Consider the following 55,293-nt stretch of genomic DNA (forward strand, 5'->3'; position numbering starts at 1 on the left):
TTCTTCGGCCCCTTCATCCGCGATCTGGAGCCGATCCATGTCGCGGGGCTTCTGTTTCAGATCGTTGTTGTCGTCAGCGCAGGCTTTATCTTCTGGCTCTGGCTTTTGTCGATCTACCCGGCCTCTGGTGTTGCGTCGTTCAGCTTCCTGTCGCCAGTGCTGAGCGTCGGTCTGGGCTGGCTTTTGCTGGGCGAAGAGGTTGGTCCGAGCCTCTTTGGCGCGCTCATCCTCGTCGCCGCAGGTATCGTGTTGATCAACCGCCCCGTCAGGTCCCGCAGAATGTCCGCGTGACGCGTTCTTCCTTGCTGGGCGCGCGTGCGAAACGGGCCGTCTCATCGGTCAAGGGTGCGTAAGGCTGGGTGACGGCGGCGAGGAGGGCGTGGAACGGCTCCAGATTGCCGCTGCGCCCGGCGGTAATTGCCTCTTCCAAGCGGTGGTTGCGCGGGATGATTTGAGGGTTTGCCTTGGCCATGATCGCGGCAGCGTCGGGGGATTTCCGCGTGTTCCAGCGCAGCGCCCAGGCATCAAACGCGTCCCGGTCGATGAACTGATCGCGGGCTGTGTCGGTGCCAAGGTTGGCAAAGACATTCGTGAAATCCGCACCGTCCTTGGTCATCATGTCCAGCAGATCGGCAATCAGGGTGCGGTCATCTTCGTCAGCATCCATGATGCCCAGCTTGCCCGCAAAGGCTTCCAGCCAGGCGCCCTCGTAATGCTCAGGGAAGCGATGCACCGCAGCAGTAAAATCCTCAATTGCCTTGTCGCGGTCGGGCATCAGCGGGATGAGTGCTGTCGCAAATTGCGCCATGTTCCAGGCACCGATACCCGGCTGGTTGGAATAGGCATAACGGCCATATTGGTCGATGGCGCTGAAGACCGTATCGGGGTGAAACGCGTCCATAAAGGCGCAGGGGCCATAGTCAATCGTCTCGCCCGCGATCGAGACATTGTCGGTGTTCATCACACCATGGATGAAACCAAGGCTCATCCACCTCGCAATCAGTCTGGCGTAGCGAGCGATCACGCTATCAAGCAAATCGGCGGGGCCGGTCGCGTCCGGGTAGTGCCGGGCGATCACGTGGTCTGTCAGCGCCTGCAGCGCCTCCATATCGCCGCGCGACGCGAAGAACTGGAAGGTGCCCACGCGGATATGGCTTTGCGCGACGCGGGTGATGACGGCACCGGGCAGCACCTCTTCGCGGTAGACAGGCTCTCCGGTTGTGACAGCCGCCAACGCGCGGGTCGTTGGGACGTCCATCGCATGCATCGCTTCGCTCACGATGTATTCGCGCATGACAGGGCCGAGCCAGGCGCGCCCGTCGCCGCGCCGGGAATAGGGGGTAGGTCCGGAACCCTTCAACTGGATGTCGCGGCGTATCCCATCGGTCCCGATGACCTCGCCCAGCAGGATGGCACGCCCGTCGCCAAGCTGTGGGTTCCAGTTGCCGAACTGATGGCCCGCATAGACCTGTGCGAGGGGGGCGGCCCCATCGGGGATATGGTTGCCCGCAAAGATCTTCGCGGCGGTCAGGTCCTGGAACGCCATCGGATTGATGCCGAGCAGCTTTGCCAGTTCCGCATTCGTCGCGATGATCTGCGGGTCTTTCACCGGCACCGGCAATTGCGCCGTGAACATCTGCGGCGGCAGTTTGGCATAGGTGTTGTCGAAAGCGATCTTCATAGCCGCGCCAACCGGGCTGCCAGAAGCGCATAGAAGCCTGATGCGTCGATATCCTTCATGAACATCGCATTGGCAGCCCTGTCCGTCACGCGCCACCAATCGGCGACGGTCATGCCAAGCGTCAGGTCCGATTGCGTTTCAATCTCCACATTGATCTGCCGCCCCTGAAAGAGTTGCGGTTCAATCAGATAGGCGATGGTGCAGGGGTCATGCAGCGGCGCGCCTTCGGAGCCGTATTTCTCCATATCAAACCGCTCAAAGAAGTCGGTCCATTCGGCCACCATATCACCCACGCGGCTATGCATAGAGCGGAAGGCATCGATGCGCGGTTTCGTCGTCAGCGCCTTATGCGTGACGTCAAGCGGCATCACCGTCAAAGGCACGCCAGCGCCGAACACGATCTTGGCAGCTTCCGGGTCCACGTAGATGTTAAACTCAGCGGAGGGTGTGATGTTGCCCACCTCAAAGTAAGCGCCGCCCATCAGCACGATTTCCTGCACACGGTCCACGATATCAGGCGCGCGCTGAAACGCCGTGGCGATATTGGTCAGCGGGCCGATAGGGCAGAGCGTGACTGTGCCGGGCGGCTCCGCCCGCAGGGTTTCGATGATGAAATCAACGCCATGCTTCTCTTGCAGGGGCATTGTGGGGTCTTCCATCACTGGCCCGTCGAGCCCCGTCTTGCCATGGACATGTTCCGCCGTGATCAGCTTGCGTTTCATCGGTGCGTCACAGCCCGCAAAGACCTTCGCATCCGGCCGCCCGGCCAGTTCACAGACGATCCGCGCATTCTTTTGTGTCAGCTCCAGCGGCACGTTCCCGGCGACAGCCGTTATGCCAAGCAAATCAATGTCTTCGGGGGAGGCCAATGCCAACAAAATGGCGACCGCGTCGTCCTGTCCGGGGTCGGTGTCGATAATGATTTTGCGCGGCGGCATGCTTGGGTCCTTGGCTATTCGACCCTTAAGGTGGAGCAGCGACCGGGCAGGGGCAAGGGGTCAAACCCGCCCAAATGCGCGCAATCGATCATAGAGCGATTTTGACGCAGCGTCCCCAGTTTCCAGCGCAAAGATATAAGCCTGGGTCAGAAAAAAGCAGGTCGCATCAATGCTTTCGGCGGTATCAGCCGCCCGGGTGTAAAGCGTGACAAGTGCGGTGCGATCATCCCGCGCATGGGCGTCAAGCAGCGTCTCATCCAGCGTCATAGGATGCGATCTTGCCCGCCACCCAGTCGTGAAAACAATGCGTAGGGCCATCCATCGCCGGGCTGAAGCGGCCTCCGTCAAATCCCGGCGCCGCGCGGCCCTTTTGCATGCCTTCCACGACAAAGATGTCCTCTTCAAACACCTCGCGCCATTGCACGCTGTTGCGGGCGCGTAGCGCGTCATCGATGTCAGGTGCGGCATAGTAGATATGCACGTGTTCATCGGTGCTGTCGTGGGATTTTGGCTCCAGCACGATGATAAAGGCATGGTCACGCTGCACGCCAAGCAGCACATTCGGGTAGACGGTCAGGTATTCACCGCCCGTCTCCCATTTCTCGCTGAGGCCTTCGAAATCGGGGAAGACGGTGCCATCTTCCCCCTTCATCTGCCGATAGACCAGGGTGCCCTGACCGGAATACTTGCCCTTTTCATTGATGTTGTAGTGGTCTTCCAGCCGGGAATAGCTGTTCAGACCCGGATGCACCCAGGGCAGGTGATAGCTTTCGCAGTAGTTCTCAACGGCCAGCTTCCAGTTCGTCGCGACCTCAAGGGTAAAGCGACTGTCAGCGCCGCCGTGGTACATCGGCTGATCAAACTCCAACCAGCGGCTGAGCAGATCGGCATGGACCTCTTCAAAAGGTGCGGCATTGCCGTCGAGATTGATGAAAACCGTGTTGAACCAGATATGGCTGCGCACTTCGATCAGGCCGAGGGTGGATTTGTCGATAGCCTCATGCGTGTTGTGGCCCGGACCGCCCACATGCGGGGTGGAGACCAGCGCGCCGTCGGTCCCATAGCACCACGAATGATAAGGGCAGCGGATGGCGCCTTCGATCTTTTTGGCCTCGCTGACGAGGATCATGCCCCGATGGCGGCAGATGTTCTGAAAGACGCGCACCTGACCCGTGCGGTCACGGATCAAAAGAAGCGGGATGCCGAGGAATTCCACCGGTTTGGCATCCCCGATTTCGGGGACATCGTCGGTCACGGCCAGTCCCGCCCAGCTCGTCATCAGCACGGCGTGTTTTTCACGCGTGAACATGTCCGGATCGGTGTAGTGTGCGTTTTGCAGACCGTTGGCCGTTTCAATCGGCCGCCTTACTGCGTCAAGGGTGTCCAATTCAGCATCTTTGGCCATGTCGCACCTCCTTACTTTCTGATCATGACGCGTTATGCACGCGAATGGCGCGTCCCTCCGCGACGTCGATTTTTCTCACTGCGACATGGCAGAGCGCGATTTACAGCCAGATTCTGCCGAGTACCGCGGAAGGCTTAGGAAAAGAATTGCCTGTTGCGTTCAAGCTGCGATTCGTGAGCATATTTTGGCGCACATTGTTCCTGAATTTGGCACAGAGATGCCGCAAATGACCGGTTGTTTCCACGCATCTGGAAAAACTTGGCGGCGCTGCGCATCTAGGGTAGCGAAGGCAACACCGCCTTCTTCATGTCCTAGATAGGAGAACGAAAATGACCCGTACGACTAAGCTGCTGACACCACTTGCCGTTCTGACTGTACTGGCTGTTCCAGCTTTTGCTCAGGACGCCGCAATCGATGTGAACGGCGATGGGATGTACAGCTTTCCTGAACTTCAGGCAGTGATGCCTGAAATGACAGAAGAAGACTTCACAACGCTGGATGTTTCAGGTGACGGCATGCTCGACACCGACGAGATCACAGCGGCAACCGAAGCTGGCCTGCTGCCAGAATAAGATGTGCGGTGGCCACGCGATCAGCCTCTGATCGCGCGCCGGACGCGCCCCTCGCGTCACGCCCCAATCGGATGCGAGGGGTTGCAAGAGGGCCCGGTCGTTCCTTCCCTACGGCCGGGCTTTTGATCAGACTTCCGCGCCACGCGATAGCGCGGCGACGCCGGTGCGGGCGATTTCCTCCAACCCAAGCGGCTGCATGAGTTCGGCAAAGGCATCGATCTTTTCTGATGTGCCGGTGATTTCGAACACGAAGGATCCCAGCGTGCTGTCGACCACATTGGCGCGGAAAATATCGGCAAGGCGGATCGCCTCAATCCGGTGATCACCCGTGCCGACAACTTTGAAGAGCGCCAATTCGCGTTCAACCGATGGCCCCTCAACAGTCAGGTCGTTGACTTTGTGAACATCCACAATCCGACCCAGTTGCGCCTTGATCTGCGTAATGATTTGCGGCGTGCCGGTGGTGACGATGGTAATGCGCGAACGATGCCCCAGATGGTCGACTTCAGCGACGGTCAGGCTGTCAATGTTATAGCCCCGCCCCGAAAATAGCCCGATCACCCGCGCCAGTACGCCAGGTTCGTTTTCCACTAGAATGGCCAGCGTATGCTGCTCTTCCCGGTCCGAGAATGTCGGACGCAGATTATAGGCGGAATGGCTCGTCGCGCCCTTTTTTATCTTAAGCGGTGACATGTTATACGGCCTTTCGGTTTTGAGCTGTTGTTGTGGCGTTGCGAAGCTGTCGTAGGCTGAAGACAAACGCAACCATCAAAATTGGAGACAGAACGGATGTCGGATAAACCCACTGAGCTTGAAAGATGATCTGATTGATAACCGGTATGCCGGGACCAAACCAGAACAGAGCGAGAAGCATCCAAAAATGGATTGGCGGACTTGCCGGGCGAGCAAGATAGATAAAAAGTGCAGCGACTGCGGACAACGCGGCATCATAATGCCAGAGATAGGGTGCTGATAACGGAATGGCCGCGAAGAGTGCTGCGACTGCCAAATCTGATTGCACACCATGTCTGCGCCAGACCCCGAACAAGACGATTGCCAAGACAAGAAACGCAATAGCATTCGCTTGGGTCGAAAAGTGGTCCGGCACCCCAAAGAGGGTGGCAAAGGATCCAAAGCTTGCCAGAGACCGGTTCAGAGCGACAGCTGAGCGCTCAACCGCACTTTCAAAAAACGATACATCCATCCATAGTGCGATGTATTCAAAGCCGTAATACGCGGTTGCTGAAAAATGCAGCATTGCTGTAGTGACGATTGCGGCAAGTATTGTTGTGTAACGCCTCTCTGCCAGCAATATGACTGGGATCAAAAGTCCCAATGTTGGCTTAAGCGTCAAAAAACCGATGATGGCACCGGCGGCAACATTGCGTTCTTGACGCAACATGCTGATGGCGAACAATAAGCCCGCACACCAGAACAATGTCAGTTGACCGGACATTAGCGCAGGCAACCATGCGGGCGAAAATGTGATTAGTGCTAAAGCTATGAGCTTATCTTGCAGGAATTGCCTTGCGGCAAGCGCAATAAAGATCAGGGACAATGCCGTGATCGCAACGTAACCCACAAAGAACGGCATGGCACCAAATGGGGTGAGTATCATCAGCACTGGTGCTGGATAGAGCCAAAACATGCCGTCGCGTGGGCACGACTCAAAGGCAGCAAGCAATGCAGTGTGGTCAAATGCACTGAGTGGCTGGCCTGCAAAGGCTAGGCTGCCTGCGCCCCAAAGAGCGTGAAAATCAACGACGCGCTGTACACATGTCGCCCCACCCGGAACGTCAACGCCGCGCATCGCAAACAGAACCAAAACAGCTGAAACCCACAAAAAATTCGCAACCGCAAAAAAAACGGCTGCTTGTTGAGCGGTTAGGACAATTTCAACTGTGCGGCGCATCTTGCCTATTCCGTCACCTTTGCTTGCTGCATCTCGGACAATGAAGGTTGCTGGGCGGCCTGCCAAAGCGCGAATGCGAAGCCGAGTAGCAGGATAGGTGGCACGGTAATTGTTGGGTAGATCCAAGCAAGTTTGAAGAAGTAGGTATTCCATAGCGTAACGCCTGGGCCTGCCCAAACCAAAGCAAGCAGCAACCAGTGCAGCGTATTCCATCCCTGTGTACCTGCACGATAGATGAACATCGCGGCGAGTGCGGAAAAGCCGGCATCGTAGTGCCACAGATATGGTGTCGATAACGGGATAGCCGCGCATAAAACCGCGCAGGCTGCATCAGACCGCGCTCCCTGTTTGCGCCAGACCCAGAAAAGTGCAGCGGCCGCCACTGCCAGCAGAGCAATATTGATTGCGATGCTAAACTGGGGTGCGGCGCCAACGCGTGTCGCAAAGGCGGCAACGCTCGACATCGAAGCGCTTTCGGCGACGCTGTTACTGAGTGATGCTCCGTGAGTGCCAGACGCCCTTACCCATGCGGCAAAGTACTCAAATCCATACAGTGCCGTGGCGCCCAAATGCAGGACCACCGTTGTAACTGTCGCGGATATGATCGTCCTGTATCGGCGGTCGGCCAGTAATATCACGGGGACTAACAAGCCCAGTGTTGGTTTCAAGGTCAGCAAACCGATTAAGATGCCTGCGAGAACATTGCTGTTTTGCCGCATTGCGCTGATCGCGGCCAATAATCCGACGCACCACAATATCGTGAATTGCCCGACCATCAACGCCGGCAACCAGGCTGGTGCAAAGACGATTGCGATTAGGGCGGTCCGATCTTTTGGAAAGTAGCGCGCGACGGCCACCGCTAGAAGGCCCAACGAGATGAACAGAAAACCAATATAAGCGGTCAGAAATGGCAGTGCCCCAAAAGGGGTCAAAAGAACTGCCATTGGCGCGGGATAGAGCCAGAACATGTTGATCTGTTGGCACGCCGAATAGGCTTGTTCGAGATTTTCACGCTCAAAGGCCGCAATCGGGTTCATCTCAAGCGCGAGGCGTGCCGCGCCCCAGATCGCATGGAAATCGACAAATCGTGTGACGCAATTATCGCGCCCTGGCAAGTCGATACCGTTTGAGACAAAGGTCGCGACCATGATCAAGACTGTGATCGCATTGACCCAAGCGAGCAAGTAATAGCGTTGCCGCGCCGACACGGGAGCGGATATCTCAGAATCTGGTGACATATGAGTGGGCCTGTGCAGCAGATGCGCTTTGCCTGCAGTGTACCGCGAAATGTGCTTTTCTATGGCTTTGGAACGAGTTGCTCTTCGATCTTTTGTGCAACGCCAGCTGCTGAAGTTGCCTTTCGCCAATGCTGCAAAGACCCATCACGTATCGCGACATCTCAGATCTCTTCCCGTTGCAAAGTTGGCTGTTTGAAGGTCGTCCGAAGGAAAAAAATACTGACTACAAACCCAAGAAATAGCATCACCGGATCGATCAGGGGAGGGCTCAGCCCGGCAATCTGCAGCGTGTAGCTGTTCCAGATCGTTAAACCCGGGCCCATCCACAAAAGAGCGATGATGATCCACCAGCCTTGGCTTCGCTTTTGCAATCCTGCGCGAAAAAGAAAAAGCGCGGTCAGCGCCGAGAAAGCTGCGTCGTTGTGCCAGAGATATGGCGTCGATAAAGGAATGGCGGCACAAAGAGCGGCACAGGCCCCGTCCGAATGCGCGCCGAAGCGTCGCCATATGAACCACAGGATGATGGCGGCACCGAGAAGAACAGCGGCGTTAATCAAAAGGGCGATGCGTGCAGGTGCGCCGAACTTTGCCGCCAATACAGCGACACTTCCCATTGCGTCCAGCACCGCAAGGTTTTCGGCAAGCGATGCGCCATGTATGCTGGATGCAGTGATCCAGGCGGGCAGGTAGTCAAACCCATAAAATGCCATCGCCCCCAGATGTAGGACAAGCGTTGCCACGGTTGCCGCCCCAATGGTCGCATAACGACGATCCGCCAGCAGGATGACCGGCACCAGCAGGCCCAATGTGGGTTTGAGCGTCAGCAATCCGATGAAACATCCTGCCAGAATGGGCCGGTCAGCGCGCATCGCGCTGATCGCTGCCAAAAGACCGGCGCACCAGAGCAGGGTAACCTGGCCGATCACCAGGGCTGGTAGCCAGGCTGGCGCTGATACAAAGGCCAGCAGGGCCGCTCTGTTCCCCACAAGAAAGGGCCGCATGCTGATCGCCAGCGCCGCAATGGAGAGTGCGAGGAACGCATAAAAGGCAGGCATGAATGGCAATAGGCCAAAGGGCATCACCAATGGCACCATAGGTGCGGGATAGAGCCAGTACATATTGACCTGGTCGCAAGCAGAATAGGCCTGTTCCAGCGCCTCACGCTCGAAGGCGAGGATGGCCTGCCCCTCAAGCGCGATCCGCGCAGCACCCCAGATGGCGTGAAAATCGATAAACTTGGTTACGCACGTCCCACCGCCCGGCGCATCGATCCCGAAATAGACAAAAGTCGCGAAGATGACCACGAGGGTGAGGATGTTGACCCCGATGATCGCGCGGAGAAGTTGCGGCCTTATCATGCTGTATTGGCCCGCACCTGGGTCGCAAGGGCGCGGGCTCAGACGAGCACCGCACCACCTGCCTGGATCGCATTTGACGTATCCGCATCGGCACCCAGCAGCATCTCGTTATGTGCCTTGCCTGAGGGGATCATGGGGAAGCAATTTTCGTGCTTTTCGACGAGGCAGTCGAACAAGACAGGACCGTCGTAGTTGATCATCTCCATGATTGCATCGTCGAGATCGTCGGGGTTGTCGCAGATGATGCCCTTGGCGCCAAAAGCCTCGGCGAGTTTGACAAAATCGGGCAGCGATTCCGACCAGCTGGAGGAATAGCGCTCGCCATGCAGAAGCTCCTGCCATTGGCGCACCATGCCCAAACGCTCGTTGTTCAGGATGAACTGTTTCACCGGCAGACCGTACTGCATAGCTGTGCCCATTTCCTGCATGTTCATCAACCAAGACGCTTCACCCGCCACATTGATGACGAGCGCATCCGGGTGGCCCATCTGCACCCCGATAGAGGCGGGGAAGCCGTAACCCATCGTGCCCAGGCCCCCAGAAGTCATCCAACGGTTCGGATCCTCAAAGCCCAGATATTGCGCGGCCCACATCTGGTGCTGGCCGACCTCCGTGCAGATGTAACGGTCATGCTTCTTGGTCAGTTCTTCCAGCCGGGCCAAAGCGTATTGCGGCTTGATGACTTTGCCTTCCTGTTTGAAGGCCAGGCAATCGACCTTTTTCCAGTCGTTGATCTGGTGCCACCATTTCTGCACGGCTTCTTTGTCGGTCTTACGCCCGCGCGATTTCCAGACATTCAAGAGGTCTTCAAGCACATGGGCCACATCGCCCAGGATCGGGATATCGACCTTGATCACCTTGTTGATGGATGAGGCATCGATATCGATATGTGCCTTGGTGGAACCGGGGCTGAACGCGTCGAGCCGCCCGGTGATCCGGTCATCGAACCGCGCGCCGATATTGATCATCAGATCGCAATCATGCATCGCCATATTGGCTTCATAGAGCCCATGCATGCCCAGCATGCCGATCCAGTTTTCACCGGAAGCGGGATAACAGCCCAGGCCCATCAGGGTGGACGTGATCGGAAAGCCGGTTGCGGCCACCAGCTCTCGCAGCAATTGCGATGCGGCAGGGCCGGAATTGATCACGCCGCCACCTGTATAGAAGATCGGGCGCTTTGCCGTTTCCATAGCCTTGGCCAACTCGGTGATATTGTCCATGTCACCCTTGAGCTGCGGGTTGTAATGGGTCTCAACTTGGCGGGCTTCGGTGTAGTTGCCAGTCGCAAACTGCACGTCCTTGGGGATATCAACGACAACCGGGCCGGGACGGCCCGATGTGGCGATATGGAACGCTTCATGCAGGGTCGGGGCCAAACGGTCGGTTTCTTTGACCAGCCAGTTATGCTTGGTGCAGGGGCGGGTGATGCCCACCGTATCACATTCCTGAAATGCGTCAGAGCCGATCATGAATGTCGGGACCTGACCGGTCAGAACGATGATCGGGATCGAATCCATCAGTGCGTCCGTCAAACCTGTGACCGCATTCGTGGCACCGGGGCCGGAGGTGACCAGCGCCACGCCGGGCTTGCCAGTAGACCGGGCATAGCCCTCAGCCGCATGCACAGCGCCCTGTTCGTGGCGGACCAGCACATGCTTGATGCTGTTTTGCTGAAAGATTTCGTCATAGATCGGTAGGACCGCGCCACCGGGATAGCCAAAGACGACCTCCACGCCCTGATCAATCAAGGCTTGTACGACCATTTTTGCGCCCGTCATGGCTTTGCTCATCTGTCTCGCGTCCTGTTGCTATCTGGTTGTCTCGGTCACAAAAAAACCCCCGATTTTGTCGGGGGCGCATGGGATCGTTATGGTCTTACCGTTACCGGCCCATGCGCATGTTTCCTACGATTAGTACGACGTTCTTCATCAGGGTTCCTTTGCGTGGCAGTACCCTTAATGCGGGTGGCATCTGCGGTCAACCGTTTACGTGGAGAAAATGTCGTGCACGGGCAAGTTTCCGCAATTTTCTTTCAATGTCTATGCCTTGCCCTCTTCAACGTATTTTAGGGGCTTGGGCCTAGCCTTCGCAAATGACGTCAACAAACGCATATATGAACAAGATGGCGCAGTTGATTGCTCCGAAACGCTGGTGGCATTGGCCCTTTGGTGTGGCGTTCTGGGGGGCGGCTGCGTCGATCATCGCCTACATCGTCGAATGGTTCTGGAAGCCTTCGGCGATGGGCCCGCCGCTTGAGCACTATATCGTGGTGACAGCCATGGCCGCGCCTTTGCTGATCGTCGGTCTGGCGCTTTTGGCGCATATGGATCGTTTGCATATGGAATTGGCGAAGCTGGCAGCGACCGACCCGCTTACCGAACTGATGAACAGGCGCGCGTTTCTGACCGCCTTGGAACAGGCTGGGTCAGGCGCGCTTTTGATGATTGATCTCGATTACTTCAAATCGGTCAATGACAGCTATGGCCACAATACGGGCGACGCGGTTCTGCTCCTCATGGCTGCCCGCTTGCGTCAGGTTGTGCGCAAGGATGATCTGGTCGGACGTCTGGGGGGAGAGGAGTTTGCAGTGTTTCTGCACGACGCAAATGCCGAAGGAATGAATATCTGGGGTCAGGACATATCTAACGGTGTCAGGTATCGCGACGAATCCGTGGAATTCGCGGTCACGGCCTCAGTTGGCGGCGTGATCATGCAAACGGACGATCATGTGCTGCACGCGCTCAACAAGGCCGATCAGGCACTCTATCAGGCCAAAGATGCAGGGCGCGCCCGGTTTCAGGAACACATCTCAGAAACACGGGCAGGTTCTCAAAAGAAATCGGCCTAGAGGTAGCGGCTACGCCGCATAAAAAGGTGTCGCGTCAGTTCGGCCAATTGGCTGCCAAACAAGATGACATGCGCAATTGTGAGAGCGGCGAGCAGCACCATCCCGTAAAGTGCTAGGATTTGCAGCATCGGGACCTGGAAATTCAACGTGGACAGGTTCGCGATGATCAAAGGGCCGTACCAGGACACGAACGATATAATGCCCATGGTCACGAACACGATCTTGCGGGGGAGCGACACGCCGTCCAGCATCCGATGCCCGATCTGCCCGTGAATGAAGGGGATGACACTGCGATGGATGAAATAGCCATTGATGGTCAGGATGCCTACAATCACCATCTTCGCCCAAACCTTTTCGTTGCCGAGTTTCACAGGCTCGTAGAACCAATAAAAGATCAGGAAACCAAGACCCGTCACCCAAAGCAGCTTGAGCCCGGCTGAGACGAGATCGGCCAGAAACGTGAACATCTCGAACGTCTGTTCCGTCGTCACACGGCCTAGAAAGAAGCGGATGATCATCAGATCCAGCAGCGTCGCAGCACCCAATCCAAGCGTTAGCCCGAGGAAATGAAAGATGCGCAGGATACTGCGGTTGAGTTGTTCAGGATCGCTTGAGAGGGCGGCAAAAAGCTCGGTCAGTTGCATGGCTCACATCCGGTTCGTAACGGCCCGCCCCCGCGAGACCTCTTACCGTCAGTGGCACCGATTGCGCCCTCTCTCACAAGTGTTTCCTGACGGACCTTACGGTATCGGCGGGATTGCGCGCCTTATCAGGGTATTTTGCCGCAATCCTGCCATTATTCGTCTGCGCTATTCTCTTTAACCGGTTTGATCTTGTCCCACGTCCGGGTCTCAAAGTCGGACGTGTCGTGCCGTTCGCGCAATTGGCCGCTCTCTTCGCCCCAGGCGCGATTCACCATCTTGCCACGCTTGTAGGCGGGACGTTCGGTGACCAGATCGGTCCAGCGGGCGACATTCTTGTAGGATTGCGCGTCAAGGAACGTTGCGGCCTCATCATAGATGGTGCCCTGCATCAGCGTGCCGTACCAAGGCGCGATGGCCATATCGGCGATCGTATAGGTGTCGCCTGAGATGTATTCGTTGTCGGCCAATTGCCGGTCGAGCACATCCAATTGCCGCTTGGTTTCCATCGCGAAGCGGTTGATGGGGTATTCGAACTTTTCGGGCGCATAGGCGTAGAAGTGGCCAAAACCGCCACCCAGATAGGGCGCGCTGCCCTGTAGCCAGAATAGCCAGTTGAGCGCTTCGGTCCTGGCGACGCCGTCTTCGGGCAGGAAGGCACCGAATTTCTCGGCGAGATACAAAAGAATGGCGCCGCTCTCAAACACGCGGCTGCCAGTGCCATGATCCATCAATGCGGGAATCTTGGAATTGGGGTTTACACCCACAAACCCGCTCCCAAATTGATCACCTTCCTGAATGTTGATCAGCCACGCATCGTATTCAGCGTCATGCCCTGCTGCCAGCAACTCCTCCAGCATCACGGTGACCTTGACCCCGTTGGGCGTGGCCAGCGAGTAAAGCTGCAAAGGGTGTTCGCCAACCTGCAGGTCCTTGTCATGCGTCGGGCCCGCTATAGGGCGGTTGATGTTGGCGAACCGACCGCCGCTTTCGGCGTCCCAGGTCCAAACTTTGGGTGGTGTATAGGTGGTCATCGGGGCGCTCCTGCTGCAATTTGGTTTGCGTGCAGCAAGCCGCCTAATGCGCGCGAATACAAGGCTCAATCAGGGCACATGCGCTGTGCAAAAATGATGCGCGCGGCGAGGTATTCGCTAGCCGCGCGCGTTTTTTCGGAACAGGTAAAGGCTTAGCCCTGCGTATTCGCCCGATGCTCGGTCAGGTGGCGGCGGATGATTTCAAACCACTCGCCTGTTTCCTTGATCTGATTCAGGCCCGAGTTGAACTCGGCCAGCATCTCGGCCCCTTGCGGGTGGTTCTTCGAGATAACAGCGTGAATGGTCAAAACCTGGCTCAGCGGTTCGTTATAGCGGATCTGATCCGTCGTTCCAGTTTCCACCATCTTGCCCTCAGCAGTGTCGACTGCAATGGCGACGGCATCGACGCTGCCATCTACGAGGCCAGTGAAGCATTCAGCGGGATCGCTGGGGCGCACTAGCGTAATGTTAGGCTCCTTCAGATCGTTTTCTTCCAATTGGAAGGTGGCATAGCCCGCCGGTCGACAAATCGTCTTACCAAAGAGATCAGAGTAAGACGTGAGTGCTGGCTCGGATTCGCGCGTGTAGTAGCCAAAGACCTGTTCGAACATCGGCTCTGACCAATCAAAGTTGTTACAGCGGAACTGGCTGTCTTCGCCAAGGCGGGCGATTTGATCGCAGTTCGGCTTGAACCAGCTAAGGCTGAAATCATAGGCAATGTCAGTGATCAAAGGCGTCAGATGGGCGCCCCAATCATTGATAAAGTCGATCTTGTAAGGCGTGCCGTTTGCAGAATTCGCCAAGGCAACATTCGCAATCTCGGTGATCATGCCGCCCTGTTCCTGCTCTTCATTGGCGAACGGTGCCCAATTAGTGCCCTGTGCGACGCGAATTTGGCGCGCGTTGGGGAAAGGCAGGCGTTCGGTCGTCGGCTCCGGCCGGAAAGCTGCAGCTGTCGACGCGACCGTTTCGTTCAGGCAGGGAATGTCGATCTGCAAACCGACAGAAATAACGCCCGGGTTGCCACCGATTGCGTCGGAATTGGCACTGTAGATGATTTGGAAGGCCGACGCGTCATCATAGACCGCCGCAGCGATTTGCGACAATGAATCGCCAGGTTGAACCGTATAGGTTTCGCCACATTTTGGCGCGCTCTGCGCTGCGGCTTGGGTAGAGAAAGATGCGGCAATTGCGGTGACTGCGACTGCACATGTCGTACTTAAATGGGTGGAGATGCGTGGCATTTTTTGTCCTCGGTTTCGGGGGTACAAAACTCGCTAACTCTTTGGAACTGATAACATTCTTGGGTATTGGCTGGTAGGATGCAGTGTTCTGTGGCGGCTTTGGGGCTGGGCCGGTCCACTATTGTGGCATTCTGGGTAATGAAATTTGGAGTCCAGATTTCATGAAAAACCCATGTAAGTCATTCATTTTCGTGAAAAAAGTATCAGATTTTATTATTTCATGTGATCAGATTTTGTCAACATTTTGCCTTTTTTTGGTCGATAGTGGCTGCAAAGGAAACGCAATCGGAAAAGGCATCCGCATGAGGCTGAAACATCTTGAAAGAACTGCAGAAGAAGTTTCGTCAGTTTTGGTTACTGGGTCGGCGAGCTTTGCGCTTGCATTCACCGCTCTTGCTTTCGCGCCTAAGCCGGCCAGCGCACAAGAGTTATGTTCCACCTACACGGTGGTTCGGGGCGACACGCTGAGCGGCATCGCGGGTGCGGCGGATGTGCCGGGCGGTTTTCAGTTCCTGTTCAATGCCAACACCGATGTGCTGGCCAATCCAAACCTGCTTGAGGTAGGGCAGGTCATCAAGATCCCCTGCGCCGACGGATCCTTGCCAGGTGCCGCAGCGTCGGTCGTGCGACCGGCGACGCCATTGGCTGCAGCCCAACCGACGGAGTTGAGCCGCCCCATTCGCATCGCGACAGCCACAGGATATGCGCCCTTCACGGATGAAGGTTTGCCGGGTGGTGGCATGATCACCCAGATGGTGGACCGGTCCATGCAATTGGGCAACCCTGATCAGGAATACACGCTGGTCTTCATCAATGATTGGGGGTCGCATCTTGAAACGCTGCTGCCTTCGGGCGCCATTGACATGGTCTTCCCGTGGTTCCGGCCCAATTGCGACCGGGTCGAGAACCTTTCACCCGCTAGCGCATATCGCTGCACTGACTTCAATCACTCCGAGCCTTTTTATGAGCTTTTCGTCGATTTCTACACGCTCAACGGCAGTGCTTATGCGGCTGCCGACAGCTATGACGACCTGATCGGGGCGCGGATCTGCCGGCCAGAGGCTTGGTTCACCTTTGATCTCGAAGCGGAAGGACTTACACCGCCAAATGTGGAGTATATCACCACCGTCGAGCAAAACGGCTGCTGGCCGCTTCTTGTGACCGGAGAGGTCGATATCGTCACCTATGATGCGCTTCCCGCCGAAGAAGACGCCCGCAATGCCGGGCTGACGGATCAGATCACCACACTTGAGGCGCTACGTGGGACGGTGACGTCGCACGTGTTTGTCTCCAAGAACAACCCGATTGCGAATGAGGCCTTGCCGATCCTGAATGCGGGGCTGGAAGAATTACGGCTTTCGGGTGAGTGGTTCAGCATCGTGCGCGAAAGCATCAGGGAAACGGTCGAGAACTAAGCTCGCTGTCACGACGGTCTGGCCGCTCCACAGGTGGCCAGATCAAATACCGGTGCCCTGCAGCACCCCATGTTCCATTGCATAGCGGGTGAGCCCTGCGGTGGAACTGATCCCTAGTTTGCGTTTGATATTCTTGCGGTGCGTTTCCACGGTACGGACAGAGATATTCAACGTGTTGGCCACATCCTTGTTGGATTGGCCCTGGGCGAGTTCGAGCAGTATGGTCTGTTCGCGGCTTGTCAGCGTCTCGCGCCCATCGCTGATCTTCGGTTGAAGCGCGCGTTTGGCGCCTGTGCAAAGATACTCCTGCCCATCCATCACCGTCTCTATCGCCGTCTTGATTTCATCGGTGGGTACATCCTTGAGGATATATCCTCGTGCACCGTGGCTGAGGGCCGTGGAGATGTATTCAGGGCTGTCATGCATCGACAGGACAAGAATGCGCGTATTGGGCCGCTCTTCCAGGATCATCTCGGTTGCATTCAGGCCGGAAAGGCCGGGCATATTGAGGTCCATCAGGATCACATCGGGGGCGAGTTCATTGACGCGATCCACTGCCTCTTGCCCGTTACCCAGCGTGCCCACGACACTGATATCATCATAGCTTTCAAGGATTGCCTGGATCCCTTCGGTCACCATTGGATGATCATCAACAATCAGAACACGTGTGGTCATGCGCTTTCCTTGGTTGTCTTTTGGGGGCTGAGCATATGGGTCAGCGGCACCTGTGCCTCTATGACAGTACCGGTTTTGCCGGTCCGGGCCGAGAGGATGCGGAGCGTACCGCCCAATTGCTCAATCCGTTCCTGCATGTTGCGTAGGCCTAGCCCGCCCAAAACGCGCCGGGACGGGCGGGGCCATATCATGCCGATGCCATCGTCCTTGATCTGCAACATCGCGCCGTTGCGATGGCCCTTGATGCTGATGAACACATTCTCGGCCTGCGCATGCCGTTCGATATTGTTCAGCGCTTCCTGCGCGATCCGATAAAGCGCGATCCGCGCCTCTTGATCCAGCCGGTTGCGGAAGACCACGGTCTCAAACTCGGTCTGGATGCCGGTGCGGGTGCTGAAATCCTCGGTCAACGCCTGCAGCGCGGGGCCGAGGCCAAGGTCATCCAAGACGCCGGGGCGCAGGTCGCGGCTGATCCGGCGGACCTCTTGTATGGTCGATCCTAACCCGTCGATCCCCTTGTCGAGCAGATTGCTGGTTGCCGGATCACCGGCCAGTTTGCGTTTGGTCAGTTCCAGTGCATAGCGGACGCCGACCAGCATCTGGCTGATCCCGTCATGCAGTTCACGTGCAACGCGCCCACGCTCTTCTTCCTGTGTGTCGATGATCCGCTGGGTGAGCTGTTTCAGCTTGGCATCGGCCAGTCGCCGTTCGCGGACATTCAGAACCATGCCTGTCATGAACACACCAAGCAGCGCCACCACGGCAATCCCAACGATGTAATAGGACGTCGTTTGAATACGTGTCTCGACTTCCGCCCTTGCGGCGGCCACGTTTTCCAGCACGTCATCGATGAAAACACCCGTCCCGATGACCCAGCGCCAATCCTGCAGGCCGTTGACATAGACGATCATCCGCTCGGTCGCCCCGGTGGAGGGTTTGGGCCAGTCAAAGCTGTGATAGCCGCCGCCGGTGCGGGCGATCCGGATTAGCTCGTCAGTAATGGGGGTGCCATTGAGGTCTTCCAACCCGGTCCAGTTCTTACCAATCAGATAGGTCTGGCGCGGTGCAACAAGGTTGTTGCCGTCATAGTCAAAGACGAAGAAGTATCCGTCTTGGCCATAAAGCATTGCCGCCAACTCACGCGTCACGGCCAGCTTTGCCTCGTCATCGTCAGGTGCGGCCCGCCCATAGGTGTTTACGACGGCAGTGCGCGCGATGGACAGATAATTCTTCAACTCGGCGCGCTTGGTCTCGATCAGCTGCGTCTCAAGCGCTTGGATCTCGCGCTCAGCCAATTGGCGCGATTGTGATGTGACCACCAGAAAGATCAGGAATACGGCAACGATCAGCGGCAAGGTGGCCAGAAGAAACACCTTTTGCCCATAGCTAATGCTGATCATATCACGCAGTCGCATGAAAAGTCCCGTCATGGCCTGATCGTTACGCGGGAATCGTTCTTGACGCAAATTCGACCCGCAAAAGTATTCAACCCAAATCAGCCCAATTGGTGGTCGCACGCCCGACAAACGGCGATAAAATGTGACAGAAATGCGAAATCTACGCAGTACTGCGTATTTCGTCTTGCAAGTCCGCAGAGTAGGGTGCCGCCACGAAATCCATTGGGGGGCGTGGTTTCGTGCTCCCCTTGAGACGTTAATAATCGGGAGGATACTCTATGGATCGTCGTTCATTTCTGAAAAACTCGGCACTTGGCGGGACGGCTGCCGCAGCAACAACGCTGGCCGCACCGGCCTATGCGCAAGGCAACCGGACGCTGACGCTGGTGACCACATGGGGTCGCGGTCTGGCCGGTGTGCATGATGCCGCACAACGTGCGGCTGACACGATCACCGCGATGTCCGGTGGATCGCTGACAATCGACCTTAAAGCCGCCGGCGAACTTGTTGGCGCGTTTGAGGTTTTTGATGCCGTGACCTCTGGTCAGGCCGACATGTATCATGGTGCCGACTACTACTTTGTCGGTCAGCATCCGGGCTATGCATTCTTCACGTCGGTGCCATTCGGGATGACACCGATTGAGATCATGAACTGGTACTATCAGGGCGACGGCCAGGCGCTGCATGATGAGCTGGGCTCGATCTTTGGTCTGAAATCCTTCCTTGCCGGGAACACAGGTCCACAGGCTGGTGGCTGGTTTGCCAAGGAAATCGCAGGTCCGGAAGACTTCCAAGGTCTAAAGTTCCGTATGCCGGGCCTTGGCGGTGAAGCGCTGGGCAAGATGGGCGCGTCGGTGCAGAACTTGCCCGGTGCGGAAGTGTATCAGGCGCTGGCCTCCGGTGCGATTGACGGGACTGAGTGGATTGGCCCATGGGCCGACGAAAAGGCCGGTTTCCAGGAAATCACCAAGTTCTACTACACCGCCGGTATGCACGAGCCGGGTGCGGCCCTGTCGCTCGCCACAAACTTGGACGTGTGGGAAAGCCTCAGCCCCGAGCACCAGAAGATCGTCGAGATCGCTTCGGGTGAAGCGCATCAGTGGAACCTTGCGCAGTTTATGAACAATAACGGTGCCGCACTGCAACGTCTGCAGGCCGGTGGTGTGAAGGTTCTGGAATTCCCTGACAGCGTCTGGGACGCAATGGGTGCCGCAGCGCGCGAAACGCTGGACCAGTATAACGGTGACGACATCTATGATCGTATCCGCACCAGCTATAACGCCTCCATGGCAGCGTCCTCAGGCTGGATCACCCAGTCTGAAGGTGCCTACCGCGCGCAGCGCGACCGGGTCATGGGCTAAGCGCCAAACACGAACAAAGAAAGGGTCCGCTGAAGCGGGCCCTTTCGGCTAAAAATAATCATCTGTCACAGGCTTGGGGTGGAGCCTTAGACGACAGGGGGGATCATGGAAGAAGAGATCACGTGCAGCGGTTTTTTCCGCGCATCGGTCGAGGATACGGTCAGCTGTCTTGACAGTTTTCAGGCCTCCGGCTGGTGGCAATTCATTTTGGGCAACCTGCTGGAAGCCTTTTACAACATCTTCTACGCGCTCCTGAATCCGCAGCTTTGGCTCGCCTGGCTGCCCTTTATCAACGCCCCGATGGATGACCTTGAGGTTAAGCAATCGTTGATGCGCTTTATCTATTACGGCGCGTCCGTTGAGTTCTTCTTTGTTGTCCTTGTCATCTTCCTGATCGTGACGATCATCGGTTTCATCAACAACCGCTTCATGTGGGGCTGCGTGCGGGGCCTTGAGGGCTTTGCCAACATCGTCGGGCGCACCGCTGCTTGGGCGGGCCTTTTGATGGTGCTGCAGCAGATCGTTATCATCTTCATGCAACGGGTCTTTGCGGTCTCTGAAATCGGCATCGGCTTTGGCGTGACCTTCACCAAGGACGTCAGTTGGTGGTCGGAAGAGCTGAAATTCTACAATGCGATGATCGTCTGCCTCTGTGCGGCCTACACATTCGTGCAGGGCGGCCATGTGCGGGTCGATCTTGTCTATTCCGCGATCAGCTACCGCGCCAAACGTGTGATCGACATGTTCGGATCGCTGGTCCTGATGGTGCCTGCCGCGATCATCACATGGCTTTACGGCTGGTTTTTCATGTGGCGGCATCTGGTGGTGCCGAACCCGTCTGCCTCAAGCTCGCTTGATCGTTTGCTGACACAGGCCCGCGCCGTCCGCTGGAATATTGAAACCATCGGTTTCTCGCCCAACGGCTTTAACGCCTATTTTCTATTCAAGGTCCTGCTCGTCGTCTTCACTCTGATGGTGCTGCTGCAGGCCGTCGCGTTCTTCTATCGCTCGTATCTGGAGTGGAAAGAGGGCCCTGAAAGTGAGGGCAAGTTCCTCGACAAAGACAAGATCGGTGACCCAACCGCCGAACTTGCCGCTGACATCCACTAAGACCAAGGACGCTTACCCATGCTATTCGGACTTGATGGGATCGAAGTCGGTATCATTATCGTCTTTCTGACCTTGTTTGCCGGGATCCTGTCCGGTTTCCCGGTGGCCTTTGCCATCAGCGGCTCTGCAGTGATTTCCTTTGCGATCATTGCCGCCCTCGACAGTGCGGGGCTCTTGATCCATGCCGCCGTTGATACGAATTCCGCAGAATATGCTGCCTTGATCGCCGAAGGGGTCAGGCCCGACGCGATCTCGGTTTTCCGATACCCTGAACTGCCGCGATACGAGGATGTGTTGTTCCCGCAGGGCTGGGAAGTCGCACTCGACCGCAATATCGGCTTTATGGTCAACCGCATGAACGAACGCGTGCTGGCGGGCCAGTCGATTGAGACGCTGCTGGCGGTACTGATGTTCGTGATGATGGGGATCGTGCTTGAGCGGTCGCGGATCGCGGATGAGCTTCTCACGACCATGGCCAAGGTCTTTGGCCCGCTGCCGGGTGGTTTGGCCGTGTCCATCGTGATCGTGGGTGCGTTTCTGGCCGCCTCGACCGGGATCGTTGGGGCGACGGTTGTCACCATGGGCCTGTTGGCCCTGCCGACGATGCTGAAGAACGGGTATTCACCGCAGCTTTCCACCGGTGTCATCGCGGCCTCTGGGACATTGGGGCAGATCATTCCGCCCTCCATCGTTATCGTTTTGTTGGGTACGCTTGCGGGGGATCTTTATTCCGCAGCACAGGAGGACCGCGCGCAGCTTGCGGGCTGTTCGGATGCACTCACATTCCTAGGTGAGCCTGCGGTGGTTTCGGTTGGCACTTTGTTCCAGGCCGCATTGCTGCCGGGCATCATGCTGGCTGCGCTCTACGCGGCCTATGCGTTCGGCTTTGCCCTGTTCAATCCCTCAAAGGCACCGCCCGTCCAGCTTGATGGCACCGCCGAGGGCGAGGTCATCACCCGCAACGAAAGCTTCACATGGTTCCTGGCCGTGCCAGTGGGCATCATCGGGTTGGCCATTGGGTTGGGGCAGGCGAATATCGTCGGCTCGCAATCAGTCATCGTCGACAGCTTTACCGATGCGGGGCAAACCGCATCTTTGCGCACGCGGGTGAGCGAGGAATGCCAGGCCTCCATGATTGACCTGCACGGACAAGCCGCCTGGGATCAGGCGGTGGCCGAGCAGGCCGCGATTGACGAGGCGGGTGGCGTGACCGAAGCGCGCGCGCTGTCGGATGAGGAGCGTGCCGCGTTGGTTTTGGAAAAGGTCGACGCAGCGGCGCCGATTGGGACCGGTATTGCCATCACCGCTGTCCTGTTGGGCCTCATGCTGGCTATCGCGCGCGGTGTCGCGCCGACGGCGGATCATCGTCCTCTGATGATCGGGGCGGGGGGTATCGGTCTGCTCCTGTTGGTTGACATCATCTTCATCTCACCGCTCACAACGCCGGGTTGGACCACGCTGATGATCCTGATACCGCTGGCGGTGACCTATATCGGGCTCAAACCGGCGGCTGGCTTCCTTGCATCAAACGAGATCCTTCGGGTTGTCTTCCCACCGCTTGTTCTGATCGTTGCGGTGTTGGGCTCTATCCTCGGCGGGATCACCAACCCGACACCGGCAGCCGCCCTTGGGGCAGGGGGGGCGATCCTGCTTGCCACCTATCGCAAGCGCAAGGATCAGGGCAAATCGGGCCGGATCGTGATGCTGACGGCGGGTGCGATTGTCCTGATGCTGATCGTCGGGGTGAACTTCGACATGCGGCTTGGGCAGGAAGTTGTTCTGTTCGAAAACCGCCTCGCCTATCTGGTCGCCTTTGGCTGCTTCCTCTTCTCGCTCTTCGGCCTGCTTTGGTCCTGCTGGGTCCTGATCTCGGGCGGCGTGCTCGGCCCCGTTGTGCGCGAGACCGCAAAAGTCACATCGATGGTCTTTACCATCCTGATCGGTTCACAGTTGTTAAACCTCGTCCTGATCTCGTTCGGGGGGGAGCATTACATCCAGCAGTTCCTGCGCTCGTTCGACAATGAATGGCAGGTCTTCCTGCTCGTGATGCTGGTTCTCTTCGTGTTGGGCTTCGTGCTCGATTTCCTTGAGATCATCTACATCGTCATCCCCATTGTGGGGCCGGTCATCTATGGCGGCACGTTTGATCCCAAATGGGTGACGATCATGATCGCAGTGAACCTGCAGACATCCTTCCTGACCCCGCCCTTTGGCTTTGCGCTGTTTTACTTACGCGGTGTGGCACCAAAGACCATCACGACCGGGCAGATCTATAGAGGTGTGATGCCGTTCATCGTTATTCAGGTCGTGGGATTGCTACTCCTCGCGTTCTTCCCTGGGGTGGTCACGATTGTGCCGAACCTGCTGAACTGACGACGGTTCTGAGGGCGGTGGCACTTGCACCGCCCCAGACGCTCTGTCAGGTTCGAGCCAGTTGTTGCCAGTGCCGAGATTCAGTCGGGAAAAGGAACTGCCCCGCACAGCATGAACATGCTCGCAACATTCATCAAACCGATGCATCCGGAAGGTCGGAGGTTCGTGGTGATCTTTGCCGCGATCACATTCGTCCTGTTCTGGATCTGGAACGTACTCGGTTGGATCGGCGTCGGGTTGACGATCTGGTGCTATTACTTCTTCCGCGACCCGCAGCGGACCACGCCAATACGTGAGGGGTTGATCGTCAGCCCCGCCGACGGCGTTGTCTCGCAGATCGAGAAGGCCGCGCCACCGCCGGAACTGGGTATGCCGGATACAGCGCTGACCCGTGTAAGCGTGTTCATGAATGTGTTCAACTGCCACGTGAACCGCGCGCCGGTGGCGGGTGAGGTCGCGGCACTCGCTTATCGCCCCGGCAAGTTCTTAAATGCCTCGCTCGACAAAGCGAGCGAAGACAATGAGCGCAACTCGCTTTGCCTGCAGATGCCCGATGGTCGGCAGATCGCTGTTGTGCAGATCGCGGGTTTGGTGGCCCGGCGCATTGTGTGCTTTATTGAAAAGGGGGCTGCGCTGCAGACAGGCGAGCGGTTCGGGCTGATCCGGTTTGGGTCGCGGCTGGATGTTTATCTGCCAGAGGGTGTCGCGCCGCTTGTCGCAGTCGGGCAGGGGATGATTGCTGGGGAGACAGTGCTTGCTGACCTCAAATCGGACGAGCCACACCGCGATGGACGCACGGCCTGAGCCATGGTGCAGCAAGCCTCCCCACGTTCAGAACTCCCGATTGTCACGCTGTTGCCGAATCTGGTCACGCTTGCGGCCATTTGCGCGGGCCTCACGGCCATACGGTTTGGGTTTCAGGGCAATTACGAACAGGCGGTGCTGCTCGTCTTGCTGGCCTGCGTCTTTGATGCGGTGGATGGGCGCCTCGCACGTCTTCTGAAATGCGAAAGCAAGATGGGCGCGGAACTCGATTCACTTGCGGACTTCCTGAACTTTGGCGTCGCCGCACCGTTGCTCCTTTACCTCTTTGCGTTGCAGGACATGCGCAGTGCAGGCTGGATTACGGTGCTAGTGTTTGCGCTTTGCTGCGTGATCCGATTGGCACGTTTTAACGTGACCGCAAAAAACCGCGACGGGGAAAGACAAGCGCAGTATTTTATCGGTGTGCCGGCGCCGGCGGGGGCCATGCTGGTTCTGATGCCGATGTTCATCTCGTTTCTTTTCGCAAATGAATCGATCATTCCGCCAATCGTGGTGGCGCTTTGGACGGCCATCATCGGGGTGTTAATGATCAGCACCATGCGCACCTACTCATTCAAAATGCTGACAGTGTCGCGCGAAAATGTGCCCTTTGTGCTGTTGGGCGCGATGGTGATTGTGGCGGCGCTGCTGACCTATGTCTGGGTCACATTGGTGGCGATCAATCTGGTTTATATTGCCGGTGTGATCTGGGCGTGGCGCCGAGGCAAATTGAAGGACTAGCTATGGATATCAATGCCGTCGGGACCTCATATGCGCGATGGGCGCCGATCTATGACCGCACTTTTGGTGCGATCACCAATAGGGGGCGCCGCAAGGCCGTTGCCTATATCAATGCCCACGGCCAGAAGGTGCTGGAAGTTGGTGTGGGCACCGGGCTGTCCTTGCGCAACTACGATCCCAAACTGTCGGTGACAGGTATCGACTTCAGTCATGACATGCTCGCCAAGGCCAAAGAGAAGGTGGCCGAGGAGGGGTTGGCGCATGTCGGGGAACTCCGCCAGATGGATGCCCGCCATCTGGATTTCCCAGACGACAGCTTTGATACGATTGCGCTGATGCATGTCATCTCGGTTGTGCCGGAGCCGGAAAGGGTCATGGCCGAAATCGCGCGGGTCTGCAAGCCGGGAGGCAAGGTGGTGATCACCAACCATTTTGCACGCGACAAGGGGTTTCTGGCATTGGTTGAAAAACTGACAGCACCTTTCGCCAACCTGTTGGGCTGGCATTCGGATTTCGAAATGGGGACCGTCTTGCGCGAAGACAGGCTGTCGGTGTTGGAGCAATCCACCATTCCGCCCATGGGCATGATGACATTTCTGGTTTTGGAGAAGGCGCGCGCTGCGCCCTAGTTACGCCCGTCCGGCAGACTGATCTGCGCAACCTGTTCAGCGATGGGATCGGTCGAAAGCGGGTGAACTTCAGCGTCGTAGCTTTTGGGGTCGCCAATCGGGCTCCAGGTGCCGTGGCGATAGACTTCAAGGCCCTTGAATTTCGCCTTGTAGTCCATCTTTGGGCTGCCGGGCACCCAATAGCCCAGATAGACGTAGGGCAGGTTCAATTCGCGCGCGATCACGATGTGATCAAGGATGATGTAAGTCCCCAGCGACAGCTTCTGATGTGCCGGATCGAAAAAGGAATAGACCATCGACAGGCCGTCATCGAGGATATCGGTCAGGCACACGGCACGCAGCTCATCTTCCTCGTCATATTCGATCAGGCGCGACCGGATCGGCGTTTCCTCGACCATCGCGGCAAACTCGAACATATCCATGTCCGCCATACCACCGGTTGCATGCCGCCCGTCGAGATACTGACGGAAAAGCGTGTATTGCTCTTCGGTGGCCCAAGGCGAGGTTGCGCGCCTTTTTAGATGGTCGGCGCGCTTTTGCACCCGGCGCTGACTGCGGCTTGGCGCAAATTGCGACACATCAATGCGCGCAGACATGCAGGCCGAGCATTCTGAACAGGAAGGACGGTAGAGAACATTCTGCGACCGCCGGAAGCCCTGTTTCGACAGCGCATCGTTCAGTTTTGTCGCTGTGTCACCCTGCAGGGCGGTGAACAGCTTTCGCTCCATCCGCCCTTCAAGGTAAGGGCAGGGCTGCGGCGCAGTTACATAGAACTGCGGAGCAATGGGAAGCGTGTGGCGCATCGTGAATCCGTCTGGTTTCCGAAAACACTAGCAACCGATGCCGCATCCGCCAAGCCTTTCGATTAACCTATGGTTAAGGCTAAGCGGTGCGTCGCAAAAATGTGCGGTGCGCAACCTTTGGATGTGCTGCGATCCTTGATGCATCCGCATCAGCTTTCATCTGCAAATCGGGTTTATGGCTGGAGCGTTTGCCATAGCTGGTTCATCAGCGCTTTTGCTGCGTGAATATCGCTGGCAAGCCCATCAACACCGATCAGTTCGATGGCGTCCGCAGCCTCTTCCACGATGTGTCCGCTGACGAATATCATCGCATCGGGCCGGTTGATCCGCAGCGCCACAATCAGCCGCGACAAGGCCTGCAAGGAATGGGCACCGCCGGCCGATATTCCAATGAGCTGTGTGGGCGCGTTTGATATGTGCGACACCAGCGCATCATGATCGCCTTCTATCTGCAGGTCGATCCACCACCCGTCCCTGCGAAAAAGATCGGTCGCCATGCGAATGCCCAAAGTGTGTGTATCACCTGGGGCGATCGTGAAGATTGCAGATTTGGTCGCTACCGCGATGGGCAATTGAGTCTGCCGCCGCATGGCGCGCATGATGGCATACATGCGGCTTGTGCCGAGAGTTACTTCGGCAAATGTGGCCAGATCATTGTCCCACCAGCTGCCAAGCATCCGCGCCGCACCCGCCAAATAGGTCAGATAAATCGACTCGATTGACGCACCCGCCGAACGCGCCTCCTGAATAAACGCGGCACCTGCCTGGTCATCCTCCGAGATCAATGCATAGCAAAAGCTTTCCAGCTGATATTCCGATGGCCTTTGTGCCCGTATCTCGGTCCCCTGATCTGCCAGGCGGCGGATGACTTCGCGTGCCAGTCCTGCGACAGATGCAGGAGGCAATCGTGATTTTAACTCACGAATCTGGCTTTGTGATTTGGCATAAAGCGTGGCATCCAAAAGGTGGGCATCCGGGCCTTCTTCAAACATCGTCCCCTCCCTGGGAAAATGCAGGTGGCGCAAAAACGGCTGATCACTCGATATGCGGCTTGATGTGTAACAGGCTGACGTAAAGTAACGTGTCAATCAATATTGACACGTTGTATTTGGCGCGGAGGTGGTCAATTTGACGCAGGCATTGGGGGCGACCGCTGCCGCGCGCGCGATGCTGCGTGGCGAACGGCAACCCATAGTTGACGCCCATATGGCCCTTAGTCTGTTGCGTCGTCTATGACGTCTGTGTCTGCTGTCGCGCGCCTGACAAGTTCTGCGCGGCGATCAAGGAAATCGTCAAACTCAGACTTATCCTTGGCGGCGCGCAACCGGCCCAGGAAGTTTTCGAAGTTCTCCTGCTCTTCTTCAAGGCGACGCAGGGTTTCGGAGCGATAGGCGTCAAAGCTGGCGTTGCCACTTGATCTGTGCTGCGCCTCTGGCGCGAGGGGCATGATGTCGTCCAGTTGTGGAATTTGCGGAGCGGGGCCCCACGTGTCCGGCGCAAAACCGCCGCGCCAGCCGATGATGGCCGCAACCACGATGCCGCCAAAGAGCGAATAGTTGAAGGCGAAGATGACGGCGAGAATACCGAAAGCGCCGAACAGGACGGTTGAAATGATCTGCACCGGAACTGGAAGGTTTTGTGCTGGCTTGTGTCTATGATTTTCGGCGGACATTGGAATGCTTGTCATGTGATGTACTCCTGAAATGAAAAGCTCCCCCGGATTGGGGGAGCTTTCTGGGGTCCTTAGGCTTGACCCGTTGGTTCATCCGGCGTGCTGTCTGTCGTATTCGCCGCAGCGGCGCGTTCGTTCATGAACTGGTCGAACTCGGCCTTGTCCTTGGCTTCACGCAAGCGCTTGAGGAAGTCCTCAAACTTGTCCTGCTCTTCCTCCAGACGGCGCAGTGTTTCGGCCTTGTAGGCGTCAAATGCGCTGTTGCCCGAAGATTTGCTCATGTGGCGGGGGCGATAGCGGGTCATGGATTTGCAGGAATTGCTGAACATGCGTTTGCTCCAGATCATGTAGGCGAGGATGGCTAGGCCGATTGGCCAGACAAAGATGAAGCCCAGAACCATGGCGGCGATCCAGGCGCCCTGGCCGCGCTCATCAAGCCAGGCCTCGGCACGGGCGAAAAAGCCGGGACGGTGGCTATAGGCCATCGGGGCTGGGTTGGTGGCGGTGTTCATTCTTGGGCTCCTTATCTCTTGGTGTGAATTTTAATGTGAATGTCTTTCACATGACCAAGATATCGGCTGCCACCGGCCCTACTTCAAGAGTTTATGTGAATGTTTTTTACATTTACTTCTGAAATGTAATGAAATCAGCGACTTGCGCACCAGAAATCTTGGTAAGCGTATCTGGTTCAATCGGAAAAATATGCCGCGGTGTGCCTGCAGCGGCGTAAATGACGTCAAATTCCATGAGCCGCGGGTCGATAAAGGCCCGGATCGGGTTCAGATGCCCCACGGGTGCCACGCCACCGATGGCAAAGCCGGTCTGTGCGCGGATCAGCCCTGCATCCGCCTTGCCCAATGGCTCACCTGCGGCGGCGCTGGCTTTGGCCGCATCCACCTGATTGCCGCCTGCGGTGATAAACAGGATGGCCAGACCGCTCTCTTGTCCGGCAAAGATGACCGATTTCGCGATCTGATCCAGATGACACCCGGCGGCATCGGCGGCTTGCTGGGCGGTGCGGGTCTCGGCACCCATCTCGATGGGGGTGATCGACAGGCCCACATCGCTCAGCGCTTGTGTGACGCGTTTCAGACTTTTGCTCATGATCATACTGTCCTTTTTGCGGCACTTTAGCCGCTGGCAGGTGATTGACCAGCCTATCGCGACCGATCACTCTGCGCCTATGTCCTTTGCCGCCGCCATGACGCGATGCCCGCGCGCCTATGACCCTGATCGCGGTGCAGATGCCCTGCGCTTCGTTCCGGACCTCACCGGAGATTTGGCCAGGCTGATCGTGGGCACAGCAGGGTGCAGCCCCTATCTGGCGGGCCTGATCGCGAAAGAGGCGGATTGGCTGACCTCTGCGCTGGATGATCCCGATGGCGCGGTGCGGTCGCTTATTGATGCTCTGGCTGAGGTCGCTTTAGATGATCTCGCGGCGCATTTGCGCATGATGAAGCGGCGGACTGCGTTGATCGTGGCCTTGGCCGACCTCGGCGGGGTGTGGTCGCTCAAACAGGTGACGGGCACACTCACGGATTTTGCCGATGCGGCTGTGCGGGCCAGTGTGGCCGCCCTCGTGCAGGCGGAGATCGCGCGCGGCAAACTGCCGAGCCATCTTGACCCGACCAAAGGTGGCGGCATGGCGGTGCTCGCCATGGGCAAGATGGGCGCCGGAGAGTTGAATTATTCGTCCGACATCGACCTGATTTGTTTGTTTGACGAAACACAGTTCGACGCGGACGCGTATCATGATGTCCGTGCCGCCTTTGTCCGCGTCACGCGGAAGATGACTGCGCTGCTGTCAGATGTCCGCGAAGGTGGCTATGTGTTCCGCACAGATCTGCGTCTGCGCCCAGATGCCTCGGTCACGTCGGTGTGCCTGTCCATGGAGGCAGCAGAGCGGTATTACGAAAGCGTTGGGCGCACGTGGGAGCGGGCCGCCTATATCAAGGCGCGGGTCTGCGCTGGAGACACTGCGGCGGGCAACCGGTTTCTGGAGACATTGCGCCCGTTTGTCTGGCGCAAACATCTGGATTTCGCCGCCATTCAGGACGCGCATGACATGCGCCTGAAGATTCGTGACCACAAGGGCTTGGGCGGGAAACTGACGCTCGAAGGGCACGATATGAAGCTTGGGCGCGGCGGTATTCGCGAGATCGAGTTCTTCACCCAGACACGTCAGTTGATTGCCGGAGGGCGCGATCCGTCACTGCGCGTTCGGCGGACGGATGAGGGCCTCGCGCGGCTCGCAGCCGCAGATTGGATCCCGCCGGAGACGGCCAAAACACTCACGACCCACTACGAAGCCCATCGTGAGGTCGAACACCGCGTGCAGATGATCAACGATGCGCAGACCCATCATTTGCCGGGTGATGCCGCAGGCTTTGAAAGGCTCGCGGCCTTTATGGACACGGAAGCGGCCAGTCTTCGGGAAACGCTGACCCAGCGCCTGAGCGACGTACACACCTTGACCGAGGGTTTTTTTGCACCAGAGCCGACCGCACCGGTGACGACGACATGGGGTGCTGATGTGGTGACGCGCTGGCACAGTTATCCGGCGTTGCGTTCTGCCCGCGCGACAGAGATTTTTGATCGGCTCACACCGGAAATCCTCGCGCGCTTGCAAGAGGCCGCAAAACCGGATGAGGCGCTGGCGCAGTTCGATACATTCCTAAGGGGTTTGCCCGCGGGGGTGCAGCTCTTTTCCCTGTTTGAGGCGAACCCGCAACTGACCCAGTTGATCGTGGATATCGCGGCAACGGCGCCTGCGCTGTCGCAATACTTGTCCCGCAATGCCGGTGTACTGGATGCGGTGATTGGCGGTGCGTTCTTTAGTGACTGGCCGGGTGTTCAGGGTCTGGTGACATACTTGGAAGCAGTGCTCGGCGAAATTGATGATTATGAAACCCAACTGATCGCCGCGCGTCGCTGGGTCAAGGAATGGCATTTTCGCATCGGCGTGCATCACTTGCGCGGGCTGATTGATTCCGCAACGGCAGGTCGGCAATATGCTGATTTGGCTGAGGCGGTGATCGCTGCCCTTTGGCATGTCGTTGTGGCGGAATTCGCGCACAAGCATGGGGCGATGCCGGGACGCGGCGGTGCGGTGCTTGGCATGGGTTCACTAGGGGCAGGGCGGCTGAATGCTGGCTCTGATCTGGACCTGATCATGATCTATGACGCTGCCGGAGTTGAGGCGTCTGACGGGCGCCGCCCGCTGGCCACCCGTGCCTATTTCGCACGTTTAACGCAGGCGCTGGTCACTGCACTCAGTGCGCCGATGTCGGAAGGGCGGCTTTATGAGGTGGATATGCGCTTGCGCCCCTCGGGTCGTCAGGGGCCGGTTGCTACATCCTTTGATGCATTCCGCACTTATCAGCGCGATGAGGCCTGGACGTGGGAGCATCTGGCGTTGACACGAGGTCGCGTCGTTGCCGGGGATGCGGGGCTTGCGGGTGAGATTGAGGCGTTTCGGACCGCGCTACTGGCTGAAAAGGCGAACGGGCCCACCGTTTTGGCCGATGTGGCCGAGATGCGCAGGCGGATCGCCGAAGCCAAACCGCCGCAAGGGGATTGGGATGCGAAGATCGGGCCGGGGCGGCTGCAGGATATCGAACTCTTCGCCCAGACCGCTGCCCTGCGCTCAAAGTCGCCTGCGCGCGATATTGCGGCACAATTGCAGGCCGGTGTCGCGGACGGGTGGCTTGATGCCGCGGATGCGCAGGCCATGACCGAGGCGACACGGTTTTTGTGGGGCGTGCAGGCGGCGGCAGGTCTGTTGACGGGCGGCGCGCTCGACCCAGATACACTGGGCGAGGGGGCCAAACGCCTGATCCTGCGTGAAAGCGCGTGTGATGATCTGGACGGGCTTTTGGCCAAGCTGGTTCAGGCGCGTGATATGGCCGACAAAATTATCACGCGGATGTTGAAAGAGGATGCGACATGACTGACCCCAACGATCCCAAGGGCCTGATCCGAGAAGCTTACCGCATTGAGGGGATCAGCGCACCGGAATGCCGCACGATTTTCCTCGACTGGGCGCTGGGTGTGCCGCCCGATATCGACACTCGTGCGGCGGTCACCGCTTTGCTGAAGCGCTATGCGGACGAGCCGGAGGATCATCCGATGACCCAGACACTGAAAGAGGCATTGAATGAAAGTGCCGCACCCAAGCGCCGGGGCGGGCGTGCGGCGCGCCTAGCCTAGCTGTGCCGCCTCTTGTGCCAAGGCAGTGATGCCTGCCCAGTCGCCAGCAGCCACCTTGTCCTTTGGCGCGACCCATGATCCGCCGACGCAGAGCGTATTGCTGAGCCCCAGATAAGTCGGTGCATTTGTCAGGCTGACACCGCCCGTGGGGCAGAACTTGACCTGCGGGATCGGCGCACCGATGGCCTTGAGCGCGGGCGCGCCGCCATTGGCCTCGGCCGGGAAAAATTTCTGGACGGTGTAGCCGCGCTCCAAGAGCCGCATCGCCTCGGTCGCCGTTGCCGCACCGGGCAGCAGCGGCAGGTCATTGGCTTCGCAGGCATCAAGCAGCCGGTCCGTCGCTCCCGGCGAAACGCCAAAGGTGGCACCGGCGGCCTTCGCCTCTTCGACATCTTTCGGGGTGAGCAACGTGCCCGCACCAACAACACCGCCCTCAACCGTCGCCATCTCCTTGATCACGTCGAGCGCGGCTGGCGTGCGCAAAGTGACCTCCAAAGCAGGCAGGCCACCGGCGACAAGTGCGCGGGCCAGATTAGCGGCGATGCTCGCGTCATCAACGACAAGCACGGGGACCACGGGGGCCAATTGGCAGACCTTTGCGGCGGCTGCGGAAGCGTCTTGGGGTGTCATACTTGGTCTTTCGTTGTTCTTGGTTCAGACGGCGACGCCAGCGCCGTCAGCGGCGAGGCCCACATTGCGGCGGAAGACGTCAAAAAGCTCGCGCCCGACGCCGTTGCCGTTGCCACTGAGGTCGGCGGTGGCAGGCGTGCGGGTGGAAAGGTCAACGCCCAGGACCTGGATACTGCCTTTTGTGGCATCCAGCCGGATCACGTCGCCATCGCGTACGAGCGAAATGGGCCCGTCATCCGCCGCTTCCGGGCAGACATGGATAGCTGACGGGACCTTGCCGGACGCACCGGACATTCGCCCATCGGTCACCAGCGCCACACGCAGCCCCCGATCCTGCAGAACGGCCAGTGTCGGGGTCAGTCCGTGCAATTCGGGCATGCCGTTCGACTTCGGCCCTTGGAACCGCACGACGATCACTGTGTCTTCGGTAAATTCCCCGGCCTTAAAGGCCGCCTTCACCGAATCCTGATCGTGGAACACCCGGGCAGGGGCCTCGATAATGTGCCGCTCAGGGGTCACGGCTGAGGTCTTGATCACACCACGCCCCAGATTGCCTGCAAGCTGGGTCAGTCCGCCGGTCGGGTGGAATGGATCATTGGCCGGGCGCAGCACCTTCTCGTTGTGCGATTTTCCGGCGCCGGGCGCGTAGGTAATGCGGCCCTCGGTCAGCTTGGGTTCTTGCGTGTAAAGCTCCAGCCCGTCCCCAGCGACTGTCTTGGTGTCGTCATGCAAGAGGCCCGCATTCAGCAGTTCGCCGATCATGTAGCCCAAGCCACCCGCAGCATGGAAATGGTTCACGTCAGCAAGACCGTTCGGATAGACCTTCGCCATCAGTGGCGTGACCTCGGAAAGGTCGCTGAAATCCTCAAGGTCCAGCATTATGCCCGCGGCTTTCGCCATGGCGGGCAGGTGGATGACAAGGTTCGTCGAGCCACCCGTAGCCATCAGCCCCACCATGCCGTTCACGAACGCTTTCTCGTCCAGAATATCGCAAACGGGGCGGTAATCGTTGCCGAGTGCTGTGATCTCCAAGGCGCGTTCGGTGCCTGCGGTCGTCAGTGCCTCGCGCAAGGGCGTGCCGGGATTGACGAAGGAGGCGCCAGGCAAGTGTAGCCCCATGAACTCCATCAGCATCTGGTTAGTATTTGCCGTCCCATAAAACGTGCAGGTGCCGGGGCCGTGGTAAGAGGCCATCTCGGCCTCCATCAGCTTGTCCCGGCCCACTTCACCGGTCGCGAATTGCTGGCGAACGCGGGCCTTTTCATCATTCGGTAGGCCAGAGACCATGGGGCCTGCGGGCATGAAGATGCCGGGGATGTAGCCGAAGGTGGCCGCAGCCATGACCAGACCGGGCACGATCTTGTCGCAGACACCCAGATAGATCGCGCTGTCAAAGACGTTGTGGGACAGGCCAACGCCGGCCGCGAGTGCGATCACATCGCGGGAGAAAAGCGACAGCTCCATCCCGGTTTGGCCTTGCGTGACGCCATCACACATCGCGGGTACGCCGCCCGCCACTTGGGCGGTGCCACCAGCAGCCCGCGTGGCATCGCGGATCAGGTCGGGATATTTTTCAAACGGCTGATGCGCGGAGAGCATGTCATTGTAGGCCGTGATAATCCCGATATTCGGGGTCCGCGCAGCAGTCAGCGCGTCCTTATCCTCGCCCATCGCGGCATAGGCATGGGCCTGGTTGCCACAGGTCAGATGCGCGCGGCGCGGACCTTCGGCCGCGGCACGTTCCATGGTATCCATGTAGATGGCGCGGGGCTTTTCGGAACGGGCTTTGATGCGGTCAGTGACTTCAGCGATTTTCGGGTGAAGTGGCATGGGGGTCCTCATGTCGGGGGCTGACAAAAGTATACCATATGCTGTTAGCGCTAACAAGCGTGCGCGTTTTCAGCTGCACGATTTTGTCGCAGGCTGCACCAAGCCGGCCATAATCTCTGCATAATTGCTTGCTAGCTCCGCCGAGTGCAAAATGCGGACCATGCGAATGCTTCATAGACTGTTCATACTTCTTACAGCGATTATCGGCCTTGCAGCCTGTTCAAGTGGAGCCAACTTTTCTTCGCGTGGTGCGCCGGATGTCACGCGCTCTTACACGCTGGCCGATTTTACCTTCGCGGCACCTGCTGACCTGACCGTCTCGGAAAGCGAAAACTACTATCCTTTCGCTGACGTTGTCTGGCGCGGTGACCCACGCGATGCACGCGTGCCCCAGATCGCAGCCATGTTTGAAACTGCCGCCCAGCGGACGACGCCCGCATTGACTGGCGACGTGCCAGTAGCTGTGAGTGTGCGTCTGGTGCGCTTTCATGGGGTGACGGACCGGACGCGCTATTCGGTAGGCGGCAATTACAACATCGTCTTTGACCTGATCGTCAGGGACGCGCGCACCGGCACCGTCATTGAACCCGCGCGCCGGGTGACAGCCAATCTGGACGCGCCAGGTGGATCGCGGGCCGTCGCACTGGAACAAAGCGGGCAGACCCAAAAGGTACGCGTGGTGAATTTCCTCGCCGAGGTTCTGTTCGCAGAGCTGTCCTGACCGCCCTTTCAAAGCTGCGTCGAAGCCGCTAGGAGAGCGGCCATGACATCCTCAGACACCACTGCTTTACCCATTGTCCGCCTTTTGCCGAAAGCGGAGGCGCGCGCCATTAGGCACGGATTTCCATGGGTCTATGCCAATGAACTCGTGAACGACCGACGCACGCGCAAGCTGTCATCAGGGACGCTGGCACGGCTAGAAGACGCCAATCGCATGGCGCTGGGTCTTGTCGCCGTGAACACGGCGTCCAAGATCATCTGCCGCATGCTCGACCGTGATCCGGATGCCGTGATTGATGAGGGTTGGTTTGCCGCCCGGCTGCAAAGAGCGCTGGCCCATCGTGAAAGGCTTTACGACGCACCCTACTACCGCCTTGTCCATGCAGAGGCGGATGGGCTGCCTGGCGTCGTCATTGACCGTTTTGGCGATATTGCGGTGGTCCAGCCGAATGCGGCTTGGGCGGATCGTCTGTTGGAGCCTTTATGTGCCGCTTTGCAATCGGTTACGAGCGTCAGCACGATCATCATGAACGGTACCGGTCGCGCACGTGGTCTTGAAGGATTGGAAGAGCGGACCGAGGTCATTGCTGGTACTGCGCCAGACGACCCCGTCCCGGTGCCGATGAATGGGGCCACCTATATGGCCGACCTTCTGGGTGGGCAGAAGACTGGGCTCTTCTTCGATCAACGACCAAATCATGCCTTTGTGGCCGGGCTGGCATCGGGGGCGGATGTTCTGGACGTCTTTTCCCATGTCGGTGGCTTTGGCCTTGCATCGCTTGCGCAAGGTGCCGCCTCAGCATTGGCCGTCGATGGCTCGGAGGCGGCATTAGAATTGGCCCGCGCCGGCGCAGAGGCGATGGGTGTGGTGGAGCGGTTTACCACCCGAAAAGGGGATGCGTTCGATGTGATGGCCGCATTGGCAGAAGAGGGGGCGTCATTTGACATCGTGATCTGCGACCCGCCTGCCTTTGCGCCTTCAAAACAGGCCCTCGACGCCGGTCTGCGCGCTTACGAACGTGTCGCGCGGCTGGCCGCCCCATTGGTCAAAGAGGGTGGTTATCTGGCCTTATGTTCCTGCTCGCACGCAGCAGACCTGACGCGGTTCCGCAACGCCTCATCGCGCGGCATCGGGCGGGCAGGGCGGCGCGGGCAGATCATCCATACGGGCTTTGCGGGGCCGGACCATCCGCTTTTGCCGCATCTGGCGGAAAGCGGTTATCTCAAGGCGCTTGTCTACCGCCTATGAGAGTGATGATCGACGCCTGCGTGCTCTACCCGACCGTGATGCGCGAGGCGCTGATCGGTTGCGCGAAAGAAGGGTTGTTTGAGCCCCGCTGGTCAGTTCGCATTCTGGATGAATGGGCGCTGGCTGCGGCGAAGCTGAGCCAGCAGCAAGAGGTTATCGCGCGGGGTGAAATCGCGGCCCTCAAAGCCGCGTTTCCCGACACGATGGTGCGTTTTGACGATGATTTTGCGCGGCAATTCTCGCTGCCTGATCCAAACGACATCCATGTGTTGGCCGCTGCCGTCGCCGGGTCTTGTGATGCGATCCTGACCCTGAACCACAAGGATTTCCCGCGTGATATTCTGGCTGATGCGATGCTGGAGCGGGTGGGGCCGGATTTGTTTCTATGTGATCTGCTGTCACAGGCCCCGGATCAGGTCTGGCGCGTTGCCGAGGCGGTGTTGACGCAGGCGAACCAATTGTCCGAGCGGCCCTGGACGATGCGGGCGCTGATGAAAAAGGCACGCCTGCCGCGATTTGGCAAGGCGCTGGAACGCGGTTAGGCGTTGGTCAGCCCGCCGCTCCATTTCGCCTCATTCGCCTCAATCGCGGCGATGCGCTGATCGGTTTTCGGGTGACTCATGATCCATGCGGGCACGGCGGCACCGCGCGCACCCGTCAACTTTTCCAGCTTGGCGAAAAGCGATTTCTGCGGCCCCGTGCCAATGCCTGCCTTCACAAGCAGGGCAGAGGCATAGGCGTCCGCCTCAAACTCGTCGTTGCGGGAGAGTTTGGCGGCGAGCAGGCTGATCAGCCCGTTCACGATCCAGGGGCCGATATAGGGAATGAACCGTCCGACAATCATGATCAGCGCGGTGCGCATCGCGTTCTGACCGGAAAAGTCGATCATCCTGCGGCGGGAATGGCCGAGGGCTACGTGGCCCAGCTCATGTGCGATGACGCTCGCCATTTCCTCGGAAGTCACCTGACCTTGCCGATACTTGTTGAAGAAACCGCGCGTGATGAAGATGCGTCCATCCGGGGCGGCCAAGCCGTTGACCGGCTCAATCTCATAAATATGGACGCGGATGCGGTCGATATCGAGCGCTTTGGCCATGTTGTCCATCAACACTTTTAGTATCGGATCGGCCAATTCGGTCGAGTTCGCGTCCAACTCGCGCTTGGTCCGCCACGCGGAAAAGCGGTACATGGCCAGACCGTAAAGCACGGCAAGCAGGATGGGCATCAATTTGATCATGCCGTGAATATGGGGGCGTGCGCCGAGATTTCAAAGTGCGCAATGCCGCAGGCGCCGCCGTCAGATGCCGAGTCTTTCCTTCGCAATTGCATGCAGCTTTTGCGGTGCGGGCAAGGCGAGGACGCGCCGCAGGAAATCCTCATCTTTGAACTTGGTGCGATAGGCGCGCATATAGTCCACAACCGTGATTCTGTCGCCGTCGTAAGACGCAAGATCGACCTTCATCCCTTTGGAAACGCTGCCTTCTTTCAGAACGCGCGCGTAGGCGCCGGGGCGCTCGGCAGCATAGAATTGCTTGATCGCGCGCCCGTCGCCGATATGGGCGGCATAGGTGGCGCAGGGGATGCGCGGCGCAGTGATCTGCAAGGTGACGTCACCGATGGTCAGAATGTCTCCTATCGCGAGGGACGATGTATCGAGGTCCGAGATCACGAGATTTTCACCAAAGAAACCGGGTGGCGTCTCACGGCCAAGCTCTTTTGTCCACCATTCCAGATCGGGCGTCCCAAAGAGATAGACGGCCTGATCCACGCCACCGTGGTTTTTCAGATCACAGATCGCATCACCGTCAAGACCAAGGCGGTGGATGGCCACTGGCCCATCGACAGGTTTCTTGAAATGGCCGGTGGGACCTGTCTTGGCGGGCGTCTTTTCTGGCTTACCAGTCTGAATGCTGAGGAGTTCCATCTTAACGACCTAACAGTTTCATTCCGGTATCAATCCCCGAGAGCGTCATCGGCACCATCCGATCTGCCCCGAAGATCTCCTGGATCATGCCAATCGACTGAGTGTAGGGCCAGTAGCGTTGGTCCAGCGGGTTGATCCACAGGTGGTTCGGCCATTGCTCGCGCGCGCGGGTGAGCCAGGTTTGTCCCGTTTCCTCGTTCCAATGCTCATTGGCACCGCCGGGAAAGGCGATCTCGTAGGGCGACATGCTGGCGTCACCCACAAAGATGCATTTGTAATCCGGGCCATAAGTGCGCAGCACCTCCCATGTAGGGGTCTGCGCGTTCCAGCGGCGGCGATTGTCTTTCCACACGCCTTCGTAAAGGCAGTTGTGAAAATAGAAATATTCGAAATGCTTGAACTCGGATTTCGCCGCGCTGAAGAGCTCCTCAACCACCTTGATATGCGGGTCCATGGAGCCACCCACATCGAGGAATAGCAAGACCTTGACGGCATTGCGCCGTTCAGGGCGGGTCTGGACGTCGAGATATCCATGCTCTGCCGTCGCGCGGATCGTCCCGTTCAGATCGAGTTCCTCGGCCGCTCCATCGCGCGCCCACATGCGCAGGCGTTTGAGCGCCACCTTGATGTTGCGCGTGCCCAGTTCCACCGTGTCGTCAAGATTACGGAATTCCCGCTTGTCCCAGACCTTGACCGCGCGTTGATGGCGGCTTTTCTCCTGTCCGATCCGCACGCCTTCGGGGTTGTAGCCATAGGCGCCAAAAGGCGAAGTGCCCGCAGTTCCGAGCCATTTATTGCCGCCTTGATGGCGGCCTTTTTGCTCCTCAAGCCGTTTTTTGAGCGTTTCCATCAGCTTGTCGAAACCGCCCATTGCCTCAATATCGGCCTTTTCGGCGTCGGTCAGATGCTTTTCCGCGAGCTTCTCTAACCATTCCTTTGGTACATCAACGGCGTTCAGCACCGCCTCTGCCGGGATCGCATCCAGCCCTTCGAACGTCGCGGCAAAGGCGCGGTCGAACTTGTCGAGATGCCGCTCATCCTTGACCATGATGGTGCGGGCGAGGAAGTAGAATGCCTCGACATCATAGGTGGCAAGACCTGCCTTCATCCCCTCCAGAAACGACAGGAATTCGCGCAGCGAGACCGGAACCCCCTGACGGCGCAGATTGTCAAAGAAGGGCAGAAACATCAGCCTTGCACGATGCTGCGTTGCACGAAAATCAGCACGAACAGCCCGATGAGGCCGAAGAGTATCGCAAAGACGGCAGCCCATTGCGCAAGGTCCTTGGCCGTGCCCCCGCGCCGCTTTGCGCGAAACGCACCCACCAGGGCACCGATTACAAGTCCTGACAAAGGATAGATCATGTCGCCCTCTAGCTTGGCGGTATGCGCGGCGGCAATGAGGCAATCTCGTTCAACCGATCAATCACCTCTTGCCTGCTGCCAAAGCCATAGAGACCCCAGCCCAGGCTGTCCAGCCGCAGGTCCATGCCTTCATCGGTATCTCCTTGAAGGTCCAGCGCCTCGGCCTGAAACATCATCAACAGCGACAGGAGCGCTGCGTTCTGGTGCTGTTCAGCGACGGGGATCGCCTCTTTGGTGATGGTGATGGTGGCCTCTGCATCGCCAGAGATCAACGTGAAGGCGGCCAGTTGCACCGCAATATGTGCGGAATGGATATTCGTCACCGGGCTTTGCCCATAGGCGCGGCCAGCAGCGTTGAAGGCACCAAGTGCGAGCGTGGCATCATTGCCGATCTGCAGGCGGCCAAAAGCGTAGTTGGCAAAACCTTCGCGCGTGCCAGTCCATCCGCGATTTTGGCCGATGGCGACCGCACGTGCGGCGGCCTGCCTGCGCCTGGAATCAGAGCTGCCATCGCTCAGCGCGGTTTCAATCGCATTGATCCATGCGCGTGAGGTGTTGCTAGGGATCGTTCCGCCGGGGCGTTCGCCGCGTGGGTTCAGCCGCGCCAGGATGCGGGGCAGGCGGTCGGCAACCTGGCGTTCGGTCATGCCGCTTTGGAGTTCCGGCGCATAGTAGGTGCGCAGGATCAGCATATCGAAGCCGGTCAGGACCGCATGGATATTGTCATCGTTGAAGATGGAATCGGGCAGGCGATAAAGGTCATTCAGCGGACCCAATGCCTGTGCCAGCTCTTCGTGCAGACAGTCGCGGATTTCCTGCGGCGGGGCGTCCGAGGGCAAGAAGATCGCCGCCTTTTCGCGCCGCCGCAACGTGGCCCAATCCAATGTGGGCGTATTGCGGGCGCGGCGCAGTTCCGCCCAGCTTTGCACACGCGGCACAACAAAGCAGGCGGCATTAGGCGCCACGCGCTGCAACGCCCGGGACGGGACCGCTTCGATCACGATATTGGCGTCATCCCCTTGCGCGTAATTGATATCGATCCGTGCCTCGCGCCGCAGCCGGCCGAGCAAGTCGGTCAGGTCCTCCGTCAGCGATGGTGGCGGTGCGCCTGCCACGCGCACGGTAATCGGCTCTTCAAACCGGGTCAGAAGCGGGAGTTCTCGCCCACTTTCCATCCGGAAGGCGAGGTCAATGAAGTCCAGCGCGATTTCCGAATTCGGTCGCGTCGCGCGCCCGGGGCTCTCCGCCGCAAAGTTGCGCATCTCTGGGAAATCCAACCGGATCGGCTCCGGCCCCTCAGGAACTGGCGTACAGGCCGCAGCGAGGGCGAGGGCAAGCGCCGCGAAACGCTTCATGCGGGCCTCTGATACTTGATGAATTTTGTGACTTGGCCAATGCGGTCGTAAAGCTGCCGCCCAACATGGTTGTCTTCCTCGGTCATCCAATAGACCTGAGCCGCACCTGCTGCATCGGCGGCGGCGTAAACCGCCTCGATCAGCTTGCGCCCCACGCCCAAGCCCCGCGCCGCGGGGGCGGCGTAAAGATCTTGTAGATAACAGACATTCTCGATGCGCCAGCAATGGCGATGAAACAGGTAATGGGCGAGGCCGACGGGCTTGCCATCCATCTCGGCGATCAGGCAGTTGTAGTCTTGCGCGTCGGTGCCGATAAGCCGTTCGAACGTCGCTTCATAGACCTCTGGTGTCACGGATGTCCCATAGAATTCGAGGTAGCCGGTCCACAAAGCTTCCCAATCGGACCGGTCGGTGGAGCGGAATGGTCGTATCTTCGTCGCTGTGTTGCCTGCCATCGCGTTTCTTCTTTGTTTGTTTGACATCAGCATAGCCGTGAATATCCGGCTGACCAATCAAATGCATGTGCAAGGCGCACGCGCGCAAAACCTGTGACTTATCTTCCCGACCGCGCCATGAAGGCCAGCCGTTCAAACAGATGCACATCCTGCTCGTTCTTCAGCAAGGCACCGTGCAGTTTGGGCAGGGCGTTGGCCCCGTCGCGCTTGAGGTCCTCTGCGCTCAGGTCCTCGGCCAGCAGCAGTTTGAGCCAATCCAGCACCTCCGACGTCGACGGCTTCTTCTTCAGACCCGCCGTTTCGCGGATCTCGTAGAACTGCGTGAGTGCCGTGGTTAGCAGCGCCGCCTTGATGCCGGGGTGATGGACCTCGACAATCTGGCGCATCGTGTCGGCGTCAGGAAACCGGATGTAGTGGAAAAAGCAGCGGCGCAGGAAGGCATCGGGCAGTTCTTTTTCGTTGTTGGAGGTGATGATCACGATGGGGCGGTGCAGTGCCTTGACCGTCTCGCCAGTTTCATAGACGTGGAACTCCATCCGGTCGAGTTCCTGCAGAAGGTCATTGGGAAATTCGATATCGGCCTTATCGATCTCATCGATCAGCAGCACGACCTTGCCGTCGGCGGCAAAGGCCTGCCACAGCTTGCCCTGTTTGATGTAATTGGCCACATCATGAACGCGTTCATCGCCCAACTGGCTGTCGCGCAAACGGCTGACGGCGTCATATTCGTAAAGGCCTTGCTGCGCCTTGGTGGTCGATTTGATATGCCATTCGATCATCGGGAGACCCAAAGCGGCGCTGACCTGACGGGCCAATTCTGTCTTGCCAGTACCCGGCTCCCCCTTGACCAGCAAAGGCCGCTCCAGCGTGACCGCGGCATTGACCGCCATGGTCAGATCTTCAGTCGCGACATAGCTGTCAGTGCCAGTGAATTGCATCGCTTAACCTCATTATTTGCCCGGCAACCTAGCAGGCATTTGCCGATCATCAACACCTTGCGACGAGACCAAAAAGAGGGGGTGACAGTGCTCGGACAAGGGAGTACACCCGCCCCAAAATACAGGACCAAGGCACAGTGGGGGCTGGACCGGTGTGCATAAGGGATAAAGGGTATGACTATGAAAGCCGAAGTATTTCTGCCAGAAGACTATCGCCCCGCAGACAACGAACCGTTCATGAATGAACGCCAGACCGAATATTTCCGCCGCAAATTGTTGAACTGGAAAGCCGAGCTTTTGGAAGACAGCCGCGACACGGTGGCAGGCATGAAAGATCAGACCCGCAATATCCCCGATGTGGCCGATCGGGCGTCCGAGGAAACAGACCGCGCGCTGGAATTGCGCACCCGTGATCGTCAACGCAAGCTGGTCAGCAAGATTGACGCCGCGCTGCGCCGCATTGATGAGGGCGAATACGGCTATTGTGAGATGACCGGTGAGCCGATTTCGCTCAAGCGTCTTGATGCGCGCCCCATCGCCACGATGAGCCTTGAGGCGCAGGAACGTCATGAGCGCCGCGAGAAGGTGCATCGCGACGACTAATCCGGGGCATAACGCAGGCCGCGACGTCGCTATAATCGGTGGCGGGATCGGTGGCCTCACAGCGGCTCTCGCCTTTGCCCGGCAGGACGCAAAAGTCACCGTCTATGAACAGGCACCCGCGCTGACAGAGGTTGGTGCCGGGCTTCAAATCACACCGAATGGTGCGCGGGCCCTGATTGATCTCGATTTGGGGCCAGCGCTGGCCGCTTCCGGTCTGGTAGCGCAGGCTGTCGTGCCAATGGATGCGCTGACGGGCGATGCGGTTGCGCGTTTCGACCTCTCCACCCAGAACCCACCTTACCGTTTTTTGCATCGCGCAGCATTGATTGATCTTCTGGCGCGGGCCTGTGCCGCACAAGGCGTGAAGGTCGTGTTGGACACGACCGTTTCTGAGGTCAACACGGATGGATCGTTTGAAGCGGGCGGCGCGGTGGTCCGGCCGCAGCTGACGATTGGCGCGGATGGAGTCAAATCGCAGGTCCGTCAGACCATTGGTCAGCCCACCGAAGCCTTCTTTACCGGTCAGGTCGCCTGGCGCGCAATGATCAAAAGGCCGGATACTGATCCCGTCGCCCGCATCTGGATGGCGCCTGGCCGCCACATGGTGACCTATCCGCTGCAAAACGGCAGGCTCAACATCGTTGCCGTGCAAGCGCGGCAGCAATGGGCTGAAGAGGGGTGGCATCATGCGGATGAGCCCGGAAACCTACGCGCCGCCTTCGCCGATACGTGTTGGGAGATCAAGGGGATTCTCGGCGAGGTCGAGGAGGTCAAGCTTTGGGGCCTTTTCCGCCATGAGGTTGCACCGAAGTGGCATGCAGGGCCGGTTGCGATCCTTGGTGATGCCGCCCATCCGACGCTGCCATTTCTGGCACAGGGGGCCAATCTGGCGATTGAGGATGCCTATGTTCTGGCCCGGTGCTGCAACGAAAACGCATCAATTGAGGATGCCTTGCAGGGCTATCAGGCGAAACGACGCGCCCGCGTCACCCGCGCCATCCGCGCGGCGAATGCCAATGCGCGTAATTATCACCTGAAGGGTATACAACGCCGGGTCGCGCACACGGCCTTGCGCGGCATGGGCCGGTTTGCGCCAGATGCTTTCCTCAGGCGACTTAGTTGGCTTTATGATTATGACGTGACGGCGTGAGTTAGCGCCAGTTGCGGCTGGCCTGATGGGTCACGCGTTCCAACACTTTGTGGCTGCGCCAATCAACCCGGTAGATGTCATTCTCGATGCGCATATAAACCCAGCCATCGCTGACGCGGGGCAGGCCATAATAGGTGGCATTCATCAGCATGGAATACTCGCCGCGGTCGAGAACCTCACCAATTTCAACGGGTCCGGGGCGGGGGGCTGTGGCTTTCGGGATCGCAACACAAGCCGTTCCTGCCACGGCGATGCGGCACTGGGCCGATGACAATGATGGGAAAGACGCGGCCAAAACCGCAATAATCACCAATCTGCCGAGCATCAGATCGCTCCTTCGCGTTACCATCACTGCCCGGTTATTGTTATTGCGGGAATACTGCAGCTTATGCCGCAAGGTCAACCCAGACGGGCACGTGGTCCGAGGGCTTTTCGCGGCCCCGCACATCCGATTCAATCCAGCAATTGTTCAAAAGATCGGCGCATTGCGGGGTGAGGAGGAAATGGTCGATGCGAATCCCGTCATTTTTGTCCCACGCGCCGGCCTGATAATCCCAAAACGAATAATGACCTGCACCGGTTTCGCGCGCGCGAAATGCCTCTGTCAGGCCAAGGTTTTGGAGGCGGCGAAAGGCGTCGCGGCTTTCAATGCGAAAGAGCGCGTCTTCGCGCCACGCGTCAGGTCGTGCCGCATCCTCAGCCTGGGGAATAATGTTGTAGTCTCCGGCGAATAGAGCCGGTTCTTCAAGCACTAGGAGCTCAGCGGCGCGGGCTCGCAAACGTTCCATCCAGCGCAGCTTATAGTCGTATTTCGGCCCCGGTGCCGGGTTTCCGTTCGGCAGGTAGAGCCCACAGATACGGATCGGGTGCTCACCGATCACGGTCGCCTCAATATACCGCGCCTCTTCATCGTCAGCGCCATCGCGCCCGGTGCCTTCACCGCCGGGCAGGCCGCGTGTCACATCCTCCAGCGGCAGTTTCGACAGGATCGCCACGCCGTTGAAGCCCTTTTGGCCATGGGTTTCGACGTTGTAGCCCTTGTCCTCAAAAACCTCGCGGGGGAAGCCCTCATCAACCGTCTTGATCTCTTGCAGGATTGCGACATCGGGTTGTGCTGCGTCAATCCACGCGGTCAATGCGCCGATGCGGGCCTTGATGCCGTTGATGTTGAAAGTCGCAATCTTCATGGCCGCCCCCTGATCATTGAGGCAGTTTTGAATGACGGGCCACGTGCGCGCAAGGCGCGGCGTTCAGTTTTTTGGGGCTTTGAGCTGTGCGCGCTTTGGCACGTCAGAGAGTGCCGCCGTCAAACCCCGAAAAGCGGGGCGACTGTCAGCCTTCATCATATCCTTGCGCAATTGCATGCAGGTAAAGGCCGTATGGGCCACGGCAAGCCCCGCAAGGCCAATCAAGGCCCATTCGACGGGTGTGACTGTCATCATCTCCTGCATCGGTCGCCTCTCAACTGCTGCATCCCTCATATAGTTCATATTGATGCATTATTGAAGTCCCTGCAAAAGCGCCTTGAAATTCTCGTAATTCGCACGCTGGATGCGCAAGCCTGAAATCTTGCGAAAAACGCGCCTGCGAAAGAGTGTGACCGTGGTGACTGCCACGCTTAACACAGCCACCAGAACGGCAGATATGATCGCGTCGCTTTCGCCGATAAAGAGAGTCACGCCAGTCCCGAGGACCACCCCGATCATGCTGCCAAGTGCCAAGCGACTGGGCACCAGATCGCTTTCCATGCGCGCAGCATCCTCGTTCAGATCACGGATTTCATCGGCAAGGCTCTGGCTCATGACCTCAACGATATCGGTGAGCGTCACCGCGTTGCTGTCGCGGGCGCCCACGACCAATCTGTCACGCAGATCAAGACGCGATGCGCCATCCTGCAGTGCCTCTTGCAGCAAACCCACAAACTCGGCCTCATCGACAGGCAAGCGGTGTTCGCCGCTGATCTGATCAAGGATCAGCGCGGCAAGCTTTTCGTTGTTCGGCATTACATGGAGAAGGACGTGCCGCAGCCGCAGGATGATGTGGCATTGGGATTGTTGATGACAAAACGTGCGCCGATCAGCTCTTCCGAGAAATCGATCACGGCATCCGTCAGAAAGGGCAGGGAGATGCTGTCGATCACCACGGTCTCACCCTTGTCGGACAGAACCAGATCATCGTCCTTGGGTTCATCAAGATCAATCTCGTACTGAAATCCCGAACATCCGCCGCCTTCCACGGCAATGCGCAGCGCCTTGCCTTGCGCGGAAGCCCCGATCTCGGCCAGACGTTCAAAGGCACGTTCGGTCACTTTTGGCGGGAGTGTCAGCATGTTAACGGCCCTATCGGTTCGCGGTTGGTTGCAATATAAGGGCGGCAGGCAAGACGGACAAGACAGGCAAAGATCATGGCAGCGCCATATGCGACGGACCCCGCGCACCCGCGGGGCCGGCTTTATGCTGAAGAGGAAAGCGCCTTTCGCTCGCCTTTCCAAAGGGATCGCGACAGGATCATCCATGCAAGCGCCTTTCGGCGGCTCAAGCATAAGACGCAGGTCTTCATCGAACATGAGGGTGATTATTTTCGTACGCGCCTGACCCATTCGATCGAAGTCGCACAGGTCGCGCGCACGGTGGCTGCGGCCTTGGATCTGAATGTCGAACTGACCGAGGCCGTGGCTTTGGCCCATGATCTGGGTCATACGCCCTTTGGCCATACTGGCGAAGAGGCGCTCAATGCGCTGATGCAGCCCTATGGCGGGTTCGATCACAATGCGCAGGCCCTGCATATCGTGACCAATCTGGAGCGGCATTATGCGGAGTGGGACGGGCTGAACCTGACATGGGAAAGCCTTGAGGGCATTGCCAAGCACAATGGCCCGGTGACCGGTGAAATCCCCTATGCGCTTGAGGCGTATAATGCGCGCCATGACCTGGAACTGCACACACATGCGAGCGCCGAGGCGCAGGCGGCGGCCTTGGCCGATGACATCGCCTACAACAATCATGACCTGCATGACGGGTTGCGGGCGGAGCTTTTCAGCACCGATGAACTGGCAGAACTACCGATCCTGAAGGATTGTTTCGGGAGGGTCGATGCCAAATACCCGGGGCTTAATTACTATCGGCGTCGGCACGAGGCGTTGCGCCGGTTTTTCGGGGTCTTGGTCGAAGATGTGATCAATATCAGCCGTCAGAACATTACTGACCTGTCACCACGAAACGTGCAGGACATTCGCGATGCCGGACGGATGATGGTGCAGTTTTCGCCAGCGCTTTGGTCGGATCTGAAGGTCATCCGACAGTTTTTGTTCGAACGCATGTATCGCGCGCCCCGCGTGGTCGAGATGCGGGTTGTCGTGACGAAGATGATCAACGAACTATTCGCTTTCTTCCTCGAAAACACCGACGAGTTGCCAAAGCAGTGGCGCAAGGATGTGGCAGACGCGCCGGATCAAACAGCACTTTCACGCATCGTGGCGGACTACATTGCCGGGATGACGGACCGTTTTGCCATTCAGCAACATAAGCGCCTGATTGGCGGCGCCGATGTGCCGCCCGGCGTTATCGACGGCAACTAGTCGCTGGCCCGCAGGACATGTGGACATGTTTCGCAAATTAGTCACAGGATAACAGATGTTTACATGCCTTAACCGCACGTCGATGCTTTGCACCTTCATCCTATGCGCCGCCTGTGACAACGAGTTGGAGCCTGCAAACATACTTGCGATCGGCGACAGTGTGATCTGGTGGAATATCGATGATGCGCAATCGGTGGCCGATGTTGTTGCCGACGAATTGGCGGTCACTGTGACAAACGCTGCTATTCCGGGTGCTGTGTTTCTTGATGCCGGGGATGGGATACCCTCGCAATATCAGCCGGGCCCATGGGAATGGGTGATCATGGATGGAGGTGCGAATGACCTTGGCGTTGTATGCGGTTCTGCTGCTGCAAGTGGTATCACCGAACGCTTGGTCTCCAGCGATGCGAGGGGCGGGGCAATACCCGCTTTCGTGTCGGACGTGCGCGCTGACGGCCCTTCGGTTGTGATCATGGGATACTATTTCGCTCCCGCTGCGGGTGGTGAGTTTGCGGATTGCGAAGCGGATTTTGAGATCTTGAACGCACGTCTAGAAGCCTATGCTGACATGACCAATGGCGTCTTCTTTGCCGCGGCTGCGGACGTGATTGATCCAGGTAACCTGCAGCACTACGACCCAGATCTGATCCACCCTTCGGCGGAGGGCGGCCGTCTCATCGGCGCAAAAATCGCGGATGTGATCCGATCTGCAACCAGTCCCTGAGGCTCTGACCGAAGGTTATTGGCGGCAAAGGCTGCTTGCTCCGCGCGGTGACGGTGATAAACCACCCTGAAACCTCTGTCCTGGAACAAAAATGAACCTTTTTGCTGATATCCGCACCCGTGTTCTGGCCTGTCTTGATCAGATGGTCGCCGATGGCACTTTGCCTTACGGTCTGTCGACCACTGCGATCACGGTTGAGCCGCCGCGCGACGCCGCACATGGGGATATGGCCACGAATGCCGCGATGGTGCTAGCCAAGCCCGCGCAGATGAAGCCGCGCGATATTGCTGAAAAGCTGGCAGAGCATCTTCAGGCCGATCCGCAGATCGCCGTCGCCGAGGTGGCCGGGCCGGGTTTCCTGAACATGCGGCTGGTCCCGGATGTTTGGCAGGGCGTCATCAAAGCCGCACTCAGCGATCCCGATTTCGGCAAATCCACGTTGGGGCAGGGCCAGAAAATGATGGTCGAGTATGTCTCGGCCAACCCGACGGGGCCGCTGCATGTGGGTCATACGCGCGGCGCTGTCTTTGGCGACGCATTGGCGCGGCTTTTGGACTATGCGGGCTTTGACGTTACCAAGGAATACTACATCAACGACGGTGGTGCGCAGGTCGATGTGCTCGCGCGGTCGGTCTATCTGCGCTATCTGGAGGCGCATGGGCAGGAGGTGGCCTTTCCTGACGGGACCTATCCGGGTGACTATCTCATCCCGCTTGGTCATGCGCTGAAAGACAAAGTCGGTGATCAGTTCCTTGATAAGGGCGAGCAATACTGGCTGGAAGAAATCCGTGAATTCGCGACCGAAGCGATGATGGACCTGATCCGCGAAGACCTTGCACAGCTTGGCGTGACCATGGACAGCTTCTTTTCCGAAAAGTCGCTCTATGGCACTGGCCTGATCGAAAAGGCGATTGAGGCGCTTGATGAAAAGGGCCTGATCTATCGCGGCGTACTTGAGCCGCCAAAAGGCAAGGTGCCCGAGGATTGGGAGCCGCGCGAGCAGACGCTTTTCCGCTCCACCGCCCATGGCGACGATGTTGATCGCCCGGTGCAGAAATCGGACGGATCATGGACTTATTTTGCCCCGGATATCGCGTATCATTATGACAAGGTCGAACGTGGGTTTGACCAGTTGATTGACGTCTTTGGTGCGGATCACGGCGGTTACGTCAAACGGATGAAAGCGGCGGTTGCCGCACTTTCAGACGGCAAAGTGCCACTCGATATCAAACTGACACAGCTTGTGAAGCTTTATAAGAATGGCGAGCCGTTCAAGATGTCGAAGCGTGCGGGGACATTCGTGACCCTGCGCGATGTGGTGGATCAGGTCGGCGCCAACGTCACCCGGTTCCACATGCTGACCCGCAAGAACGACGCACCGCTTGATTTCGATTTCGACAAGGTGCTGGAGCAGTCGAAGGACAATCCGGTCTTCTACGTCAACTACGCTTATGCCCGCGTAAACTCGGCTGTGGGCAAGGCCTCTGCATTTGCAAGCGTCGATGACGCGACCTTGGCGGGTGTTGACTTGTGTGGTCTGACGGATGAGGCGGAACTGACGCTGATCAAAAAGCTCGCCGAATGGCCGCGTCTGGTTGAGATTGCGGCGAAGGGTCATGAACCCCACCGCATTGCTTTTTACCTCTATGATCTCGCCTCTGATTTCCACGCGCTCTACAACAAGGGCAACGACGATCCCGCCTTGCGCTTTGTCCAAGAGGGTGACTCAGATACCACACAGGCGAAAATTGCCCTGATCCGGACCGTAGCGATTGTTATTTCGCACGGTCTTGGTATTCTTGGTGTCGTTCCGGTGGAAGAGATGCGTTAACGCACGAACTGCCGGATCGAGCTGGTGAAATGACCCATTAAGCCAAAACGGCACGGGCAGTGAGGCAGAGATGGCAGTTTATGATGAGGGGTTTGCCCCGTCGGGCGGCGCAGGTCGCGCAAGTGTTTTCGCAAATTACGCAGGGGCGGCACTGTCGCTTGCCATGATTATTGGCGTGGCCTTTTGGGGCTACAAGCTGATCATGCGGGATGTCAGCGGTATTCCGGTTGTGCGCGCGATGGAAGGCGAAATGCGGGTGCTGCCCGATAATCCAGGCGGTGCTGTTGCCTTGCATACTGGCCTGGCTGTCAACGAAGTTGCCGCAGTGGGCGAGGCGGGCGGTCCCGAAGACCGGCTGGTACTGGCACCGCGCACCGCTGGATTGGCGCAGGAAGATCTGGAGGCGCAGCCGCAAGCCGAGGTGGCGGAGATCGTGCCGGCAAGCCTGAGCGCCGATATCACAGAACCCACGCAGCCTGTTGCCGAGAACCGCGAGGAGACCACGACCGATGACGTGTTGGCCATTGTCGAGCAAATCGCAGCCGAGGTTGCGGAGGCGGAAGCCATACCCGCTGTCGCCGTGATCCCGGCGTCGGTGCCCGGCGTCTCCGTTTCGCTGCGCCCGCTGATCCGGCCTGCCAGCTTGCAGGTTACGACCGCGCCCGCTGCCCCGGCAGAGTCTACAAACAACAGCGAAGTGGCTGTCTCAACAACGTCTTTCGCAGCGGGCACCAATCTGGTGCAACTCGGTGCCTTCACCTCACCCAGCCTCGCAGCGCAGGAATGGGACCGCTTAGAGGGTCGGTTTGGTGAACTAATGACCGGGCATGACCGTGTCATTCAGGTCAGCAACCAATCCAGCAATACATGGTACCGTCTGCGCGCCAGCGGCTTTGCGGACCGGGCCGAAGCGCGGCGTTTCTGTGCTGCTCTCTCTGCCGAAGGGGCCGAGTGTATCGCCGTCGTGGTCGACTAAGTGCCAAACACAGCCGCGATTTTCGGGCCTGAAGGGCTCAAGATTACCCCATGGGAACGCGACTTTTTTCGTGATGCCGACCCGCTCGGCTTCATCGTCTTTGCGCGCAATATCGAGAACCCTGATCAACTGCGCCGTTTGACCGATGACCTGCGCGAAAGCGTTGGACGAGACGCGCCGATCCTGATTGATCAGGAGGGCGGTCGCGTGCAGCGCATGCGCGCGCCCCATTGGCGTGAATATCTGCCTGCGCTCGACCAGATGCAGCGCGCCAGTGACCCGATGCGCGCGCAATGGATCCGCAACCGGCTGATTGCTGCGGAATTGAATGCGGTTGGCATCAATGTGAATTGCGCGCCCTTGGCCGACCTTGTTGAGGACGCCACTCATCCCGTGCTGCGCAACAGGCTCTATGGCGGTGATATCGCCACCGTGGTCGAGGCCGCGCGCATATGTGCAGAGGCGCACTTGGCGGGCGGCGTCTTGCCGGTCCTGAAACACATTCCCGGCTATGGACGCGCGGCAGTGGACAGTCACAGAGACTTGCCGCGTGTTGATGCGGAAAGAACCGCACTCGACGCCCATGATTTCGCGCCGTTCCGCGCCTTGAACGACATCGCGATGGGCATGACCGCCCATATCGTCTTTAGCGCGATTGATCCCGCTTACCCTGCCACCACATCGACTAAAATGATGCAGGTCATTCGGCAGGATATCGGTTTTGACGGGCTGATCATGACCGATGATCTGTCGATGGAGGCTTTGTCTGGGACGGTCGCAGAACGGGCCTCAGCTGCCATCGCTGCGGGGTGCGACATCATCCTGCATTGCAACGGCAAGCCGGATGAGATGGAGGCCGTGGCGGAAGCCGCGGGCGAGATGACCGAAGCGGCCAAGACCCGCGCAAATCGCGCGCTGGCGCAGCGAAAAACCCCTGATGACATTGACATCCCATTGCTAGAAGCGGAATTTGCAGCGCTATTGGATTGAGGGCGCATGCAGGGCGACGAGTTTCAGGAAGACACGATCAGCGTGACCGAGCGCATGGCCGCCGAGGCCCTGATCGTGGATGTCGGCGCGTTCGAAGGGCCGCTTGACCTGCTCTTGACCCTGTCGCGCACGCAAAAGGTCGATCTGCGCCAAATCTCGATCCTCGCATTGGCCGAGCAATATCTGGCCTTCGTCGAAAAGGCCAAGCAACTCCGCCTCGAACTCGCCGCCGATTATCTGGTGATGGCGGCCTGGCTCGCCTTTCTGAAATCCCGTCTCCTTTTGCCGCCCGATCCGGCAGAAGAGGGGCCGACGGGTGAAGAGCTTGCCGCACATCTGGCCTTCCAACTCGAACGCCTGCAGGCGATGCGTGAGGCCGCCGCGAAACTGATGGCGCGTGACCAGTTGGGGCGTGATTTCTTCGCGCGCGGGATCACCGAAGACGTCCAGCGCGTCCGCAAGGTAACCTATACAGCCACGCTGCTCGACCTGATGCAGGGCTATGCGCGCATCCGCACACGCGATGATTTCCGGCCATTCGTGATGGACCGCCAGCATGTCATGACGATGGAGCAGGCGCTGGAACGCATGCGCCATCTGATTGGTTTTGCCGGTGACTGGACGGATATCTCAAGCTATCTGCCCGATGGCTGGGATGTCGATCCGCAGCGGGTCCGCTCAACCACCGCGGCCACCTTTGCCGCTTCGCTTGAACTGGCAAAGGAAGGCAAGATCGAAATCCGGCAGGGCGAGACCTTCGCGCCCATTCAGATCCGCAAGAAAGCCCCGAAAGATGAGTAAGCCCGAAAACGACAGCCTGTTCGAGGCCCCGCCCATGGGAGAGCAGGAAAGGATGGTTGAGGCCATTCTTTTCGCCACCGCCGACCCTGTCAGCATCACAGAGCTTGTCGGGCGCATGCCCCATGGCTGCGACCCGGCAGAGGCGATTGTGCATTTGCGCAAACGCTATGAGGGCAGGGGGGTGAACGTCGTGAAGGTGGGGGACGCGTGGGCCATCCGCACTGCCCCCGATCTGGGGTTTCTCATGCAGAAAGAGACGGTCGAGACCCGCAAGCTGAGCCGTGCGGCCATCGAAACGCTGGCGATCATCGCCTATCACCAGCCGGTCACCCGCGCCGAGATCGAGGAAATTCGTGGCGTGAGCGTCAGCCGTGGGACGATTGATCAGTTGATTGAGATGGAATGGATTCGGTTTGGCCGTCGCAAGATGACGCCGGGCCGCCCCGTGACATTCGTGGTCACGCAAGGATTTCTTGACCATTTCGGCCTAGAGAATGCGCGCGATCTGCCGGGTCTGAAAGAACTGCGGGCGGCCGGGCTCTTGGAAAACCGACCTCCACCGGGTGCGGCGGCTTTGGCTGATGGCGAAGAGGCGGATGACGACGACAATCAGGCCGAGATGTTTGAAGAATAGCGTGTCAGGCCTACCTGTATTGTGCGGCGGCAGAGGGATGTTTCGATGAACTTGAACCGACTGATCAATATGGGACTGCGCATGCTGGTGCGCAAAGGTATGAATGCCGGAATCGACATGGCTGCGAGACGTGGTAGGAAGCCTGAAGAAATGACGCAGGCCGAACGGCAGAATGCCCAGAAGGCGAAGCAAACCACACATCAGGCGCGGCGGGGAATGAATATCGTCAGGCGGTTGATGCGTTAGGCGGAGAAAAAGCGGTAAGCGATCCGCTTTACATTCGAAAATGCTTCGACAGCTTCAAGCCTTGCCCCTGATAGTTGGATTTGATCTCGCGCCCGTAAAGCGCCTCTGGCAAGGCGGCCATGTTTTCATAGACCAACCGGCCCACGACCTGCCCATGTTCCAGCACAAACGGGGCTTCGTGGCAGCGCACCTCCAAAACACCGCGTGACCCCGCGCCCCCTGCTGCGGCATAGCCAAAGCCGGGGTCGAAGAACCCCGCATAGTGGACACGAAACTCGCCAACCATCGCCAGATAGGGCGCCATTTCGGCAGCTTGCATGGGCGGGATGACGATCGCCTCTCGGCTGACGAGGATGTAGAACGCGCCCGGGTCGAGGATAATCCAGCCGTCGTCGGTATGGACAGGCTCCCAGAACTCCGCCGGGTCGTAGTGGTTCAGTTTCGACAGATCGATCACCCCGGTATGGGGTTTGGCGCGGTAGCCGACAAGGTTGCCTTGTTCCGGGCGCAGATCAACCGAAAAGCCCAGACCGTCCGAGATGACCGGATCGCCCGAGACGATGGGGCTTTCGGCGTGCAAGGCGCGCAGGGCGTCATCAGACATGAACGTCTTGCCCTGGCGAAAGATAATCTGGTTCAGCATCTGACCGGTTTGCGCCACCACAGAGAAGGAGCGGGGGCATATTTCGACGTAAAGCGGGCCTTGGTAGCCCTCTGGCACGCGGTCGAATTCGATCCCGTGATCGGTGATGATACGGGTCAAAAGATCGAGACGCCCGATGGAGGATTTGGCACTGGCTGCGGCGGTCATGCCGTTGGGAAGATTGAGGTTTTCCATCAGTGGGACGACATAGACGCATCCCTTTTCCAGCACCGCGCCCTTGGTCAGATCAATCGAATGCATCTGGAAATCAGCCAGGCGGGCGGCAACCGTGCGCGACCGGCCCGCAAGAAACGACGCGCGCACCCGGTAAGCCACCTCCCCCAATCGCAGATCAAGCGAGGCGGGTTGGATTTGTGCGGACGTGATCTCTTCCTGCGCCGAGATCGCATCATCAGCGATCAGCGCTTTGATCTGGTGATCGGCCTGAACGCCGCCTTTCGTCATTAACCGCCCCCTCCAGACAGCACAACGCCCGCTGCGCAGACGCACAAGCGGGCGGTTATGATTGGTCGGGCTAGCAGGACTTGAACCTGCGACCTTCCGTCCCCCAGACGGACGCGCTACCAGG

At 58.5% G+C, this 55,293-nt stretch carries 59 protein-coding genes and 1 tRNA gene (2 of these 60 running past the window's edge); 25 read left to right on the forward strand and 35 right to left on the reverse strand.

The window, feature by feature from the left end:
- Positions 1-291: the end of a DMT family transporter gene (locus SLH49_RS16980; RefSeq protein WP_320270343.1), read on the forward strand. Its footprint begins 609 nt before the window's first position; the window shows 291 of its 900 coding nt (coding positions 610-900); its start codon lies off the left edge, out of view; its stop codon occupies positions 289-291.
- On the opposite strand, the gene SLH49_RS16985 is transcribed toward SLH49_RS16980, so the two are convergent.
- The 4 genes from SLH49_RS16985 to SLH49_RS17000 are packed head-to-tail and all read right to left on the reverse strand — an operon-like array spanning position 266 to position 4,024.
- Positions 266-1,681 carry a protein adenylyltransferase SelO gene (locus SLH49_RS16985; protein ID WP_320270344.1) on the reverse strand — a complete coding sequence of 472 codons (1,416 nt, stop codon included), beginning with the start codon at positions 1,679-1,681 and terminating at the stop codon, positions 266-268. The two genes, SLH49_RS16980 and SLH49_RS16985, sit on opposite strands and share 26 nt — an antisense overlap.
- Complete coding sequence (locus tag SLH49_RS16990) at positions 1,678-2,619, reverse strand: nucleoside hydrolase (protein ID WP_320270345.1); 942 nt, start codon at positions 2,617-2,619, stop codon at positions 1,678-1,680. Before SLH49_RS16990 ends, SLH49_RS16985 begins: the two co-directional genes overlap by 4 nt.
- 60 nt (positions 2,620-2,679) lie before the next feature.
- On the reverse strand, positions 2,680-2,886 hold the full coding sequence (locus tag SLH49_RS16995; protein ID WP_320270346.1) for a hypothetical protein: 207 nt from the start codon (positions 2,884-2,886) through the stop codon (positions 2,680-2,682).
- On the reverse strand, positions 2,873-4,024 hold the full coding sequence (locus tag SLH49_RS17000) for an aromatic ring-hydroxylating dioxygenase subunit alpha (protein WP_320270347.1): 1,152 nt from the start codon (positions 4,022-4,024) through the stop codon (positions 2,873-2,875). The genes SLH49_RS16995 and SLH49_RS17000 overlap by 14 nt, the downstream gene beginning before the upstream one ends.
- Positions 4,025-4,353: 329 nt before the next feature.
- Between SLH49_RS17000 and SLH49_RS17005 the strand changes: the two genes are divergently transcribed.
- Positions 4,354-4,596 (forward strand): hypothetical protein, encoded by a 243-nt coding sequence (locus SLH49_RS17005; RefSeq protein ID WP_320270348.1) that lies wholly within the window; start codon positions 4,354-4,356, stop codon positions 4,594-4,596.
- Between the two features lie 126 nt (positions 4,597-4,722).
- Here SLH49_RS17005 and ilvN read toward each other — a convergent pair whose 3' ends face one another.
- The 5 genes from ilvN to SLH49_RS17030 all read right to left on the reverse strand — a co-directional run bounded on the left by ilvN (position 4,723) and on the right by SLH49_RS17030 (position 10,897).
- Positions 4,723-5,289 carry an acetolactate synthase small subunit gene (gene ilvN / locus SLH49_RS17010; protein WP_320270349.1) on the reverse strand — a complete coding sequence of 189 codons (567 nt, stop codon included), beginning with the start codon at positions 5,287-5,289 and terminating at the stop codon, positions 4,723-4,725.
- A gap of 1 nt (position 5,290) precedes the next feature.
- Complete coding sequence (locus tag SLH49_RS17015; RefSeq protein WP_320270350.1) at positions 5,291-6,508, reverse strand: glycosyltransferase family 87 protein; 1,218 nt, start codon at positions 6,506-6,508, stop codon at positions 5,291-5,293.
- Between the two features lie 5 nt (positions 6,509-6,513).
- Complete coding sequence (locus SLH49_RS17020) at positions 6,514-7,746, reverse strand: glycosyltransferase family 87 protein (RefSeq protein WP_320270351.1); 1,233 nt, start codon at positions 7,744-7,746, stop codon at positions 6,514-6,516.
- 161 nt (positions 7,747-7,907) lie between these two features.
- On the reverse strand, positions 7,908-9,104 hold the full coding sequence (locus tag SLH49_RS17025; RefSeq protein ID WP_320270352.1) for a glycosyltransferase family 87 protein: 1,197 nt from the start codon (positions 9,102-9,104) through the stop codon (positions 7,908-7,910).
- Positions 9,105-9,142: 38 nt separating this feature from the next.
- Positions 9,143-10,897, reverse strand: a complete 1,755-nt coding sequence (locus SLH49_RS17030; protein WP_320270353.1) for an acetolactate synthase 3 large subunit — start codon at positions 10,895-10,897, stop codon at positions 9,143-9,145.
- Between the two features lie 332 nt (positions 10,898-11,229).
- On the opposite strand from SLH49_RS17030, the gene SLH49_RS17035 reads away from it, so the two are divergent.
- Positions 11,230-11,955, forward strand: coding sequence for a GGDEF domain-containing protein (locus SLH49_RS17035; RefSeq protein ID WP_320270354.1), 726 nt, complete (start codon positions 11,230-11,232; stop codon positions 11,953-11,955).
- Here the strand turns inward: SLH49_RS17035 and SLH49_RS17040 are convergent.
- The 3 genes from SLH49_RS17040 to SLH49_RS17050 form a co-directional block, all read right to left on the reverse strand.
- Complete coding sequence (locus tag SLH49_RS17040; RefSeq protein ID WP_320270355.1) at positions 11,952-12,599, reverse strand: hypothetical protein; 648 nt, start codon at positions 12,597-12,599, stop codon at positions 11,952-11,954. The genes SLH49_RS17035 and SLH49_RS17040 overlap by 4 nt on opposite strands.
- A 152-nt stretch (positions 12,600-12,751) precedes the next feature.
- Positions 12,752-13,630, reverse strand: coding sequence for a glutathione-dependent disulfide-bond oxidoreductase (gene yghU / locus SLH49_RS17045; protein WP_320270356.1), 879 nt, complete (start codon positions 13,628-13,630; stop codon positions 12,752-12,754).
- Between the two features lie 152 nt (positions 13,631-13,782).
- Entirely contained in the window at positions 13,783-14,874 is a 1,092-nt protein-coding gene (locus SLH49_RS17050) for a LysM peptidoglycan-binding domain-containing protein (RefSeq protein ID WP_320270357.1), read from the reverse strand.
- A 302-nt stretch (positions 14,875-15,176) separates the two neighbouring features.
- Between SLH49_RS17050 and SLH49_RS17055 the strand changes: the two genes are divergently transcribed.
- A complete protein-coding gene (locus SLH49_RS17055) occupies positions 15,177-16,289 on the forward strand; it encodes a LysM peptidoglycan-binding domain-containing protein (protein WP_320270358.1) in 1,113 nt (370 codons plus the stop codon).
- A 42-nt stretch (positions 16,290-16,331) separates the two neighbouring features.
- Here SLH49_RS17055 and SLH49_RS17060 read toward each other — a convergent pair whose 3' ends face one another.
- Both SLH49_RS17060 and SLH49_RS17065 read right to left on the reverse strand, forming a co-directional pair.
- Positions 16,332-16,964, reverse strand: a complete 633-nt coding sequence (locus SLH49_RS17060) for a response regulator transcription factor (RefSeq protein ID WP_320238831.1) — start codon at positions 16,962-16,964, stop codon at positions 16,332-16,334.
- Positions 16,961-18,394, reverse strand: coding sequence for a cache domain-containing protein (locus SLH49_RS17065; RefSeq protein WP_320270359.1), 1,434 nt, complete (start codon positions 18,392-18,394; stop codon positions 16,961-16,963). The genes SLH49_RS17060 and SLH49_RS17065 overlap by 4 nt, the downstream gene beginning before the upstream one ends.
- A gap of 245 nt (positions 18,395-18,639) precedes the next feature.
- On the opposite strand from SLH49_RS17065, the gene SLH49_RS17070 reads away from it, so the two are divergent.
- The 6 genes from SLH49_RS17070 to SLH49_RS17095 all read left to right on the forward strand — a co-directional run bounded on the left by SLH49_RS17070 (position 18,640) and on the right by SLH49_RS17095 (position 25,379).
- Positions 18,640-19,722, forward strand: coding sequence for a TRAP transporter substrate-binding protein (locus tag SLH49_RS17070; protein WP_320270360.1), 1,083 nt, complete (start codon positions 18,640-18,642; stop codon positions 19,720-19,722).
- Positions 19,723-19,827: 105 nt separating this feature from the next.
- Positions 19,828-20,832 carry a TRAP transporter small permease subunit gene (locus tag SLH49_RS17075; protein WP_320270361.1) on the forward strand — a complete coding sequence of 335 codons (1,005 nt, stop codon included), beginning with the start codon at positions 19,828-19,830 and terminating at the stop codon, positions 20,830-20,832.
- A gap of 18 nt (positions 20,833-20,850) precedes the next feature.
- Entirely contained in the window at positions 20,851-23,205 is a 2,355-nt protein-coding gene (locus SLH49_RS17080) for a TRAP transporter large permease (RefSeq protein ID WP_320270362.1), read from the forward strand.
- Between the two features lie 78 nt (positions 23,206-23,283).
- Positions 23,284-24,009 carry a phosphatidylserine decarboxylase gene (locus tag SLH49_RS17085; protein ID WP_320270460.1) on the forward strand — a complete coding sequence of 242 codons (726 nt, stop codon included), beginning with the start codon at positions 23,284-23,286 and terminating at the stop codon, positions 24,007-24,009.
- A gap of 3 nt (positions 24,010-24,012) precedes the next feature.
- Complete coding sequence (gene pssA, locus SLH49_RS17090) at positions 24,013-24,750, forward strand: CDP-diacylglycerol--serine O-phosphatidyltransferase (RefSeq protein WP_320270363.1); 738 nt, start codon at positions 24,013-24,015, stop codon at positions 24,748-24,750.
- Positions 24,751-24,752: 2 nt separating this feature from the next.
- Positions 24,753-25,379 carry a class I SAM-dependent methyltransferase gene (locus SLH49_RS17095; RefSeq protein ID WP_320270364.1) on the forward strand — a complete coding sequence of 209 codons (627 nt, stop codon included), beginning with the start codon at positions 24,753-24,755 and terminating at the stop codon, positions 25,377-25,379.
- Here the strand turns inward: SLH49_RS17095 and SLH49_RS17100 are convergent.
- The 5 genes from SLH49_RS17100 to SLH49_RS17120 all read right to left on the reverse strand — a co-directional run bounded on the left by SLH49_RS17100 (position 25,376) and on the right by SLH49_RS17120 (position 28,958).
- Complete coding sequence (locus SLH49_RS17100) at positions 25,376-26,182, reverse strand: arginyltransferase (RefSeq protein WP_320270365.1); 807 nt, start codon at positions 26,180-26,182, stop codon at positions 25,376-25,378. The genes SLH49_RS17095 and SLH49_RS17100 overlap by 4 nt on opposite strands.
- Before the next feature lie 173 nt (positions 26,183-26,355).
- A complete protein-coding gene (locus tag SLH49_RS17105) occupies positions 26,356-27,174 on the reverse strand; it encodes a cobalamin B12-binding domain-containing protein (RefSeq protein ID WP_320270366.1) in 819 nt (272 codons plus the stop codon).
- Positions 27,175-27,395: 221 nt separating this feature from the next.
- Positions 27,396-27,869 carry a DUF2852 domain-containing protein gene (locus SLH49_RS17110; protein ID WP_320270367.1) on the reverse strand — a complete coding sequence of 158 codons (474 nt, stop codon included), beginning with the start codon at positions 27,867-27,869 and terminating at the stop codon, positions 27,396-27,398.
- Positions 27,870-27,925: 56 nt separating this feature from the next.
- Positions 27,926-28,366 (reverse strand): DUF2852 domain-containing protein, encoded by a 441-nt coding sequence (locus SLH49_RS17115; protein WP_320270368.1) that lies wholly within the window; start codon positions 28,364-28,366, stop codon positions 27,926-27,928.
- 112 nt (positions 28,367-28,478) lie between these two features.
- Complete coding sequence (locus SLH49_RS17120) at positions 28,479-28,958, reverse strand: YbaK/EbsC family protein (RefSeq protein ID WP_320270369.1); 480 nt, start codon at positions 28,956-28,958, stop codon at positions 28,479-28,481.
- A gap of 79 nt (positions 28,959-29,037) precedes the next feature.
- Between SLH49_RS17120 and SLH49_RS17125 the strand changes: the two genes are divergently transcribed.
- Both SLH49_RS17125 and SLH49_RS17130 read left to right on the forward strand, forming a co-directional pair.
- Positions 29,038-31,803 (forward strand): glutamine-synthetase adenylyltransferase, encoded by a 2,766-nt coding sequence (locus SLH49_RS17125; protein ID WP_320270461.1) that lies wholly within the window; start codon positions 29,038-29,040, stop codon positions 31,801-31,803.
- Entirely contained in the window at positions 31,800-32,063 is a 264-nt protein-coding gene (locus SLH49_RS17130) for a hypothetical protein (protein ID WP_320270370.1), read from the forward strand. The genes SLH49_RS17125 and SLH49_RS17130 overlap by 4 nt, the downstream gene beginning before the upstream one ends.
- Here the strand turns inward: SLH49_RS17130 and eda are convergent.
- The gene (eda, locus tag SLH49_RS17135; RefSeq protein WP_320270371.1) at positions 32,055-32,693 is read right to left on the reverse strand and encodes a bifunctional 4-hydroxy-2-oxoglutarate aldolase/2-dehydro-3-deoxy-phosphogluconate aldolase; all 639 of its coding nucleotides are present in this window, start codon (positions 32,691-32,693) and stop codon (positions 32,055-32,057) included. The genes SLH49_RS17130 and eda overlap by 9 nt on opposite strands.
- A gap of 24 nt (positions 32,694-32,717) precedes the next feature.
- Positions 32,718-34,523, reverse strand: a complete 1,806-nt coding sequence (gene edd / locus SLH49_RS17140) for a phosphogluconate dehydratase (protein WP_320270372.1) — start codon at positions 34,521-34,523, stop codon at positions 32,718-32,720.
- Between the two features lie 166 nt (positions 34,524-34,689).
- Here edd and SLH49_RS17145 point away from each other — a divergent pair, with 166 nt between their 5' ends.
- From SLH49_RS17145 to SLH49_RS17155, 3 genes are read left to right on the forward strand one after another with little or no spacing between them, the layout of a single operon-like run.
- Positions 34,690-35,244 carry a DUF6778 family protein gene (locus tag SLH49_RS17145; protein ID WP_320270373.1) on the forward strand — a complete coding sequence of 185 codons (555 nt, stop codon included), beginning with the start codon at positions 34,690-34,692 and terminating at the stop codon, positions 35,242-35,244.
- Positions 35,245-35,286: 42 nt separating this feature from the next.
- Positions 35,287-36,492 carry an RSP_2647 family RNA methyltransferase gene (locus tag SLH49_RS17150; RefSeq protein ID WP_320270374.1) on the forward strand — a complete coding sequence of 402 codons (1,206 nt, stop codon included), beginning with the start codon at positions 35,287-35,289 and terminating at the stop codon, positions 36,490-36,492.
- A complete protein-coding gene (locus tag SLH49_RS17155; protein WP_320270375.1) occupies positions 36,489-37,034 on the forward strand; it encodes an RSP_2648 family PIN domain-containing protein in 546 nt (181 codons plus the stop codon). Before SLH49_RS17150 ends, SLH49_RS17155 begins: the two co-directional genes overlap by 4 nt.
- Here the strand turns inward: SLH49_RS17155 and SLH49_RS17160 are convergent.
- The 7 genes from SLH49_RS17160 to SLH49_RS17190 form a co-directional block, all read right to left on the reverse strand.
- Positions 37,031-37,729 carry a M48 family metallopeptidase gene (locus SLH49_RS17160; protein WP_320270376.1) on the reverse strand — a complete coding sequence of 233 codons (699 nt, stop codon included), beginning with the start codon at positions 37,727-37,729 and terminating at the stop codon, positions 37,031-37,033. The two genes, SLH49_RS17155 and SLH49_RS17160, sit on opposite strands and share 4 nt — an antisense overlap.
- Before the next feature lie 60 nt (positions 37,730-37,789).
- Positions 37,790-38,416, reverse strand: a complete 627-nt coding sequence (locus SLH49_RS17165; protein ID WP_320270377.1) for an MOSC domain-containing protein — start codon at positions 38,414-38,416, stop codon at positions 37,790-37,792.
- Position 38,417: 1 nt separating this feature from the next.
- Entirely contained in the window at positions 38,418-39,605 is a 1,188-nt protein-coding gene (locus SLH49_RS17170; RefSeq protein ID WP_320270378.1) for a VWA domain-containing protein, read from the reverse strand.
- Positions 39,605-39,781 (reverse strand): hypothetical protein, encoded by a 177-nt coding sequence (locus SLH49_RS17175; protein WP_320270379.1) that lies wholly within the window; start codon positions 39,779-39,781, stop codon positions 39,605-39,607. Before SLH49_RS17175 ends, SLH49_RS17170 begins: the two co-directional genes overlap by 1 nt.
- Before the next feature lie 8 nt (positions 39,782-39,789).
- The gene (locus SLH49_RS17180; protein WP_320270380.1) at positions 39,790-41,136 is read right to left on the reverse strand and encodes a DUF2927 domain-containing protein; all 1,347 of its coding nucleotides are present in this window, start codon (positions 41,134-41,136) and stop codon (positions 39,790-39,792) included.
- Positions 41,133-41,591, reverse strand: coding sequence for a GNAT family N-acetyltransferase (locus tag SLH49_RS17185; protein ID WP_320270381.1), 459 nt, complete (start codon positions 41,589-41,591; stop codon positions 41,133-41,135). The genes SLH49_RS17180 and SLH49_RS17185 overlap by 4 nt, the downstream gene beginning before the upstream one ends.
- Before the next feature lie 98 nt (positions 41,592-41,689).
- On the reverse strand, positions 41,690-42,529 hold the full coding sequence (locus tag SLH49_RS17190) for a MoxR family ATPase (protein WP_320270382.1): 840 nt from the start codon (positions 42,527-42,529) through the stop codon (positions 41,690-41,692).
- Between the two features lie 180 nt (positions 42,530-42,709).
- Here SLH49_RS17190 and dksA point away from each other — a divergent pair, with 180 nt between their 5' ends.
- Both dksA and SLH49_RS17200 read left to right on the forward strand, forming a co-directional pair.
- Positions 42,710-43,132 (forward strand): RNA polymerase-binding protein DksA, encoded by a 423-nt coding sequence (dksA, locus tag SLH49_RS17195; protein WP_320239088.1) that lies wholly within the window; start codon positions 42,710-42,712, stop codon positions 43,130-43,132.
- Complete coding sequence (locus SLH49_RS17200) at positions 43,098-44,282, forward strand: FAD-dependent monooxygenase (protein ID WP_320270383.1); 1,185 nt, start codon at positions 43,098-43,100, stop codon at positions 44,280-44,282. The genes dksA and SLH49_RS17200 overlap by 35 nt, the downstream gene beginning before the upstream one ends.
- Position 44,283: 1 nt before the next feature.
- Here SLH49_RS17200 and SLH49_RS17205 read toward each other — a convergent pair whose 3' ends face one another.
- The 5 genes from SLH49_RS17205 to SLH49_RS17225 form a co-directional block, all read right to left on the reverse strand.
- Entirely contained in the window at positions 44,284-44,607 is a 324-nt protein-coding gene (locus SLH49_RS17205; RefSeq protein WP_320270384.1) for a hypothetical protein, read from the reverse strand.
- A 61-nt stretch (positions 44,608-44,668) separates the two neighbouring features.
- Complete coding sequence (xth, locus tag SLH49_RS17210; protein ID WP_320270385.1) at positions 44,669-45,469, reverse strand: exodeoxyribonuclease III; 801 nt, start codon at positions 45,467-45,469, stop codon at positions 44,669-44,671.
- Between the two features lie 63 nt (positions 45,470-45,532).
- Positions 45,533-45,772, reverse strand: coding sequence for a hypothetical protein (locus tag SLH49_RS17215; RefSeq protein ID WP_320270386.1), 240 nt, complete (start codon positions 45,770-45,772; stop codon positions 45,533-45,535).
- A gap of 9 nt (positions 45,773-45,781) precedes the next feature.
- Complete coding sequence (locus tag SLH49_RS17220; protein ID WP_320270387.1) at positions 45,782-46,285, reverse strand: hypothetical protein; 504 nt, start codon at positions 46,283-46,285, stop codon at positions 45,782-45,784.
- The gene (locus tag SLH49_RS17225) at positions 46,285-46,608 is read right to left on the reverse strand and encodes an iron-sulfur cluster assembly accessory protein (RefSeq protein ID WP_320270462.1); all 324 of its coding nucleotides are present in this window, start codon (positions 46,606-46,608) and stop codon (positions 46,285-46,287) included. The genes SLH49_RS17220 and SLH49_RS17225 overlap by 1 nt, the downstream gene beginning before the upstream one ends.
- Before the next feature lie 78 nt (positions 46,609-46,686).
- Here SLH49_RS17225 and SLH49_RS17230 point away from each other — a divergent pair, with 78 nt between their 5' ends.
- The 8 genes from SLH49_RS17230 to SLH49_RS17265 all read left to right on the forward strand — a co-directional run bounded on the left by SLH49_RS17230 (position 46,687) and on the right by SLH49_RS17265 (position 54,061).
- On the forward strand, positions 46,687-47,859 hold the full coding sequence (locus tag SLH49_RS17230) for a deoxyguanosinetriphosphate triphosphohydrolase (RefSeq protein ID WP_320270388.1): 1,173 nt from the start codon (positions 46,687-46,689) through the stop codon (positions 47,857-47,859).
- A 55-nt stretch (positions 47,860-47,914) separates the two neighbouring features.
- Positions 47,915-48,583, forward strand: coding sequence for an SGNH/GDSL hydrolase family protein (locus SLH49_RS17235; protein ID WP_320270389.1), 669 nt, complete (start codon positions 47,915-47,917; stop codon positions 48,581-48,583).
- Positions 48,584-48,674: 91 nt separating this feature from the next.
- Positions 48,675-50,414, forward strand: a complete 1,740-nt coding sequence (argS, locus tag SLH49_RS17240; protein ID WP_320270390.1) for an arginine--tRNA ligase — start codon at positions 48,675-48,677, stop codon at positions 50,412-50,414.
- A gap of 70 nt (positions 50,415-50,484) precedes the next feature.
- On the forward strand, positions 50,485-51,390 hold the full coding sequence (locus SLH49_RS17245) for an SPOR domain-containing protein (protein WP_320270391.1): 906 nt from the start codon (positions 50,485-50,487) through the stop codon (positions 51,388-51,390).
- Entirely contained in the window at positions 51,391-52,380 is a 990-nt protein-coding gene (locus tag SLH49_RS17250) for a glycoside hydrolase family 3 N-terminal domain-containing protein (protein ID WP_320270392.1), read from the forward strand. It abuts the gene before it with no gap.
- Between the two features lie 6 nt (positions 52,381-52,386).
- A complete protein-coding gene (locus SLH49_RS17255; protein ID WP_320270393.1) occupies positions 52,387-53,181 on the forward strand; it encodes a ScpA family protein in 795 nt (264 codons plus the stop codon).
- Positions 53,174-53,815, forward strand: a complete 642-nt coding sequence (gene scpB, locus SLH49_RS17260) for an SMC-Scp complex subunit ScpB (protein WP_320270394.1) — start codon at positions 53,174-53,176, stop codon at positions 53,813-53,815. Before SLH49_RS17255 ends, scpB begins: the two co-directional genes overlap by 8 nt.
- Positions 53,816-53,860: 45 nt before the next feature.
- Positions 53,861-54,061 carry a hypothetical protein gene (locus SLH49_RS17265; protein ID WP_320270395.1) on the forward strand — a complete coding sequence of 67 codons (201 nt, stop codon included), beginning with the start codon at positions 53,861-53,863 and terminating at the stop codon, positions 54,059-54,061.
- A gap of 28 nt (positions 54,062-54,089) precedes the next feature.
- Here the strand turns inward: SLH49_RS17265 and SLH49_RS17270 are convergent, their stop codons facing one another.
- Positions 54,090-55,169 carry a 2'-deoxycytidine 5'-triphosphate deaminase gene (locus tag SLH49_RS17270; RefSeq protein ID WP_320270396.1) on the reverse strand — a complete coding sequence of 360 codons (1,080 nt, stop codon included), beginning with the start codon at positions 55,167-55,169 and terminating at the stop codon, positions 54,090-54,092.
- Positions 55,170-55,231: 62 nt separating this feature from the next.
- Positions 55,232-55,293 (reverse strand) — tRNA-Pro (locus SLH49_RS17275); it runs 15 nt beyond the window's last position.

Source organism: Cognatiyoonia sp. IB215446 (assembly GCF_033963825.1).
Classification (GTDB): domain Bacteria; phylum Pseudomonadota; class Alphaproteobacteria; order Rhodobacterales; family Rhodobacteraceae; genus Yoonia.

Coding starts and splice junctions, on each gene's coding strand:
- SLH49_RS17055 (WP_320270358.1), top strand. CDS start 15,177: ATGAGGCTGAAACATCTTGAAAGAACTGCAGAAGAAGTTTCGTCAGTT.
- SLH49_RS17165 (WP_320270377.1), bottom strand. CDS start 38,416: ATGGAACTCCTCAGCATTCAGACTGGTAAGCCAGAAAAGACGCCCGCC.
- SLH49_RS17030 (WP_320270353.1), bottom strand. CDS start 10,897: ATGAGCAAAGCCATGACGGGCGCAAAAATGGTCGTACAAGCCTTGATT.
- SLH49_RS17025 (WP_320270352.1), bottom strand. CDS start 9,104: ATGATAAGGCCGCAACTTCTCCGCGCGATCATCGGGGTCAACATCCTC.
- SLH49_RS17115 (WP_320270368.1), bottom strand. CDS start 28,366: ATGAACACCGCCACCAACCCAGCCCCGATGGCCTATAGCCACCGTCCC.
- SLH49_RS17020 (WP_320270351.1), bottom strand. CDS start 7,746: ATGTCACCAGATTCTGAGATATCCGCTCCCGTGTCGGCGCGGCAACGC.
- SLH49_RS17075 (WP_320270361.1), top strand. CDS start 19,828: ATGGAAGAAGAGATCACGTGCAGCGGTTTTTTCCGCGCATCGGTCGAG.
- argS (WP_320270390.1), top strand. CDS start 48,675: ATGAACCTTTTTGCTGATATCCGCACCCGTGTTCTGGCCTGTCTTGAT.
- SLH49_RS16985 (WP_320270344.1), bottom strand. CDS start 1,681: ATGAAGATCGCTTTCGACAACACCTATGCCAAACTGCCGCCGCAGATG.
- SLH49_RS17245 (WP_320270391.1), top strand. CDS start 50,485: ATGGCAGTTTATGATGAGGGGTTTGCCCCGTCGGGCGGCGCAGGTCGC.
- SLH49_RS17255 (WP_320270393.1), top strand. CDS start 52,387: ATGCAGGGCGACGAGTTTCAGGAAGACACGATCAGCGTGACCGAGCGC.
- SLH49_RS17035 (WP_320270354.1), top strand. CDS start 11,230: ATGGCGCAGTTGATTGCTCCGAAACGCTGGTGGCATTGGCCCTTTGGT.
- SLH49_RS16990 (WP_320270345.1), bottom strand. CDS start 2,619: ATGCCGCCGCGCAAAATCATTATCGACACCGACCCCGGACAGGACGAC.
- yghU (WP_320270356.1), bottom strand. CDS start 13,630: ATGACCACCTATACACCACCCAAAGTTTGGACCTGGGACGCCGAAAGC.
- SLH49_RS17060 (WP_320238831.1), bottom strand. CDS start 16,964: ATGACCACACGTGTTCTGATTGTTGATGATCATCCAATGGTGACCGAA.
- SLH49_RS17015 (WP_320270350.1), bottom strand. CDS start 6,508: ATGCGCCGCACAGTTGAAATTGTCCTAACCGCTCAACAAGCAGCCGTT.
- SLH49_RS17150 (WP_320270374.1), top strand. CDS start 35,287: ATGACATCCTCAGACACCACTGCTTTACCCATTGTCCGCCTTTTGCCG.
- SLH49_RS17270 (WP_320270396.1), bottom strand. CDS start 55,169: ATGACGAAAGGCGGCGTTCAGGCCGATCACCAGATCAAAGCGCTGATC.
- eda (WP_320270371.1), bottom strand. CDS start 32,693: ATGACACCCCAAGACGCTTCCGCAGCCGCCGCAAAGGTCTGCCAATTG.
- SLH49_RS17200 (WP_320270383.1), top strand. CDS start 43,098: ATGAGCGCCGCGAGAAGGTGCATCGCGACGACTAATCCGGGGCATAAC.
- SLH49_RS17215 (WP_320270386.1), bottom strand. CDS start 45,772: ATGAACTATATGAGGGATGCAGCAGTTGAGAGGCGACCGATGCAGGAG.
- SLH49_RS17065 (WP_320270359.1), bottom strand. CDS start 18,394: ATGACGGGACTTTTCATGCGACTGCGTGATATGATCAGCATTAGCTAT.
- SLH49_RS17265 (WP_320270395.1), top strand. CDS start 53,861: ATGAACTTGAACCGACTGATCAATATGGGACTGCGCATGCTGGTGCGC.
- SLH49_RS17080 (WP_320270362.1), top strand. CDS start 20,851: ATGCTATTCGGACTTGATGGGATCGAAGTCGGTATCATTATCGTCTTT.
- SLH49_RS17185 (WP_320270381.1), bottom strand. CDS start 41,591: ATGGCAGGCAACACAGCGACGAAGATACGACCATTCCGCTCCACCGAC.
- SLH49_RS17160 (WP_320270376.1), bottom strand. CDS start 37,729: ATGATCAAATTGATGCCCATCCTGCTTGCCGTGCTTTACGGTCTGGCC.
- SLH49_RS17000 (WP_320270347.1), bottom strand. CDS start 4,024: ATGGCCAAAGATGCTGAATTGGACACCCTTGACGCAGTAAGGCGGCCG.
- SLH49_RS17180 (WP_320270380.1), bottom strand. CDS start 41,136: ATGAAGCGTTTCGCGGCGCTTGCCCTCGCCCTCGCTGCGGCCTGTACG.
- SLH49_RS17190 (WP_320270382.1), bottom strand. CDS start 42,529: ATGCAATTCACTGGCACTGACAGCTATGTCGCGACTGAAGATCTGACC.
- SLH49_RS17005 (WP_320270348.1), top strand. CDS start 4,354: ATGACCCGTACGACTAAGCTGCTGACACCACTTGCCGTTCTGACTGTA.
- SLH49_RS17040 (WP_320270355.1), bottom strand. CDS start 12,599: ATGCAACTGACCGAGCTTTTTGCCGCCCTCTCAAGCGATCCTGAACAA.
- SLH49_RS17130 (WP_320270370.1), top strand. CDS start 31,800: ATGACTGACCCCAACGATCCCAAGGGCCTGATCCGAGAAGCTTACCGC.
- xth (WP_320270385.1), bottom strand. CDS start 45,469: ATGAAGATTGCGACTTTCAACATCAACGGCATCAAGGCCCGCATCGGC.
- dksA (WP_320239088.1), top strand. CDS start 42,710: ATGAAAGCCGAAGTATTTCTGCCAGAAGACTATCGCCCCGCAGACAAC.
- edd (WP_320270372.1), bottom strand. CDS start 34,523: ATGCCACTTCACCCGAAAATCGCTGAAGTCACTGACCGCATCAAAGCC.
- SLH49_RS17230 (WP_320270388.1), top strand. CDS start 46,687: ATGGCAGCGCCATATGCGACGGACCCCGCGCACCCGCGGGGCCGGCTT.
- SLH49_RS17205 (WP_320270384.1), bottom strand. CDS start 44,607: ATGCTCGGCAGATTGGTGATTATTGCGGTTTTGGCCGCGTCTTTCCCA.
- SLH49_RS17145 (WP_320270373.1), top strand. CDS start 34,690: ATGCTTCATAGACTGTTCATACTTCTTACAGCGATTATCGGCCTTGCA.
- SLH49_RS17235 (WP_320270389.1), top strand. CDS start 47,915: ATGTTTACATGCCTTAACCGCACGTCGATGCTTTGCACCTTCATCCTA.
- SLH49_RS17125 (WP_320270461.1), top strand. CDS start 29,038: ATGTCCTTTGCCGCCGCCATGACGCGATGCCCGCGCGCCTATGACCCT.
- ilvN (WP_320270349.1), bottom strand. CDS start 5,289: ATGTCACCGCTTAAGATAAAAAAGGGCGCGACGAGCCATTCCGCCTAT.
- SLH49_RS17175 (WP_320270379.1), bottom strand. CDS start 39,781: ATGATCTATCCTTTGTCAGGACTTGTAATCGGTGCCCTGGTGGGTGCG.
- SLH49_RS16995 (WP_320270346.1), bottom strand. CDS start 2,886: ATGACGCTGGATGAGACGCTGCTTGACGCCCATGCGCGGGATGATCGC.
- scpB (WP_320270394.1), top strand. CDS start 53,174: ATGAGTAAGCCCGAAAACGACAGCCTGTTCGAGGCCCCGCCCATGGGA.
- pssA (WP_320270363.1), top strand. CDS start 24,013: ATGGTGCAGCAAGCCTCCCCACGTTCAGAACTCCCGATTGTCACGCTG.
- SLH49_RS17220 (WP_320270387.1), bottom strand. CDS start 46,285: ATGCCGAACAACGAAAAGCTTGCCGCGCTGATCCTTGATCAGATCAGC.
- SLH49_RS17050 (WP_320270357.1), bottom strand. CDS start 14,874: ATGCCACGCATCTCCACCCATTTAAGTACGACATGTGCAGTCGCAGTC.
- SLH49_RS17155 (WP_320270375.1), top strand. CDS start 36,489: ATGAGAGTGATGATCGACGCCTGCGTGCTCTACCCGACCGTGATGCGC.
- SLH49_RS17120 (WP_320270369.1), bottom strand. CDS start 28,958: ATGAGCAAAAGTCTGAAACGCGTCACACAAGCGCTGAGCGATGTGGGC.
- SLH49_RS17100 (WP_320270365.1), bottom strand. CDS start 26,182: ATGCGCCACACGCTTCCCATTGCTCCGCAGTTCTATGTAACTGCGCCG.
- SLH49_RS17070 (WP_320270360.1), top strand. CDS start 18,640: ATGGATCGTCGTTCATTTCTGAAAAACTCGGCACTTGGCGGGACGGCT.
- SLH49_RS17110 (WP_320270367.1), bottom strand. CDS start 27,869: ATGACAAGCATTCCAATGTCCGCCGAAAATCATAGACACAAGCCAGCA.
- SLH49_RS17095 (WP_320270364.1), top strand. CDS start 24,753: ATGGATATCAATGCCGTCGGGACCTCATATGCGCGATGGGCGCCGATC.
- SLH49_RS17170 (WP_320270378.1), bottom strand. CDS start 39,605: ATGTTTCTGCCCTTCTTTGACAATCTGCGCCGTCAGGGGGTTCCGGTC.
- SLH49_RS17105 (WP_320270366.1), bottom strand. CDS start 27,174: ATGTTTGAAGAAGGCCCGGATGCCCACCTTTTGGATGCCACGCTTTAT.